Here is a 57,671-nt window from a genome sequence, read left to right as displayed (position 1 = left end):
CGATACCTTTTATTTTCATTATTACCATATTTCCTTTATATCTTACTCTTTCAACTTCTAAAGGGTTTTCTCTGTCTTTTCCTATGTAAAATTCTTCTAAATCATCAAATCTATTTATATCATCAGTATAACTATAAACTCTAACTTCACCTTTTAACCCTTGTGTATTGACTATTTTTCCTATTTTAAAATGTGTTACTTGTGTCATTATCATTCTCCTTAAAGATAATATTTTATATGTTCTTTCTATAATTTTATTATTATTATGCACTATAAAACTATAGTCTATAAGTTCTTAATACATTAAAAGGATTAGGTATATACCTAATCCTTTTAAACTATATCAAGAGAAACTTTAACATTCTCTTTGTTAGCAACGGCTTTTACAACAGTCCTTATAGACTTAGCTATTCTACCTTGCTTTCCGATAACTTTTCCCATGTCATCCTGAGAAACTTTTAGTTTTAATGTTATTTCCTCATTGTGTCTGACTTCTTCAACTATTACAGCTTCAGGATTGTCAACTAGAGCTTTAGCTATCTCTAACACTAGCTCTTTCATATACTCATCTCCTAATAAAGCTTATTATTTTTTAGAAGCTTCGAACTTTTCCATAACACCGTTGTTAACTAATAAAGTTTTTACAGTGTCAGTTGGTTGAGCACCATTTGATAACCACTTAACAGCTTTCTCATCGTTTATTTTAACTTGCTTTGGTTGAGAAACTGGGTTGTAGTATCCTATTTCCTCTATGAATTTTCCATCTCTTGGAGATCTAGAATCTGCTACTACTATTCTGTAGAAAGGTTTTTTGTTTGATCCCATTCTTTTTAATCTTATTTTAACTGCCATTACAGTCACCTCCGAAAATTTTTATTTTGCTTATTTATTTAAAGAAAGGAAGTCCGGCAAAACCGCCCCTTTTCTTCATACTTTTTTGAGAGCCTGTAAACATCTTCATCATCTTCTTCATCTCATTGAATTGTTTTAAAAGTCTGTTTACATCTTGAACAGTAGTTCCACTACCTTTAGCTATTCTTCTTTTTCTAGAAGCATTTAGTAAACTTGGGTCTTTTCTTTCTTCTTTTGTCATAGATTGAACAATGGCTTTAGTTCTTTTCATTTCTTTACCATTTAAATCTACATCTCCAAGTTGGTCTTTTATATTCCCTATACCTGGAATCATACCTAATATTTTATCAAGAGGACCCATATTTTGGATTTGCTCCATTTGTTCTAAGAAATCTTCAAAATCAAGTTCTTGTTTTTTAATCTTTTCTTCTAATTCCTTAGCTTTATCTAAATCAATATTTTCTTGTGCCTTTTCTATTAAGCTAAGTATATCACCCATACCTAATATTCTTGAGGCCATTCTATCTGGATGGAAAGGTTCTAAATCATCTAATTTTTCACCCATACCTATGAATTTTATAGGTTTTTGTGTTACAGCTCTTATTGAAAGTGCAGCACCACCTCTAGTGTCTCCATCTAGTTTTGTTAGTATTACTCCATCTACACCAAGAGTTTCATTGAAGCTTTCTGCGACATTGACTGCATCTTGTCCTGTCATTGAGTCTACTACTAACAGTATTTCATGAGGTTTAACTTCAGATTTTATAGATTTTAATTCATCCATTAAAGCTTCATCTATATGAAGTCTACCTGCTGTATCTATTATAACTAAGTCATTATTATTTTTTATTGCATGACTTAATCCTGCTTTTGCTATGTTTACTGGACTTTCCTTATCACCCATGTTGAATACTGGTATTTCTAACTTTTCTCCAACAACTTGTAACTGCTTTATAGCCGCTGGTCTATAAACGTCACAGGCAACAAGTAAAGGTTTCTTACCTTGTTTTTTGAAATATCCTCCAAGTTTTCCAGATGTAGTTGTTTTACCTGCACCTTGAAGACCTACCATCATTATTATAGTTGGTGGTTTTGGAGATATTACTATTTTACTAGCTACATCACCCATTAGGCTTGTAAGCTCTTCATTTACTATTTTTATTACATGTTGTGCCGGAGTTAAACTCTGCATAACTTCTTGCCCAACACATCTTTCTTGCACCTTCTTTATAAAATCTTTTACAACCTTAAAGTTAACGTCCGCCTCTAAAAGAGCAAGTTTAACTTCTCTCATAGCATCTTTTACGTCTTTTTCGGTTAATTTACCTTTAGATTTTAATTTATCAAGTGCACCTTGCAATTTATCTGATAATCCTTCAAATATCATTTTAACATCTCCCTACATACATCTTCTATATTTTCTAGCTTAGGGATTAAATTAGCACAATCTCTATTTTGCAATAAATTTTGTTTAATGTCAACAATTTTATCTTGTATATTTTTTATAAAATTTTCTTGTTCTTTATGTTTATGAACTAAATTTAATTTACTCTCGTAGTCTTTTAGTATTTTTTCTGAACGCTTAAGAGTATCATATACTCCTTGTCTTGATACATTCAGATTTTCACTAATTTCACCTAGAGAATAGTCTTCTTCGTAGTAAAGTGAAACTATTTCTCGCTGCTTATCAGTAAGTAGTTCTTTGTATTGTTCAAACAACAATCCAATCTCAACCATTTTTTCTATATTCATCTCTTTACACTTCCCAGTAAATTACTGTAAAGGTTAATTACTTTACACATTGTATTTTATATCATATATAAAGTATTGTCAATATAGAATTAGCTTATTTTTTGCTTTATTATTGACATTTTATTTTTGCTAATTTAGTTCCCAAATAATGCATCTGAAAATGCTTTTGCATCGAAATCTTGTAAGTCTTCTACCTTTTCTCCTACACCTATAAGTTTTACAGGTACATCTACCTCACTCTTAACTGCAAGGACAACACCACCCTTAGCAGTACCATCTAGTTTAGTTAATACTATTCCTGTTATATCAGCAACTTCTTTAAATGTCTTAGCTTGTGCTACTGCATTTTGACCTGTCGTTGCATCTACTACTAATAATACTTCTTTTTTAGCTTCCGGGAATTCTCTATCAACTATTTTAAATACTTTTCCTAACTCATTCATAAGGTTAGCTTTGTTGTGAAGTCTTCCTGCTGTATCACATATTAATAAATCTACTTTTCTAGCCTTTGCAGCTTTAACTGCATCAAATATTACTGCACCTGGATCTGCTCCTTCTTGATGCTTTATTATATCTACATTGCTTCTGTTTGCCCATACTTCTAATTGTTCTATAGCTGCGGCTCTAAATGTATCACCAGCTGCAAGTAAAACTTTTTTACCTTCTGATTTATATCTATTAGCTAATTTACCTATAGTAGTTGTTTTACCAACACCATTTACTCCAACCATCAGTATTATAGTAGGTGAATGAGTAACATCTAATTTTTGATTTTCTTCTCCTAATAATTCTTCCACTACTATCTTTAGTTCATTTCTTACATCCATAGGATCAGTTATACCTTTAGACTTTATCTTATCTCTAAGGCTATCTATTATATTCATTGTAGTATTAACACCAACATCAGCAGTTATTAAAATTTCTTCTAATTCTTCTAATAACTCCTCATCTACTTTTGTATATGATTTTAATACATCATCTATTCTATCAGTTATACCTTTTTTAGCCTTAGTTAAACCTTCTTTTAATCTATTAAATAGATTAACTTTCTTTTCTTTTGGTTGTTCCTGTACTTCTTCTACTACCTCTATTTCTTCAATAGATTCATCTTTAACTTCATCTTTAGTTTCTTTACTTTCATTTACTATTTCTATTTTTTCTTCAATAAATTCTTCTTCTAAATCTTTTATGTCTTCTTCATCTTCTTCATCTTCTTTTATAGTTTCTTCTATAACTTCAGTTTCTTCTGTATCTACTTTTTCATTTACTTTACTAGCTTCTTCTATAAGATCTACTTCTTTTATATCTTCTTCAATTAAGTTTTCTTCACTTACTAACTCTTCAACTTCTTTATTTTCTTCTTTTTTCTTTCCAAAATTAAATAACTTCTTAAACACTTATCTTCCTCCTAAATGTTATTTTAACTAATCCTTTTATATTATATCAGTCATTTTTTCTGCTTCATTTAGCTTTAAGCTAAGAACTTTAGATATTGCTTTTTCCTGCATAGTAACACCATATATGTAATCTGATGCCTCCATAGTCCCTCTTCTATGTGTAACTGATATAAATTGAGTGTCTTGAGATAGTTCTTTTAAAAATTCACCAAATCTAAATATATTAGCATCATCTAATGGGGCTTCTATCTCATCTAATATACAAAACGGCGTAGGTTTTGCAAGTAATATAGAAAATAATATACTTATAGCTGTAAGTGCCTTTTCTCCACCTGATAATAAATTTAGGTTTTTCATTTTCTTTCCTGGTGGTTGTGCTACTATTTCTATATCACTTTCTAATATGTCCTTTTCATCTAATATTATAAGTTCTCCTCGTCCTCCACCAAATAGTCTTTTGTAAACCATTTTAAAGTTATCATTTATTTCATTAAACTTGACTTTAAACTCAGTTTTCATATTACTCTCAAGTTCTTCTATAAGATTTTCTATAGCTTCTATTGATTGCTCTAGGTCTTGTTTTTGTTCACTATAGAAGTCATATCTTTCTTTAACTTCTTCATATTCTTTTATGGCATCTATATTAACATTACCTAAATTCCTTATTTCTCTTTTTAAAGATTCTAATTTCTTTTTATCAATTTCAATGCTAGTATCTTTTATATTCATAGCATCAGCTACAGTCAACTCGTACTTTTCAAATAAGTTATTTATATAATCTTCTTTAGAAACTTTTATTCTATCTATTTTAGATTCTACTTTAAATAAACTTTCTTTTAAATCTATATACTGTCTATCTATGATTTTAAGATTTTTATTATGTTCTTCTAGTTTTTGCTTTAGATCTTCTTTTGCTAATTTTCTATTTTCTAGATTTCTACTGTTGTCGCTTAATTGTTTATTTAAGCTAACTTTTTCTGTTTCTTCTATTACTGTCTCTTCTCTAAGCTTAGATATTTCTATATTTTGATTTTCTATAGATTTTTCTATATTGCCTTTTTTAAGTCTTAGTTCTTCATTTTCATTCTTTATTCTTTTAATATCTGCATATATAGATTCTAAAACTTGCTTATCCTTAACTAATTTTAGATTTAGATTATCATGCTTTTCTCTATCTTTTTCATAGTAGTCATTTGATTTTTTTAATTCTAAGCTTAGTTTTTCTATGGTTTCTTTATTTTCTTCATGCTCTTTGTCCATTTTTTCTATTTCAATTTTAACTATATCTAATTTATCTTTAGTATATTTTAAATTCGAAATAAGTCCATCTTTTTCATTTTGTAGTTTATTAATACTTATATTTATATTTTTTATTTCTTCTTCTACTCTATTTAATTTAGAACTTTCTATTATAATATTTTTTTCTAACTCTTTTACTTCTTCTTCTATTTTTAAAATATCATTTTTCTTTGTTGATATATTATTATCTTTTTCTTGTTTTTGTTTAATAAATTCTTTTGTTTCTTTTTTAGCATCTTCAAGTTTCTGAGAATATTCATTTATAAGTCTTTTTCTAGATAATATACTTGTATTATTTTTGAAACTACCTCCAGTTAATGACCCTCCTGGATTTAATATTTCTCCATCTAAAGTAACAACTTTATATCTATGACCTGTTTCTCTTGCAAACTTTATACCTTCATCTATATTATCTATTATGATAGTCCTTCCCAGTATATTTTCTATTATATTTTTATACTTTTCATCATAAGATAATAAATCACTAGCTATGCCTATAAATTTAGTATTACTTTTTATAGTACTTGGGTTTATCTTATTTGCTTTTATTATATTTAGAGGTAAGAATGTTACTCTACCTAGATTATTTTTCTTTAAATAGTTTATAGCTATCTTGGCACTATTTTCATCACTAGTGATTATATTTTGTAAGTATGCACCAAGTGCAGATTCTATTGCTTTTTCGTATTTCTCACTAGTTGTGATAACTTGTCCTAAAGCTCCATGTATACCTTTTAAAGATTTATTTTTTAGTACTTCTTTTACACCTTTATTAAATCCTTCATTATGATTTTCCATGTCTATATAAATGTTAAGCTTAGAATTATAATTGTTTATACTATAGTTACCATCTTGAATTTGCTTTTCTAATTTTTTGCTATGATTTATAAGCTCTTCTAAAGTATTTTTATTTTCCAATTCCTTTAGCTTTAATTTTTCTAATTCAGCATTTTTTTGACTAACATTTAGTTTAATATCATTTAGTTCTGTGAATTTTTCATTTAAATCACTTTTTACTTCACTAATTTCTAAGTCTATAGATTTATCACGAGAATTTATATTCTCCATATTGGCACTAAGTGTTGACAATCTATTACTAGATTCTTGTTTTTTATTTAAAAGGTTTATTATCCCATCTTTTAAACCTTCTATTTCACTATTTACCTTTTCTATACTTTCTTTTTTACTTAAATTATTTTTATCCAATAAATCTATATCTTCAGTTAGATACTTTATTGTATTCTCTTTTTCTATCTTATTTGTCTCTAAATCCTTAATTAAATTTTCATTAGAAGATATTTTATTTCCTATTTCACTTAACTCATTTTCACTTTTTAATATACTTTCATTTAAATTTTTAATTTTTTCATTTATAAGATTTAATTGAGCATCTTTCTGAGATATAACACTTTTTATACTATTTATATAATCTATCGATTTATTTATATTCTCACTTATATCTTCAACTTCTTTAGATGTTTCATTTAAGTTATTTTCTAACTTTACCTTTTGGTTGTTAGTTTCTATAGCTTGTTCTTCTAATAGTTTACTGTGTTTTAGCGCTTCATTTAAATCTTTTTCTAGTAAATCTATTTCTTTTATATAGCTATTTACTTCTATAGTCTTTAATTTATCATTAAGTTCTATATACTTTTTAGCTTTTTCCTGTTGAGAAAATAGTGGTTTTAGCTGATTTTCTATTTCTATATAGATATCTTCTATTCTCTCTAAATTTTCCTTAGTATTTTTTAAATTTCTCTCAGCTTCTTGTTTTTTATATCTAAACTTTGATATTCCACAGGCTTCATCAAATACTTTTCTTCTATTTACAGGATTATTGCTAAGTATTTCATCTACTTTACCTTGTTCTATTATTGAGTATCCATCTTTTCCTATACCCGTGTCTAAAAGTAATTCTTTTATATCTTTAAGTCTGCAAGGTTTATTATTTAAAAAGAATTCACTTTCTCCACTTCTATAAGCTCTTCTTTTTATAGTTATTTCACTAAAATCTATATTTAATTTATTTTCAGAATTATCTATAGTTAACGAAACTTCACAGTAGTTCATTGCTTTTTTAGTATCAGTTCCTGCAAATATTACATCTTCTAATTTGTCTCCTCTTAGACTTTTTATACTATGTTCTCCAAGTACCCATCTAACAGCATCAGATATATTACTTTTACCACTTCCATTTGGACCTACTATGGCAGTTATCCCTTGATTAAATAATATATCTGTTTTAGTTGGAAAGGATTTAAATCCCTTCAATTCTAACCTCTTTAAATACAACTTCGTCTCTCCCTTCAATAATAAAACTAAAGGTTATAAATATTACATAATTTTATATATATATCTTTAAAACTAGTTTTAATTACTTTTTCATCATCTATTACTATTTCTAAGCTATCTAAATCAATATTAGCTTCTTTTGTTTTTAATATTATGTTTAATTTGTCTTTTAAATAATTAGTATTTGTCTTTTTGTTACCTATTATTTTTGATATGTTCTTTTTATTAGTATTTACTACTATTTTACTTGTAGCTTTATTTTCTATAACAATACTTTCTAAATAATCTTTTATCATAGCCCCTTCTACTAATTCTCTAAAGGCTGGATGATATGGACCATCAACTACAGCTTTTCCTATTTGTATATCATCAGTAGCTTGGAGTCCAACTCTTATTACATTTATATTATTGACATAAAATAAAGCTAAAAGCTTTTTAACAATATCAACACTTTCTTCTAAAGAAAATGAATTATATTGCTTTCTATTTAATAAATCTTCTAAACCTGTCTCTTTAACAACTAGAGTAGGGTAAATTCTTACGCAGTATGGGTCAAGTTCTATAAACTTTTTAGCTGTATTTATACATTTTTCCTCTGTATCTGAAGGTAGACCTACCATCATCTGAAGTCCTAGGTTTATACCATTTTCTTTTATTAATTTAGAACTTTTAAATACCTGCTCTGCATTATGGCCCCTTATGCTATCTCTTAATACATCTTCATCTAAAGACTGTACTCCAAGTTCTATTATACTTACACTATACTCTTTTAACATATCTAATATTTCTTGACTTATACAATCTGGTCTTGTTGACATTCTTATATCCTGTACTAAACCTTTGTCTACATACTCTTTAGCTACAGATAATAAATTTCTTTGTATATCAACATCTATAGCAGTAAAACTTCCTCCAAAGAAAGCAATCTCCACAATTGCATCTTTATCAATTGTTTCTAGATATTCCTCTACGATATTTCTTACGTCAGAGCTAGTTATATCTGTACTAACACCTGTTATCTTTTTTTGATTGCAAAATATACAATCATGAGGACATCCTCTGTGAGGAACAAATATAGGTATTATTCTTCTTTTCATATTTCATCATCCTTTATATTGTTACTTGTAGAGCTTTTTTAGCTGCTATTTGCTCTGCTTCTTTTTTACTTTTCCCTTCTCCAACACCTAAGACTCTTTCATTTATTCCAACTTCCATTATAAATCTTTTATTATGATCTGGTCCTTTTTCATCTACTAATCTATACCATATATTACTTTCACCTTTTCCTTGTAAAACTTCTTGAAGGTGAGTCTTATAATCTCTAAATATTTTACCTTTTCTTGAATCACAGATTATTCCTTCCATGTATTTTAGTATAAATACTCTAGATGGTTCTAATCCTCCATCTAAGTATATTGCAGCTATTACAGCCTCAAAAGCATCTGCCAATATAGACATTCTATATCTACCACCAGTAGCTTCTTCTCCCTTTCCTAGCAGCATATATATTCCTAAATTTATCTCATTTGCTGCTTCACTTAAAGATTCTTCACAAACTATATTTGCTCTTAATTTTGTCAATTCTCCTTCTGGAAGGTTACTTTCTTTTTTAAATAAATATTCACTTACTACTATACTTAGGACAGAGTCTCCTAAAAATTCAAGTCTTTCATTAAAATCATACTCCTTATTTTCATTTGAGTAAGAACTATGAGTCAAAGCTTCTAATATATACTCTTTATTTTTAAATTTATATCCTATTACATTTTCAAATTCATCTATATTCTTTAATATATCTTTTTTTAACTTCATTTTATTACCTCCGAGTTAATTATCTCTAGATTATAGTGTACTATTTTTCAACAAGTATTGCAAAATAAAAAATTCACTCATCTACTTTAATCTTCACACTTATTTTTGAATTTTTAGTTTCCTTATAATATATTTTAAAAATAAAAGCCTATGAGATATTCTAATAACTCATAGGCAATATGATTAATTTAACTAATTTTCATCTATATCATCGTAACAATCAATACACATACAATCTTCATCATCTGCTGATAGTATTATTCCTTGACAGTTTGGACAAACGATATCAACCTCATCATCATATAGAAGTTCTTCATCTACTTCTACTAAGTCTTTACAATTTGGACATTCCATTTCTATAAAGCTAAGGTCCCCTTCTTCATCTTCGTCTATTTCTGAATCACTATATATATCATCTTCTATATCACATAAATCTTCATCTATAGATTCAACATACTCAGTTAAATCTGCTTGCTCTTCATCTAATTCAACTATTGCATCTGCAAAACTATCTAAAACGTCTATTATCTTATGTATTATTTTTCCTTCTTTACTTTCAGAGCTTATGTCCATCCCTTCAGCTAATCCTTTTAGGTATGCAACTTCTTCAAATAGGTATTTCATATGTAACCCTCTCCTTCTTTTGTAAGTATAAAATTAAAAGCCCGTATATCTTTATTATTAAGATATACAAGCTTTTTATACATAAATTATTAAACTCTTGATAAATATTCACCAGTTCTAGTATCTATCTTTATCTTGTCACCTTCATTTATAAATAATGGAACTTGAACAACAGCTCCAGTTTCAACTGTAGCTGACTTAGTTACGTTACTAGCTGTGTCTCCTTTTATTCCTGGTTCAGTTTCAGTTACTTCTAATTCTGCAAAGTTAGGAGCTTCAACTTGGAAAGCTTGTCCTTGGTAGAATCTTATTGTAGCAACCTCATTTTCTTTTAAGAATTTTATAGCTTCTTCAACTTGTACATAATCTAAAGGTATTTGATCAAATGTTTCTTGATCCATGAAGTAGTATAATTCTCCATCATTGTATAAGTATTGCATTGGTCTTGTTTCTATATGAGCTTTAGGGAATTTATCACTTGGGTTGAAAGCTTCTTCTCTTATAGCTCCTGTTTTTAAGTTTCTATATTTAGTTCTTACGAAAGCTGCACCTTTACCTGGTTTAACGTGTTGGAAGTCAACTATTAAACATGGTTGTCCGTCTTTTTCAAATGTTACACCTTTTCTAAAATCACTTGCTGATACCATTTTGGTCCCTCCATAAAAATAAATTTATTATTTTGTGGTGATACTTTTTATTATATATTATAATCAAAAGTTTATTTTTAATCTTAGGCAAATACTTCTATTGTATTTATCTATATATGTATATATTATCACCATACCTTTTTCAATTATATATACTCTTGCAATCTTGTCAAGTTATATTAAAAAAATTAAGTTTATAACTACTTTTAGCCCTTGTTTTTTATAAGTGCATTTATGCCTAATATATAACTATCAAATCCAAAACCTGATATTTGTCCTATACATGCTTTTGCTGTCACACTTTTTTGTCTAAACTCTTCTCTTTTATGAACATTAGATATATGAACTTCAACTACATCTAATTGTACAGACATTATCGCATCATAAATAGCATAGCTATAATGAGTAAAAGCGCCAGGATTTATAACGATTCCATCATACAAAGTGTTAGCTTCGTGTATTTTGTCAATTATATCTCCCTCATGATTACTCTGAAAGAAATCTACAACTATATTTTCATCTATAATCTTACATTCCTTTTTTATATAATCTTTTAAGTCATCTATTGTTCTTTCACCATAAATTCCTTTTTCTCTTTTACCTAACATATTCAAATTTGGACCATTAATTACTAAAAATTTCATAAATACCCCCGACTATACGATTACAAACTTTTCTACTATTAATAATATCACATATTATCTAATATAAACAAGTATTTCGCTTACCACTTCATCTATATTTTTACTATCTACATTTATTTTTATATTAGATGCCTTATTATACTTATCAATTCTTTCTGAAAGTAATGTTTTTATAGTTTCTTCTACATCTTTGCTTTCTTTTAATAAAGGTCTTTTGTTTATTTCATTTGATACATTTTTTTTAATCGTACTTACACTTGCATCTAATAAAATTACATTTTGTTCATTTTTTAATATATCTATATTTTCATTCTTACTTACTACACCTCCACCAGTTGAAATTATTATGTTATCCTCAGTCGTAAGATCTTTTAGTAGTTTCGTTTCTACATTTCTAAAATATACTTCTCCATCTTCTTTAAATATGTCAGTTATAGACCTTTTTTCTATTTCTTCTATTTTAGTATCCATGTCAACATATTCCATTTTTAACTCTTTAGCTAGTTTTCTTCCTACTACGCTTTTCCCACTACCCATAAAACCAATTATTACAACTCTCATTTATTATCTCCCTCAAAATTTATTATATTTACAGTAAATTCTTTTTCTAGGTTAGTATTATTTTTTGACAACTCTAGTTTTATATTAGCTATTTTACCATCATAGTCTGTTGATATATACATATTATCTATATAATCTCCAACTTCATAACCTCCACCTTCACTGTTTCCATATACATCTAATGTCCTTATAAAAATTTTATTTGAATTTTTATTTAGAAATATTTCTTTATCCTTTAATTTATTATCATTTTCTTTGTACTTACATTTTATTGATGTTACACTTTTCAGCTCATTGTTTTTATCGTAGTTAATAATATATTTAGAGTTTTGTATTGCTTCTTTTATATATTTAGATACTTCATTTCCTTGTTGTTGTAATTCAACACTATCTTCTATTTTCATTTTTATATTATTTGAAAATATAAGTATATAATAAAGTAAACTTATTATTATGACTATAGAAGTTATTGATATTACGCTTTCTAAAAGTAAATATCCTTTCTTACGTTTCATACTTACCTTCTTTCAATAAGACTCTTCCGCTAATTGGTACTATTGTTATCTCTTTTTTAATATTTCCTTTATAAACTCTTATAGTTTGACCTCTACGATCTGGAGAACCATCGGTTCTAAATATTATTTTACTTTCCCCATATTCTATCTTCGTTTCATTGGGTAGTGACACTTCTTTTTTTATTTCACCTTTAGATTTTAATATATAAGATTTGTTTTCGTTATTTAGATCATAGTATATGTATGTGCTTAGGTCTCCGAGCATATTTACTCTTCTTACATATCTAATATCTACTGCTAATTGTTTCGTAAATGAGTTGATGTAATATTTATCTAGATTATCATAAAAAAAATATAATGTTGATACTAAAATCATTATACTTATGCATACAACAAGTTCTACCAAGGTCACATTCCTTCTCTTTTCATTTTTAAATCTCCTTGTAATTATATAATTTTACTATATCGGTTTTATCATCTATAGATAAATCCTCATTAAATGGATTTAATATTTTAACTTTTGATTTTAATTTTTTTATATAATTCCCATCCTTTATTGTTATGAGTATCTCAAAATCTACAGATTTTTCCTCTCTATTTATCGATATCCTTGATGGAATAGATACGATTACATTTTTTATCTTACATTTTGATATGTCTTTTATATTATTTATAAAACTTAATCCACTAAAAGAAGTGTAAAAATCATCTTCATCTATAGCATATTCTTTTATTAAATTAACTTCTCTTAGTATATTACTATGTACTACTTCCATAGCACCATAGCTATGTTGTTTTAATGTTTCATCTTTATAATCTAAGTTAAATATACTTAAATTATTATAGGATACTCCTATAGAAGTCATGGCTAATATTATTACAATAGAAAAGATTATTACAGTTGTTACTAGTATAGATCCTTTACTTTTTCGTAACATAAGACATAAGGTTTATACTATCATAATCACTTTGAACTATTACTTCTATTTTATAACAATTATAATAATCTTTTTCTTCTTCTATTGTTGTTTTTATCTTATATCCTTTTTCATTATTTTCATATGCTATTTCTTCATCATTTTCTATATGAAGTTTTGTATATTCTATATTCTTTCTAGCTATCTCAAGCATTTCAAATTTTTTATTGCTACAACTAACTAATCCATTACTATTTTGTAAGGTTGTAGCAATAATATACATACTTATACCTATTATAGATATACTAATTATACTTTCAACTAAAATAAATCCTTCTCTTTTTTTTATCAATAGTTACTCCTTTACATTAATCTACTTGATCATAGTAAAGTCCTTTTAGGTATAACTCATCCTCTTTACTTGGTTTTATGCCTGTCCATATGTAAAATGCCTCTAATCCTTGATTTATAAGCATATCAATTCCATATACTACATCTAAATTATTTGACTTTGCCCACTTTATAAAAGAAGTATTTTGTGGCTTATATACGATATCACATACTAATAAATCTCCTTTTACACGAATACTTTCATCAATAGGACATTCATTGCTTTCCATACCAACTGGAGTGGTATTTATTAATATATCAATATCTTCTATATCATTTTTATCTATAGTCTTGTTTGAATATGTAGAAGCAATTTTAAAATTATCTCTTATAATCTCACTGATATCCATAGCTTTTTGAATACTTCTATTTCTTATTTCTATAGATTTAACTTTATTAGATGCTAGCTGAACTGCTATGCTTCTACTTGACCCTCCAGCACCTATGATCATTATCTTTTTATTATTAAGGTCGTACCCTTTATCTAATATAGACTTTACAAATCCAAGCCCATCAGTATTATAACCTGTTAAAAAACCTTCATCATTTTTTATAGTATTTACAGCACCTATAAGTCTTGCATTTTTGTCTATATTTTCTAAAAATTTCATTACATTTACCTTATGAGGAATAGTTACATTACAACCTCTCATATTTAAGGTCTTAATACTTCTTACAGCTTCTTCTAAATCACTTTCTTTTACATCAAAACAACAATATATATTATTTTGATTATATTTTTTGAATAAATAATTGTGTATACTAGGCGAAAAACTTTGCTTAATTGGATGACCTAAAAGACCTACTAATTTTGTTGTTGAATTTATCATAATATTATCTCCTATCTAACTTTATTGTCATTTAACTATTAAACTATACATTTATATTTAAAAATTGCACATTCTTAAGTACTCTGTATATATAAAGTTTTCTGACTTTTTGCTTCCTCTTTCTTTATATTCACATATATCTAAATCGCTTTCTATGTTTAAATTGATTTCTATACCATTTCGATTATTTCTATTTACACTTATGTCACCATTATAAAGTTCTAAAATATTCTCTGTAACTTTAAACCCTATATCTATAGCTGATTTATATTTATCATTTATATATTTATAATGATTATATTTATCTTTATTTCTAATACTTATATTAGTTTTATTACCTTTCCTATCCAAATCAACGTAAATTGTACTATTTGAACAAGAATACCTTATAACTATAGATAATAAAGTTAATATAACTCTCTCTATATCGTCATCATCTACTCTTGATACAATCTCTTCCTCACTAGTATCAAATACTATGTTTATATCATTTTCTAATAAATATTTATTAAACTCCTCACAAGTTTCTTCTATTAACGTAACTATATTATAACAATTCACATTAGTTTCATGAAACTCAGATTCTAACTTAGCTAAATCTATTACATTGTTAATTAAGTTCATCAGCATATAAGAATTCTTTTTGATAATACTTATAGAATTATTTAACTCCTTACTTATTTCTTTTTCTATTTTATCTTTATATATATACTCTATTAGCTGAATCGATGATGATATTACATTTAGAGGTGTCTTTAACTCATGAGACATATTAACGAAAAACTCAGTTTTTATTTTATTAGCAATTTTTTTAGCTTCTATTTCTCTTTCAATATTTTCTATATTTACACTTTCTGTTATATCTCTTACTATTCCGATTTCTTTGATTTCATTATTAATTTCTATTAATTTTTTCCCAACCTCTAAGTTTAATTCTTCTCCCTTACAAGTTAAAACATCTTTTCTTTTAAAAACTACCTCCTCGTTGTTTTTATTTGAAGATATTAATATATCATTATTTAGTAGTATATCTTCTTCTTCTAGATTTAGATTTCTGGATATTTCTGTAAATGCTACATTTTTATATATTATATTTTTCTGTCTATAATCTGCTAAATATATACCTTCTGGTATTATATTAACAAATGTTTTATACTTTTCTTTGCTCAATTTTAATTTTTCAATAGATTCCTTATACTCTGTTATATCTTTTATAACAACTAAATTTTTATGTGTATCTCCATCTTTAAAACTTGTTCTATCTATATTCATATAAGAATTTTTTCCCATAGAAGAATAACATATTTCTCCTGTTATAGAATCCTCTAGAACTATCCTTTTTATTTCTTTTTCATTAAAATCTATACCATTATCTTTACTATTATATAAAATATTATTATTGTCTGTTATTAGTATATTATATGGTATAGTTTCTATTATTTTTTCGTACTTTATATTGTTTTCATCGGTCTTTATCTCATTTTGCTTATTGTAAGTTATATCTTTAAAGGAACATATGATACTTTCATTTTTATTAAATTTAATTGGTGTAAATGTAACTTTAAAAAATCTTCCATCCTTGCTCTTTATATCACTTTTAATTTCTGTACTATGTTTTTTTGTTTTTTCTATACTATTTATAAAATTCAATTTATCTTTTATATTATCTCTTAAAAATTCATCTATCGTTAATTTTTCTTTATGCACTTTATATTTATTCCAAATTCTAAGGAAATTATCATCTTTACTCAATATACATCCATTAGAATCTATTATAAATATACACCTATCTTCTTCTCCTACAATTTCTTTAATTAATTCTTTTTTATTCTCTAAATTCTTTTCTAACTTAGCTGTTATATATTTATTTTGTTCTAACTTTTTATTGTATAAACTAATATTTTTGTTACCTTTTTTAAACATTTTTTTCTTTTTCCATACTCTATTATGTTCAATTATTATATATGAATTTACTATATTTTTGAACATGTACAAGTATACAATTATATCTATAATACTCCTATATAGTAATACATTCTCTTTTTCAACCAATAGGCTTAACAAAATACTTGAGTATATAAAAGTAATAAATATAACAGTTATCTTACTAATACTTTTTCTTCTTGTTAATTTTATGATTTCATAAAAAATCATCGTACTTATAAAACCAGTTACCAAAATATTATATAAACCAATTTTATTGTCTATCAGTGTTGTAAGTAACAATATAAAACTAATAAATATTAAATTATTTATTTTTTTGTTGATATTATTTTCACATACGCTAATCAGGATTAGTACTTGAGCAATCATATAAAAGTTGCTCAAGCTTCCCTGTGATATATCTTTTGCTTTTGATATAATAATAACAACTATCATACTTAAAACAATAATATCTTTCTTGCTTTTATGTAAAATATATTTAGAATATACTACATATAACATTGCAAGAAGTATTGAAACTGTAAGTATATTAATATATTTATGCATTCTCAATCCCCTTTAATATAATTAACTTAGCTACTACAATTAAAATATATATCTGAAAATTCTATATCGATTTTTTCGTTATCACTAACACTTACTCCCACATCTATATTTTCACTATTTTTTATATTATCTTTTAAAATAATGGTAAATTCACTCCCCACATTTACCTCGCTGTTTACCTTAATGTCTCCTCCATGTGCTTTTACTAATTTATTTACTAATGATAAACCTATACCAGTTCCCTCTGCACCTCTTGTAAGGGTTCTATCTACCTGTTCGAAGTTCTCAAATATAATACCTATTTTATCTTTTGGTATTCCTATTCCAGTATCCTTGACTGATATATATACTAAATCTCCATCTTGCCTAAACTTGACTACTATTTCTCCGCCTTTTGCAGTATATTTTATAGAATTTGATATAAGATTTAATACAGCTTTCTCTATTTTTTTCTTATCTAGTATCATATATTTACTATCTATATTAGATTTAAATTCTATATTTACTCCATTTTCACTTGTATATAGCTTAGATTTATTAACTATATCCTTAAGCAAGTTTACTATATCATACTTCTTATATTCCATTTTATAGGTTCCATTTTCAAAATGTCCTATTTCTAAAATATTATCTAATAATCGCATTAGCCTATAACAATTTTGTTTTATAAGTTTTGTACATCCATTATCTCCCTTATTATTTTCTTTTTCATAATTGTATATAAGTTTATTAGTTTCAAATATAGTTGTTACAGGTTTTTTTATGTCTTTAGATACATTAGCTAAGAACTCAACGTTAAATCTATACTTATTATTTATTTCACTTAATATTTCTTCCATTTTCTTTATTTTATATTCATTGTCTAAAGTTCTCAATATTATCAAATAACTATTGCCAATATCAATTATAGCAATTTCTATCTCTTTAATTTTATTTGAAGGAACTTGAAATCTTTTAAATTTACCATATTCTAATTGATTTAAGTAGCTTTTAACTATCTTATTTAGGTTTTCAGTTCCTATTTCTTTTAATATTTCTATTAATACCTTATTTCTATATATATGATTATGTCCATTTTTTTCTATTATTGCTATACCTTGTGGAAGTGTTTGCAACAATACCTTATAAGTTTTTTCTCTTTGCTCAATTTCCGAGATAGTATTTTCTATGTTAGTTATATCTATGGCTATAGTTAACAAATTCTTATTTCCTCTTAATATAATACTTGTTGTTATTACTTCTATAACTTTCTTATTTTTTGTCTTTATCTTCATACTTACCTTGTCTTTTTTTCCAGACTGAACCATGTTTACTTGTTCTATAAATTTATTTACACTTTTACTTAATACCTTTTCTTGTATATTTTGTAAAACTCCCCTAGATTCATCATAATCCTTTATATCAAACAATTCTATAGCTTTATTATTTATATATTTTATACTGCTAGAATTATGTATTATTATTCCGTCATTTAATATGTCTATTAATTTTTTAAATCTTTGTTCACTCTCTTCTAATTTATTTCTTATTAGGACGCTTTCTGTTATATCAGTTAGAATACATATATTTCTATATTTATTTTTTAATATTTCTCTCTTAGATGCAAGTCTATATATCTTTTCATCATATCCATTTATTATGGTATCCAAATTTTCAATTTCATTTAAATCTTCTGGAAAATCTATAAACTTTGATTTTATTTCTTCTAATATATCTAAATCACTTAAATTACTTTTATCTTTACATATAAATTTCTCAAATTCTTCATTTCCATAGAGATATTCTCCATCTCTATTTAATAAAAAAACTATATTTTGAGATTCTTCAATTGATTTATTTAATTCTGTATTTACTTCAGCCATACTATCTTTAATTTTTTTTTGGGTCTCAAATTCTAGATTTATTTTATCTATTAGAGATTGTGTCATACTTTGATTATATTTAACCTTCAATTTATAATCTTTAAGCATTTTCATTATATTTTCCATATTACTAATAAGTAGTGCTTGTACAATTGATAAGTTTAGCAAAGTGTATGTTAACATATAAAATTTATTCTTTATACATAGACTCATTACAATAAATAGATATATCCCTACCATAGTTAATATATATCTATTTTTGATTCTTAGATTAGTCTTTTTGTTGATTATGATACTTATTTTTCCTAAGTTTAACATAGTAACTCCAAAGTAATAATTTCCAGTTACTAACATCAAAATTTCTAATAAATATATACATAATATATACATTAAAGATTTACAATTTAATATTTTGTAAAGTACTAATAATATAAAAGGAATAGAAATAGCTATAGATAAACTAACAATTTCAAAAACTTCTTTATAAATATATAAAGATTTCATATTTTCACCATCCCCCTTTTTTTGATTCCCCTTACTATAATTTTATCTATTATGCATTTATATTTTTGTTTTCAACTTGTACATTCATAATCCTTCTTCTATCTTCTATATAAGTAATATTAACATATTATAAATAGTTTTTTTGTCAGTTTTTGAACAATTTCACTATAAATTATTTGTTATAAATTACAGTTTTATGTAATAAATACTCTAAGTATTATATATATTCTTAAAACAAAAAAAGCCTATATAAGGCTTTTTTCTGATTTTAATTCTTTTCTAAGTTTTTTTAGTGCCCTTTTTTCTATTCTTGATACATAAGATCTAGATATATCAAGTTTTTGAGCAATTTCTCGTTGTGTTTTATATCCACAAGTGGTTAACCCATACCTTAAAAGAACAATTTCTTTTTCTCTTTTAGTCAATATCTTATCTAGTTGTTCATATAACTTACCTATTTGAACCTTAAGTTCTACTTGGTCTAATATATAATCTATATCAGTTCCCAAAACATCTATAAGACTAATCTCATTGCCTTCTTTGTCCGTGCCTATAGGATCTTGAAGAGATACTTGAACCTTATTTTTTTTATTTGTTCTTATGCTCATAAGTATTTCATTTTCTATACATTTAGATGCATAAGTTGCTAGCCTAGTTCCTTTGTCAACATTATAGGTTTCTATAGCCTTTATAAGTCCTATAGTACCTATAGAAATAAGGTCATCTTGCTCTTCATTGGCATTATTGTACTTTTTTGCTATATGGGCTACTAATCTCATGTTTCTCTCTATTAAAACTTCCTTTGCATGTTCATCTTTGTCTTTTTTAAATTTAGTTAAATAAGTAACTTCTTCTTCAGGGGTTAATGGTTTTTCAAATGATTTAAAAGTTGTCAACAGGCCACCCCCTCTTTGAGATGCTTCATTTTAAATTATATGAATCTGGCCTGTCTAAATTGCTTGTTTTATATAATATTTTATTTTATTTATATTTTAAATTTGTGCATATTTCCTTGAAGATTGGTAATGCTGATTTGCTTTCTTCTTTAGTTCCTTCTACTATTACTGTTATAGTATATTTTGGTGTGTCACTTGGATAAAATCCAGTTATCCATCCATTATTTACTGAAATACCATCTATATTGGTTTGGGCTGTACCTGTTTTAACGCCACACCCGCCTTCTAAGTCTTTAAGTGCTTCTCCCGTGCCTGATAAAGATACTTTTTTCATCATGTCTTTTACTATAGTCAATGTATATGGTGATATTATTTCATCTTCTTTAGATTGATTAAAATTTTTTAAGATACCCTTATTATTATCTACAATGCTATCATATATATATAATGGCTTATATGTTCCATTATTAGCAATTATTTGTGTCATTTGATTTATTTGTATCGGTGTAAATTCCATACTTCCTTGACCTATAGCTAAATTTCTTATAGATATGTCTTTTGGTATTTCTCTATTTACTTCCTCTTCTAACCCTATATCTAACTTTTCATCTAAATGGAGTTTTTTAGCATACTCTATTATTTTGCTTTTTCCTACTTTATTTGCAATATCAAAAAATGCAGTATTACATGAATTAGCAAAAGCTTCGGTTAAACTTTGTATACCATGTCCCTCTTTATTATGGCAATTTAATATTTCTTTATTTTTTCCTATTTTTGTATTTCCTGTGCAATTATATGTATAGTTCTCATCTATAATTTTAGTATCAAGAGCTGCATATAAAGTTACTATTTTAAATACAGAACCTGGTGCATAAGTATTTTGTATTACCCTATTTCTAAGTTCACCCTTAGATTTGTCTGTATCACTTATATACTTACCTATATCATTTTGATCAAAGTTTGGCCTAGAACTCATAGATAGTATTTCACCACTTTCTACATCTGATATTATAACAGCTGTAGGGTTAGCTTCTTTATCTACTACTTTTTCAACTATTTTTTGAATATTTTTATCTATTGTTAATTTTATATGCTTATCTTTATCATCTTTTGTTACTGTTTTTATACTTCCTTTTAGTACATCTAAACCTTCTTTTCTACCTGCTTCACCTACTTTAAATACAGATATATATTCTTCATTTGATGCATTAAGCACTTCATCCATACTTCTCTCTATTCCATATTGTCCTATCTTATCTTTTTTATTTATATATCCTATAGTGTGGGATAAAAGGCTATCTTCGTCATATCTTATACTTCTTTTAGATACTATTATATTTTTTTCTAGTAACTTTTCTTCCATTTTTTTACTTATATTATTTACTTGTATTTCAAATATTGATGACTCTGTTTGCTCTTCTATTTCTTTATATATCTCTTTATCACTTAAATTACTTACTTCTTTTACTAAGTTTCTTATGCTAGAATCATTTATAAATTTTTCTTTTTGTACTATTAATACAGTTTCTTTCTTCTTATCCGTTAAAGGTTGATTATTTCTATCATAGATTACACCTCTACCAGTATTTAAATCTATTTTTTCAGTACTTTGATTTTCTTGTCTTTGTTTATATTCATCAGATTTTAATATTTGTATATCTGCTAGTCTATATATTAAAAATAAATATACTAATACAAATATTAAAACTGTTGTTTTTCCTCTACCAACCATAGTTTTTGGTAAATTATATTTTTTCCTTGACATAAAATCACCCCTTAGATACTTGTCATTTTTGACAATTTCTAAGGGGTTAATACTCTTTATTCTAATTAATCTAATTGTGTTCTTATTTTACTTATAACTATATCTATAGCTACTTCGTTTTGTCCACCTTCTGGCATTATTATATCAGCATACTTTTTATATGGTTCTATAAATTGATCATGAGCTGGCTTTACTGTAGTCAGATACTGATCTATAACAGAATCTACAGTTCTACCTCTTTCTTTTATATCTCTTTGTATTCTTCTAAGTATTCTTATATCATCTTCAGTATCAACATATATTTTTATATCTAATTTATTTCTTAACTCTTCATCTTCAAGTATCATTATACCTTCTACTATTATTATATCCTTTGGAGTTATTGTAACAGTTTCGTCATGTTTTCTAGTATGAAGTTCATAGTCATATATAGGCTTTTCTATGCTTTTTCCATTACATAATTCTTCTATATGTTGTATTAAAAGCTTATTATCAAAAGCAAGTGGATGGTCATAATTAGTTTTTAGTCTATCTTCAAAACTTAAATGTGTTTGGTCTTTGTAGTAAGCATCTTGCTCTAATGTAGCTATATTTTCATCTGGTATATTATCCATTATAGCTTTACAAACTGTACTCTTACCAGAACCAGTTCCTCCTGTTATTCCTATTATTAAAGGTCTCTTAGTTTTTTTCATGATGTAGTACTCTCCTTACAAAAAAGATTAGCGTTTATTCTTGATCATTTGGATTCTCTAAATAGAATCCAGATGTAAACTCTCTATTATTTAACTTTATTTCTTCGATCCAACTTGGATTAAACTCCCAATTATTTGGGTCTTCATAAAACTTATCTAAAGCAAATCTATAAGCTTTAACAACTTTAGATATATAATTAGCGTCTTTCATCTTACCTTCTATTTTAAGACTATTTATTCCTGACTTTATCATAGCCGGTAAATCTTTTATCATACATAAATCTTTAGAATTAAATATGAATGTTCCTCTCTCATCTTCATAAACCGGGAAATATTCTCCTGGTCTTTTCTCTTCAACTAGACTGTATGTTTTTTTATTTACTTCACTATCTGAATCTTTTCCTTTTATATAATTGCTTATAAGAGGCCTTCCTGAATAAGATATAGCCATTACTCCATGTACATATGCTTCTAAATCCAATTCTATAGGTGTATTTAGCCTTATTTGACCTAGCTCATCACAAGATAATTCTCTTGATAATGTTATTCTTTTTATACCTTGCTCATGCCAAAATTTAGCTGTTACGTAATTTGTAACATTAGCTTGTTCTGCTAAATGTATATCCATATTTGGTACAGCCTTTTTAGCTACTACAAGCATACCAGGCTCTGCTATTATGATAGCATCTATTCCTACAAATTCAAGTTCTTTTAGGTATGTTTCTATATCTGAAAAGTCCTTACTATGAGGAACTATATTAACAGATGCATAAACCTTTTTATTATGTTTATGTGCAAAGTTTATACCTTCTATTAATTCATCCTTTAAAAACTCCTTATCTATAGAGTTAAGACCAAAAGCTTCACTTCCTATATATATAGCATCTGCACCATTTGTTATATTTAACTTTAATTCTTCTAAGCTTCTAGCTGGCGCCAATAATTCTACATTATGCATTTAAATCACCCCTCTCGCTTTGTTTGTAGCTAAGTGCTACTCCATCTGCTATAGGTATTAAAGATGTAGTTAAATAGTCACAGTTTGATATATAATCTAAGTAACTTCTCATTCTTTTTACTATAGTCTTTTTACGTCTTATAACGAAACTATCATGTGCAACCATTCCTTGATATAATATATTATCTGATATTAAAAGTCCATCTACTTTTAATTTATCTATAACCATATCATAAAATAATTGATATTGTCCTTTAGCTGCATCTAAAAATATTATGTCAAACTCTCCTTGAACTTCTTTTAATTTTTCTTCTGCATCGCCTTCTAATATCGTTATATTATTTTCAAATCCAGCTAATTTTATATTTTCTTTAGCCTTTTCTATCATTTTTTCATTTCTCTCTACTGTTATTATCTCCACATCTTCACCTAGAGTAGATGCAAATAGTATAGATGAGTATCCTATAGCACAACCAACTTCTAGTATTCTCTTTGGTTTTTTCATTTTTAGTAAAACTTTTAAAAGTTCTGATACTTCTTTGTGTATTATAGGTACATTATTTTCATGTGCATAATCTTCTAGTTCTTTTAAAAGTCCTTCTTTATCTTTTAATGTATTTCTTATGTAATCTTGTACTAATTCATTTACTATATTGCTCATTAAATTCACTCCTTAAATAGCAGAAACATTAATATAGGATTACACTTTGAATATCTCAAAGCATAATCCCCATATTTTAAATTTTATTTATTCTCTGCACTTGCTTTTTCTTTGCTTAATTTATCCCTTTGTTCTTTATATTCCTTCTCAAACTTAAGATGTTCTTCGTAAGTTTTGCTATAGTTATTTCCTCCATCCATAGTAGCTACAAAGTATAAATAATCTGTATCTTTTGGATATAATACTGCTTCTATAGATTTTATACTAGGATTAGCTATTGGTGTCGGAGGTAGTCCCACATTTTTATAACTATTATACGGAGAATCTATCTTTAAATCATTATATGTTACTATTTTTTTTCTTTCTGGGAATATATACTGTATAGTTGCATCAGACTGAAGTCTCATACCTATATCTAATCTATTGTAAAATACACTTGCTATCATAGGTCTATCTTCATCTCTAACAGCTTCTTTTTCAACAATAGAGCTCAGATTTACGACCTCTTGAAGAGTCATTTTTAACTCTTTTTGTCTTTTTTGTAACTTTTCAGTATACATTTTACCAAATTCAGCTAACATTTTATCCAAAACCTCTTTTTCACTTGTACCTTCTTCAAAGTAATAAGTCTGAGGATATAAGAAACCTTCTAGTGTAGTTATATCTTTTTCTTTTAAATATGGAAAATCACTATAAAATTCCTTTGGATTTTTGATTAGTTTTTCATACGTTTCTTTATTGCCCAGTTTTTTAGATACTAATTTATCAATTACTTCATTAGAAGTTGATCCTTCTGGTATAGTTACTTTTATACCATCTTGATATGTTTTTCCAGATGATAATATGTCAATTATATCATTATTAGAATAGGTTTGATTAAGCAAATATTTTCCAGACTTTATGTTTGGAATTTCATTACTTACTTTTGCTACAACTTTGAATAATGTCTTATTCTTTATTAATTTTTTTTCGTATAATATATCTGTCATTGTATTTATAGTAGCACCTTTAGGTATTTCTACTACTATATCTTTTTTATTTTTTTTATTGTATGGTCCTATTTGTATGAACACAAAACTCCCTATTAATCCCAATAATACTACCAAGGAAATTAATGCTATCTTAAGTTTATTATTTCTCAAGTACATAGTATTTTCTACTCCTTATATATATTTATATCTTTTATATTATAAATCTAAGAATAAAAATTTTCAATAAAATTGTCGAATAAATTTCTTTTCTAAATTCATTGCTTTTTTATATTTGACTTATCTAACGTTCATTTATTAGTAATTTATCAAATTAATTATAAAAATTAATAGCTTCAAAATTTTTTTATAATTATAAAAAGCTTAACGTTATTTTTTACACGTTAAGCTTTTTATAATCATAATATTAAAATTTTTTTATTTCATCTTTAGTTACAACACCATATATTAACTTTTTAGGTTGTGTTTTATCATCTACTATTTCATAAGCATTTATAAATCTTTCTTTTGCTTGTTCAAATTTTTCTTCTTTATTATAATGCATGTAAGCTAATACATCGCCTTCATTTACATAGTCTCCTACTTTCTTTTGAAGTACTATACCTGCTGATAAATCAAGTTCATCTTCTTTAGTTTCTCTACCAGCACCTAAAATCATAGCAGATACCCCTATTTCTTCTGCTTCTATCTTACTTATATAACCACTTTTTGGTGATTTTATAGGTACTATATTTTTAGATTTAGGAAGTAAATCATAATCGTCAACTACCCTCTTATCTCCGCCTTGATTTTCTATAAACTCTTTTAGTTTTTCTAGTGCACGTCCTGAAGATATAGCGTCTTGTATCATTTTCTTACCTTCTTCGAAACTTTCACAAACTTTTGCTAATACTAACATATATGCCCCTAATGTTTCACATAGCATTACAAAATCCTTAGGTCCATTTCCTTTTAAAGTTTCTATAGCTTCTATTACCTCTAATGAGTTACCTACAGCAAATCCTAAAGGCTCATCCATATTAGTTATCATACCTATTGTTTCTCTACCCATTCCACAACCAATATCAACCATAGCTTTTGCTAGTTCAAATGAATCATCTAGTGTTTTCATAAATGCTCCATCACCAGTTTTAACATCAAGTAATATAGCATTTGAACCTGATGCTAATTTTTTACACATTATACTAGCAGCTATTAAAGATATATTATCAACTGTAGCAGTTACATCTCTTAGAGCATACATTTTTTTATCAGCAACTGCTATTGTAGCTGTTTGACCACAAACTGCTATATTTTTTTCATTTACAGAATTTATAAATTTCTCTGCATCCATTTCTATTGAAAATCCTGGTATAGCTTCTAACTTATCTAAAGTCCCTCCAGTGTGTCCTAATCCTCTTCCTGACATTTTAGCTACAGGAGCACCACATGATGCCACTAATGGAGCTAAAGCTATTGTAGTTTTATCTCCTACTCCTCCTGTACTATGCTTATCAACTTTTATTCCTTTTATAGCTGATAGGTCTATAACATCTCCTGAATTCATCATAGCTTCTGTAAGATATACTGTTTCTTGTTTATTCATTTTGTTTATATATATTGCCATTAAAAGAGCTGATGCTTGGTAATCAGGTATTTCATTTTTTGAATATTTTTCTACGAAAAAGTTTATTTCTTCTTTAGATAATTCATGCCCATCTCTTTTTTTTCTGATTATATCATATATTCTCATTTTATCTCTCCTTAACAAACTTTATATATAATCTATTATTTAAATTCAATAAGCTTAATACTAAGTTTAGTATTAAGCTTATATATTTATTATATACTTTTAACTACTAATTTAACTAAACTTAAGAATTCAGCTTTTACTTTTTGAGTAGTTTCTATTACTTCTTCATGGTTAAGAGGTTGATCAAGTATTCCTGCTGCCATGTTAGTTATACAAGATATTCCTATAACATCCATAGATGAATGGCTAGCAACTATTACTTCTGGTACAGTAGACATACCAACAGCATCAGCTCCTAGTATTCTTGCCATTTTAACTTCTGCAGGTGTCTCATATGTTGGTCCACTAAAGAATGCATATACACCTTCTTGTACTTTTATATCTAGCTTCTTAGCACACTCTCTAACTAATTCTATATATTTTGGTGAATAAGCTGTAGACATATCTGGGAATCTTGGTCCAAATCTTTCATCATTTTTACCCATTAAAGGTGTACTTCCACTTAAGTTTATATGATCTTTTATTATCATTAAATCACCTGGTTTAAAGTCTACATTTGCTCCTCCAGCTGCATTTGTAACTACTATAGTTTCAACTCCTAAAGCTTTCATAACTCTAACTGGGAATGTTATTTCTTGTTGAGTATATCCTTCATAGTAGTGGAATCTCCCTTGCATAGCAACTACATCTTTGCCTTCTAATTTACCTATTACAAGGCATCCTGCATGTCCTTCAACAGTAGATACAGGGAAATTAGGTATTTCATTATATTTTATCTTTACTGGATTTTCTATTTCATCAGCTAATACTCCTAATCCAGAACCTAATATAAGTCCTATCTTAGGTGTTATATTTATTTTTTCATTTATAAATTTTGCACTTTCTTGTACTTTGTTAAACATATGTCTCCTCCTTGACTATTTAAGTATTTGTGATTTAAAACTAGTTCCATTTTTAGTCATTTTTGTATCTAATATATCTGCTACTGTAGCACCTATATCTGCAAAACTTTTTCTTATACCTAAGTTTACACCACTCTTGATATTTTTTCCATAAATTAATACAGGTATATACTCTCTAGTATGATCCGTACCTTTGTAAGTTGGATCATTACCATGATCAGCATTTATTATAAGTATATCATCTTCCTTTAAAGCATCTATTATTTCTGGAATTCTAGCATCGAATTCCTCTATAGCTTCTTTATATCCTTTTACATTTCTTCTATGTCCATATTTTGAATCAAAATCAACTAAATTAGTAAATATTAATCCTTTATTTTCTTTATTAATGTAATTTATAGTTTGGTCTACTCCATCCATATTATCTTTAGTGTGTATAGCTTCCGTTATACCTTGTCCATTAAATATGTCTTCTATTTTACCAACGCCAATTACATCTAGTCCAGCTTCTTTTATATTATCTAATACCGTTTTTTCAAAAGGATTTAATGAGTAGTCTCTTCTGTTAGAAGTTCTTACGAACTCACCTTTTCCTTTTCCTATATATGGTCTAGCTATAATTCTAGCTACTGCATTGTCTCCCATCATTATTTCCCTAGCTATTTCACACATTTTGTATAATTCATCAAGTGGTATTATTTCTTCATGCGCTGCTATTTGGAATACACTATCTGCTGATGTATATACTATTACATCTCCTGTTTTCATTTGATGTTCTCCATATTCATCTAATATAGCAGTTCCTGATGCTGGCTTATTTCCTACAACTTTTCTTCCTGTTCTTTTTTCAAATTCATCTATTATTTCTTTTGGGAACCCATTTTCAAATGTTTTAAATGGAGTTTCAACTAAAACACCTGTCATCTCCCAATGTCCTGTTGTAGTATCTTTTCCTTGAGAAATTTCTTCACATTTTCCAAAACAACCTATAGGAGAATCTACTCCTTCTACAAAATCTACTTCGTCTATATTTCCTATCCCTAATTTTAATAAGTTAGGTATCTTTATATCCTTATGTGTTTTTATTATATTTCCTAAAGTATTAACACCTTCATCTCCAAATTTTTTTGAGTCTGGAAGTGCTCCTATTCCTACACTATCAATTACAATCCATACAACCCTATTCATATTATGTCCTCCTTTTTTTGTAGTTTATTTCCTAGGATGTTTTTCTTTTATTTCTCTTCTCATATTCTTATTTATGTGATTTAAATATGATTGCAAACTAGATAAATTGCTATTTCCTAATATTTTGCTTACTACAGCAACATTAGCACCTTCATTTAAAAGATGAATAGCAAAAGAATGCCTAAGCATACTTGGATTTATGTTTTTATCTATATTAGCTAAATTAGCATATTTTTTAATAAGTTTCCATAAGCCTTGTCTTGTAAACCTTTGTCCTAAGGAACTTACAAATAAAGCTTTTTCATCTTCATTTGCCAATTCAGTTCTTGATTCATTTATATATTTTTCTAAATACTCCTTAGATGTATTGGATAAAGGTATTATTCTTGGATTTTTTCCTTTATCACAGCATATATAGTCTAAATCTAATTCTACAGAATCTATATCCATATCTATAAGCTCTGATACTTTTATACCTGTACCATACAATATTTCAAATATTGCCTTATCTCTTATTTCTTTAGGTGTATTTAAATTTTTAAAATCTAAAAGCCTTTTTATTTCTTCCTCTGTTAAAATATCTAAACTATTTTTCTCTATTTTAGGCTTTTTTATATTTCTTGCAGGATTATTTTTACTTATACCATAAAAAAATAAATAATCATGAAAAGATTTTATTGATGATATCATTCTAGATACTGTTGCTACAGATATATTTTCCTGTTCTAATCTTATTATATATCCTATAATATCATTTTCTACAACATTATCTAAACTTATCATCTTTTCTTTTAAATAATCAACATATCTTTTTATATCTATATAGTAAGATGATATAGTATTTTTAGATAGATTCTTACTGTTTAGATATTTTATGTATTCCTCTACAACCTCCATAGCAAACTCCTTATCTGACTAGGAACTTAATCATACCTATACTTATAGTATTTAGTACAACTTGTAATATAACTGTAACACTTATTATAATTATAACATTTAATATAAATCTTTTTACTAAAAATATCATATTTTCTTTTCTTTTGTGCTTAATTTCTAATAACATTTTTTTTACATAATCAAATGCCACTAACGTTAATATAACTGTACCAGGTATAGTAGCTAAATTTTTCATAAATAAAACAAATATCATTTTTATTGATTCAAAATTTAGTGCTAATATCATACTATTTATAGTATAGCCTATTGATAAACCTTTTAGCATAAATATTATAAGCACTACTGGAAAAGTTATTACTAAGACTGAAAAAAAAGCGACACAAGCCATAAAGCTTAAATCTATTTTTAAATTTGATAATATAGCTTCTTTTATTCCTTCTCTTGAATTATAGTACTCACTTATAAAACTAATATCTTTTATTATTTCATCTTGATAACTTGGCCATATTTTATTTAGATAAGATCCAAGTGCTACAAATACAATAAATATTAACCCAATAAGTACTATTTGTCTGTTAAGTTCTTTAAAATTATTTTTTCTATATGTTCTTCTCAAATTTATAACCTCCCCTTTTACCTTACAAAATAGTATGTATAAAAAGAGGAGGTTATGACATTTTATATTAATTCTCTAGCTATTAAAATTCCAATTGCTGTTTTTGCATCTTCTATTTCATTTTGAATAACCATGTTATAAGCTTCTTCTAAACTTATAGTATGTACTTCTATATCTTCATCATCATTTAAATTTCTTTCACCTACAGTAATATCAGTAGCTAGATATATGTATATTTTTTGATTAGAAAAACCTGCTGATGTATAAAACTTATGTATTAGTTTTAAATTTGAAGCATCGTATCCCGTTTCTTCTTTTAGTTCTCTTTGTGCACATTCTTTTGGTGTTTCACCAGGTTCTAACTTTCCTGCTGGTATTTCCCATATAACTTTTTCTATTGGTTTTCTAAATTGTTTAATTAATACTATTTCATTATTTTCATTTAATGCTAATATACCAACTGCACCAGGATGTTCTACTATTTCTCTTTTTTGATATCCTTGGTTTATAGTCTCTACAGTATCTACTTTTAGGCTGATTGTTTTTCCAGTGTATATTTTATCACTACTAATAGTCTTTTCTTCTATCACCATCACAAACCTCCATTAAATAATATGCAGCACTACTTGCAGCCTCGAAAAACTCTTTATCTTGTTCATAATTTCTTCCCATAGTTCTTACCTTCAGGCCAAAATAATCTAAGTCTTCTTTAGTATTTTTATTATCTATATATACTATATTATGTCTATTTAAATCATTTTCTTCTATTTGTGCTCTTATTTTATTTAATTTATCACTTTCATAATTTGATATTGGTATTGTTATATCAACATTTACAATTTCTTTAAAAATAGTAATACTATGGTGAGATATTCCATTATGTCTTTCTCTTTTATCTGCAAAACTAATTCTAGGTATAGCTATAGGATTTCCACCAAGTTTTTTTACTGCATCTAATATAGGTCCTTGTTCTATTCCTGTAAATCCATATTTAGTTCCAGTACCTGCAATTCCAGGTCCCATACTAACAAATACACAGTCTGCATTTAATACTTCTTTAGCAGTTATTAAAGCTGTATATATATTTATACATTCATAATCCCCTCCGAATGCATTCCCTATAGTTATAGTATAGTCTATTAATCCTTTACTTTTTAAAGTTTCTACATTTTTACTTAGGTATATCGGTAATGCAGCTCCATCTGTCATTATATATACTATTTTTTTATCTTTATTATTTCTTTTATATGATGCTACAAAAGGTGTAAGCATACTATGAAGTGTCCCAACAACAACTGGCATATCATTTAAACTTTTAAAGCTTGATATTTTATCATGATAAGTACTTTCTTGTTCTTCAACTGAATCTACCTTAACTTGTAGTGGCGTATATCTTAATTTCATAATATGACCGCCTTCTGTAAAGCTTGATTCTATATTATTTAGATTAGTTATTACAAAATGATATCCTCCAGTACCTAAACTTAACTCAACAGCTGTTGTATTTAATACAACCTCATCACCTACATTTACACTCCCTGTCATCTTAGGGTAGTTGTATGCTTTTTGTATTTCTCCATTTATATTAACTCTTATATCTTCTAATTTTTCACTCTTATCTTTTATAGAATCTACAATTCCTATTCTTTTACTTATCATAAGTTTACCTTCCTAATTTATCTATGAAATTTAAGAACTTATTTTTCTCTATTATCTTAGTTAAAGAATACTTCTCTGTAAGTATATGTATAAATATTAAAAATACTAACCAAGCTAATCTAATATTAAATGAATACCCCATACATATAAGTATTCCTATAGATATACCTAAAACATTTGATCCTGTGTCTCCCATCATAGCTTTAGCTTTTAAGTCGTAATTAAAATATGCTAATACATTTGGAAGCAGTAAAAGAAGTAGACTTTTTTCAAATCCTGCTAATGTTAAAAGTAAAACTAACCCTATTATTAAATATACCTTTATAGCTCTTCCAGGCCTTAAATCTAATAAGTTCATAAGATTTGTAGAAAGTGCTATTATAAGAGTATTTACAATTATATCTAATATATCTTTAGATATTGCTATAGATATTAATATACCTATAAATCCTCCAAATAATGCCTTAAATCCACCTGTTGTAAGCTTTCCTTTAAACAAACTCTTAAAATGTCCTTTAAGCCCACTAACATCTCTATTTCCTATTATATCGTCTAATATTCCTGCAAAGAACATTGCTATTATTCCAAATATGAACATAAATAAATATAGTAGCTTATTAACATCATTAGTTACAAATCCTATAATAATACCATTTATTATTATCATAGGTAAAAATACTATACCCATACTAACTGGTATCATATCTTTTTTATAATTTGGTCTTAATACATTACTATCTATTAATAAATTTTTAAATAAAGGGATAACAACATAGGTTCCAAGCAATCCTGTTATAAATAAAACAGTATAAAGTATATAATATTTCACCTATATACTACCTCCATTCTTTATTTTTTGCTTTTAAAACTTTCTTTATATGGTAGTATTGTTTTCCCCTATGAATAAAACCTTTTAAATCTCTTCCTGTTTCACTATGAGTCATATTTACTAATACTTCTTTGATTGTGTAACCGTATTTTAATATGTCTATAGTCATACCTACTTCTACACCATAACCATATGGAATCTCTTCAAATTTTTCTAATACTTCTTTTTTAAATATCCTTTGTCCTGATAAAGTAGAGTCTAGTTCTACACCTGTCATCTCAAATACAGATTCTTTAGCTAATCTTTTTACAAATCCTAGCCCTCCCTTTTTCTTTGCAGGAGGGAATTTTGCTATAATAACATCGGCTTCGTTGTTTAATATAGGCATGATAAGTTTTTTAACTTCACTAGCTGAACTTCCTAAATCTCCATCTAAAAATCCTATTATATCTGCATTTTCCATAGCTATTTTTAACCCATAGTTTAATGCGTATCCTTTACCTCTATTTTTATCTAATTTAAACACTTTTATTTTGTCATTTTTAACACTAGATGCTATTTCTGTAGTATTATCGCTAGAACCATCATCTACAACTACAATTTCATCTATTTCATTTATATCAGTAATGCTTTCTAATGTGTCCTTGATCTTATCTGCTTCATTGTAAGCTGGTATTATTATACTTATGTAAGAACTCATATTTTTTCTCCTTTTCTTATTTCTTATAAGGGAATAATTGTTTTGCACTTTCTAATCTACCAAAATCCCCTGTAGCTCCTTTTTCATTTAATAATATAGTTAAAGAAACTTTACCTATTCCTTCTTCAATATTATCTATAGTTGCTATTTTGTTTTTAGAATATAAGTCTATATAAGAATTTTTAGTATTACTTTTTTGAACTCCTACTATATATTTATTTTGTTCTTTTAATTTAGTTATTAAAGCTTCATCTATCTTATCAAAGTTTTCTTTTTGAGCTTTATCTTCACTTCCACCTGTTAAAACTACAGAATCATAATCTATATAATTTTCTGCTATAGATTCTACTTTAATTAACTCTAAACGTTGAAGATTTTCTAACTTAGATATACTACCTTCTTCTTTTAAAGATTCTGCTATATAATTTATAACATCTTTTGCATTGTTTAGTTCAATTGAAAGTTCTTCTGATGCTTTCTTTAAAGCATCTTTATTTTCTATATTGCTAGTAAGTACTATATCAAATGCTACATTTCCTCCAGCATTTTGTATTATACTTGCAATTTCTTTACTATAATCATTTTTTTCATTTGTAGATATTATTCCTATATTTTTATTTACAAGACTATCTTTTATTATCTTATCTGAATTTTGATTTATTATGGCTATTGCTTCATCATAATCTTTATTTAAATTAGTTAAATTTTCTTCTAAGTTATCATTTGTTGTTTTTAGTACTTCAAACTTACTATCTAAATCTTTGATCATACTTGCTTGTTGTTTACTAAGTTCTTGATCATAATTTAGATTAAATCCTACTAACATACCAATTCCTAAAGCTATAAAAATAGCTCCTATGGTAACTATATAATATTTCATGTTTATATGCATTTTTTTCCTCCTAAATCTACATTTGTAGTAATAGCTTTAATTTTAGCTGCATTAGATGTATAAACTGCTGAACACTTGGAGAGAAAGAGGCTAGTATAAGTATTGGGAATAAGGCAGTAGCTATTAATGCCCATATATACTTCATCTTTAACTTACTTCTATATAGTAGGTTAACTCCTTTCGCATCTATAAGCTTTGATCCTATTTTTAATCTTACTAAGAAAGTACTTGCCATACCCTTTCTTCCTTTTTCTAGAAAATCTATCATATTAGAATGAGTTCCAAGAGCCACTATAAGCTCTGCTTTGTACTCGTAAGCTATTAACATAGCTATATCCTCACTAGTTCCAGGTGCTGGAAATACTATAGCATCTAGCCCTAAATCTTGAACTCTTTTAAGACCTGGTGCCCTTCCATCTGTATAAGCATGTACGATTATCTCACCTGCTTTTTTAAGAGCTTCATCACTAACACTATCCATATCTCCAACTATAACATCTGGAGTATAACCAAACTCTAGTAACGCATCCGCTCCTCCATCAACACCAACTAATATTGGCTTCACTTCTTCTATGTATGATAATATTGTGCTTAAATCTTGCTTATAATCTTGTCCTCTTACAACTATTAGTACATGCCTATTAGCGTAATTAGTTTTAACTTTAGGTATTTCGACTTCTCCTAATATGAATCCTTTTTCTTTCTTTGCATAATCAATAGTATTATCTATGAACCTATCTAGTTCAACTGCTAAGTTTTCGTATGCTTTTTTTAATTTGACTGCTACTTCTTCTTTGCCTAATACTTCACCTTGTCCTAAAAATTTATTGTCTCTATAAATTTTACCATCTATAATTTCAATATTTTGACCTTCAGACAACTCATTAAATAATTCTTCACCTATATTATCAACTATAAGAATATTTTTTTCAGTTAGTATTCCAGGTCCTTTATTAGGATATCTTCCACTTATAGAAGGTGATGCATTAATAACTAGCTTTACTTTACCTTCTACTAAAGAATTCGCTGCAACTTCATCTATATCTATATGATTTATAACAGCTATTTCTCCACCCGTAAGTCTCTTTGCAAGCCTCTTTGTTTTTCTATCTACTTTAATAGGGCCTTCGACTCTCATAAATTAAACCTCCGATATCATTTTTAAAATCACATTACATTATAGCATTATTTAACGACAAAATAAATGTTTAAAGTCAGTTTATAATTTTATATAAGGATTTTTTAAATATATTTGTATATTTTAATCAATCTTATTTAACCTTGATAAATTCATCAACTCACTTTTGCTGTTTTTTTCAGGGTTACATATTACTATTTCTAAAAGGAGATTTAACTGTTCTCCTATTGATTTTCCACTATACCCCATCAACCTTAAATCGTTCCCGTTTATATCTAAATCATTTATTTTATAGCATTCATTATTTTTAGCTATTTCTTCTATAAATTCTGTATATTTATCTATTGAATGTTTTCTTATACTTAATTCTTCAATCTCTTCACAATCACCTACTTTTTTGTAATATATTTCCTTCAATTTTAAAATATCTTTTAAATTATCAATTCCTATTTTATTTAGAATTTTTTTAATACCAATTTTATCTAAATCTATATTATCTATTAGCATATAGTCAATCATATTATTTATGTATTTTGTTACATTATTTGGATATTTCAGTTTGCTTACAATATTATTTTTTCTTATATTTTTATTGTAAAACTCTATTTTTTCCTTTGTCTTATTTAGTCTTTTTGTGTTATTTTCTAAAATTAAAAATTCTATCATCAATAGTCTTTGCTCTAAACTAATATTACACTCTTTTAATATTGTTAACTTTGTACAAAAATCTTCATAATTCTCTACATGAGAGTATATCTCTAACTCCTTAAATATATTCAAACTATATAATAATCCTAGTTTTTGAGGGTTTTCACTAAGTATGATTTTTTTTATTTCATCACTTACTCTTTCTCTGCTAATATTTTTTAATATACTAGAATTTCTTTTTATACTTTCAAATGTTTCTTTTTCTATATCAAATCCTAGTTTACTGCTAAATCTTATAGCTCTTATTATCCTAAGTCCATCTTCAATAAATCTTTCATCAGGATTACCTACTGTTCTTATTTTTTTATCATGTAAATCTTTAACTCCATCAAAATAATCGATTAGTTTATCTTCTTCATTATAAGCCATAGCATTTATTGTAAAATCTCTTCTCTTTAAATCATCTACTAACTTTGATGTAAATTCTACATTTTTAGGCCTTCTATTATCTTCATACTCACCTTCAACTCTATATGTTGTTATCTCATAAACCTCATCTTCTATTAAAATACCTACTGTTCCATGCTTTATTCCATTTTCTATTATTTTATAGCCTTTAAATATATCTATTATTTTATTAGGTTTTGCACTAGTTGTTATATCATAGTCATTTGGTAAAATACCTAATATACTATCTCTGACACATCCTCCTACTATATAAGCTTCTTCACAATGTTCTTTTATTTTTTCTATTATAAATTTTACTGATTTCGGTAAATTTATATACATCACATATCTCCTTAATTTATATATATTTATAAGATAACCAAATTTTAAAATATATAATACTTTATACTCACTTGTTTACACTTTGAATATAGCATTATAAAAGCCTTCTTAATATTAAGAAGGCTTTTATAATGCTATATTTATTTAACCATACTATGCTCTAATCTTAATTTATCTGCTATCATAGCTATAAATTCAGAATTTGTTGGTTTTCCTTTTGTATTATGCACTGTATAACCAAATAGTTGATTTATTGTATCAACTTTACCTCTACTCCATGCTACCTCTATAGCATGTCTTATAGCTCTTTCAACTCTACTTGGAGTAGTATTAAATTTCTTAGCTATACTTGGGTATAATTCCTTAGTTACAGCTCCTAGTAATTCTACGTTATCTATTACCATCTTTATAGCTTCTCTTAAATAAAGATATCCCTTTATATGAGCTGGAACACCAATTTCATGTATTATATTAGTTATTTCTGTTTCTATATTACCTACATTTTTGACAAAGTCACTTCTTGTCATTTGTATATCAGCATGAGCCCTAGGCTTTATGTCTGCATGTGCAGGTCTGTTTGAAACTAATTCTCTTATTCTATTTATAAATATTACAAAATCAAAAGGTTTAACTATATAATAGTCTGCTCCTAAATTTATTGCACTTTGTGTTATTTTGTCTTGTCCTACAGCTGATAGAACTATTATTTTTGGCATTTTAGGTATATCCATAGAATTTAACTTCTCTATAACACCTAATCCATCTAAATGTGGCATTATAACATCTAGCACTAACAAATCTGGTTGTAACCTTTTTACTAAATCTAGTGCTTCTATACCATCTTTTGCGATTCCTAATATTTCTATATCACTTTCATTAGATAAGTACTCCTTAAGTACCTGACAAAAATCCTTGTTATCATCTGCTAAAACTATTTTTATTTTATCGCTCACTTAAACTTCCCCCCATTAATAAAACATCTTCTCTTTTATATAAAAATTAAAACCCTTTATACTTAAGCATATTCGACATAGTAAAATTATATTCCTTCAATATATTTGAAATCTATTGAAAAATATATTAAATTTTAATTTCTCTTATCTAATTCTATCATCTCATCTATAAAAATACCATATCCTTTTTTGGCATTATCTTCAAAAACATGTGTTAATGCCCCAACTAGCTTATTATTTTGTATAATAGGGGCACCACTCATGCCTTGTACTATACCGCCTGTATAATTTACTAATTTCTCATCAATAATTTCTATAACTATGTTTTTATCTACTTTATTTTCATATATATTTTCTATATTTATGTCATATGGATATACATATCCTTCCTCATTTTCAAGTAAAATACTTGCTTTACCCCTTTTTATTTCATTCTTGTTTCCCACTTTTATAAGAGGTAATTTGTGTTTTATGTTGTTTATTATATTTCCCTCTATACCTTCATTATCATTATTGCTAAATGTTCCTATTAAGTTGTATTCATCCAAATTACAATCAAAATTACCAATAACACTCTCTGTTGATTTTTCTAGATTTACTTCTGTTGGATAATATACACTACCTTCTTTTATTTTTAATATTTTACTTGTATCAAAATCTTTTATAGGATGTCCTATTGCTTTAAATTCTTCATTGTCTGGATCATAAAACGTCATAGTTCCAACTCCCGAAACTTTATCTCTAACCCATAAGCCTAACCTTTTTTCTTCGTCTTCTACTTTTAATTTTATCTTTATAACTAGTTCTTTACTATCTCTCTCAACTGTTAAATATACAAAATCTTCTTTAATATCTTTTATATATTCGTATATATCATAAGCATTTTCGATTTTTTTTTCATTTATTTTTATTATGTTATCCCCTTTTTTTATCCCTCCTATATACTCTAATGATTCATCTTCATAACCTATTACTAATGCTCCATCTGTTTTAGCTTTTATTCCAATTAGATTACCGCATGGATAAACATACTTATTACTCTTATTTACAGCCTCTATATAGTAATTTTTTATACCATCATAAGTTATAGATATTAAAAGTATAGCTACCATAATTGCTAATGTTAAAAATACTGAATTTCTTTTAATTTTCATAAGTATATCTCCTCTTTTATATATATACTTATAGTTCCTATTTTGGATTTTTTTATACAAAAAAAGAAGCCCTAAAGGCTTCTTTTTGCTAGTTCTATTATTTCACTTGCGTGTTCAATAGTTTTTTCTGTTATATTACTTCCAGCTATAAGTCTAGCTATTTCATCTCTTTTTTGGTCCTTGTCTAACTTTCTAATAGTAGTAAATGTTCTTTCATTATCTGTACTCTTCTCTATACAATAATGAGTATCTGCATTAGCAGCAATCTGTGGTAAATGAGTTATACAAATAATTTGCTTTTTCTTTCCTATATTACTAAGTTTCTCTCCTACTATTTGTGCTGCTATTCCACTTATACCTGTATCTATTTCATCAAATACTAATGTATCAATTTGGTCTATATCCGCAAGTATGGTCTTAAATGCTAGCATAAATCTAGACATTTCTCCACCTGAAGCTACTTTATATATAGGTTTAATATCTTCACCTAAGTTAAATGATATCATAAACTCTATATCATCCATTCCTCTAGGTGTGAATATTCCTTGTTCAAAATTTACTTTAAATGCAACATTTTTCATATTCAAGCTTTTTAACTCTTCTAATAGGACTTTCTCTAACTGTTTAGCTACTATCTTTCTTTGAGAAGTTAAGGCCTCAGCTCTTTCTTTAAGTTTACTTTCAAGCTTATTTAATTTAAGTTTAAGCTCTTCTACTCTTTCATCTCTATTTAATATTTCATCTAATCTATTCTTTATATTTTGATGATAATCAAATATTTCTTCTATAGTTTCTCCATATTTTCTCCTTAGGTTATTTATTTCATCAACTCTAAGTTCTATTTGTTCTAACTCATATGGTTCAAAATTTATATTTTCTTTATAATTTCTTATCTCTCTTGATATATCTTGAAGCTCATACATTATTCTTTCTATCTCATTATTATAATCACTTAAACTTTTGTCATATTCACATATTGATGATAGTTCTTTTACTGCATTACCTATTAAATCTACTGCATTAACCTGACCTTCATATAAATTTTGATAACTTATATTTAAATTTTTAAAGATTTTTTCACCATTTCTATAGACGTCCCTTTGTTTTAGTAAGTCTTCATATTCGTCCTTGCTAAGATTGGCAGATTCTATTTCATTTATTTGAAACTTTAATAAATCTATCTCTCTTTGAATTTGCATATCATCTTTATTTTCAGTTAATATATTTAAAGCTTTTTTTACATCACTATACTCATCATATATTTCTTTATATGAAATTTTGAATTCTTCTAATTCATGTTCTCCAAATAAATCTAAAAATTCTAGATGAGTATCTTTATTGAATAATGCTTGTGTTTGATGTTGACCGTGAACATCTATAAGCTTAGATGCTATTTGCTTTAAAACATTCATCTTAACAGTTCTTCCATTAACCCTAGCAACACTTTTTCCATCACTATATATTATTCTAGTTATAACTAGTAAATCATTATCATCTAGTTCAAGATCATTATCATTAAGTACTTTTATTAAATCTTTATTTTTAGAGTGAAATATAGCTTCTACTACACCTTTTTCAGTTCCTTTCCTTAAAAAAGATCTATCATATTTCTCTCCTAAACAAAGTCCTAATGCATCTATTATTATAGATTTTCCTGAACCTGTTTCTCCTGTAAGTATGTTCAAATTTTTATCAATATTTAAACGAAGCTCCTCAACAAGAGCACAATTTTTCATATATAACTCAAGGATCAATTCTAAATCCCCCTCTTTTAATAAATCATATAAATGTTTTACTTATTTAGATTATGAGAATTTTCAACAACTTCTATTATCTTATTAGTATGTTGTTCTTTATTAAACTCATATCCTTCATTACCATTTCTTAAGTGTATTAAATACTCTATATTTCCTTCAGGACCTTTTATCGGTGAGTAATCTAATCCTAATATTTCAAATCCATTTTCAACAGCAAAATTAGATATCATTTCTATAACTTCAATATGTGTTGATTTTTCTCTAACCACACCTTTTTTACCAACTTTTTCCCTACCAGCTTCAAATTGTGGCTTTATTAAAGCTACGATTTGACCATCTGGACGTATTAATTCCTTGCATTTTGGTAGTACTAGCTTTAAAGATATAAAAGATACGTCTATAGATGCAAAATCTGCAAACTCTTTAGTTTGTTCTATAGTAACATGTCTTATATTAGTTCTCTCCATGCAAACTACTCTCTCATCTTGTCTTAATTTCCATGCAAGTTGTCCATATCCAACATCTATAGAAAATACTTTTGATGCTCCATTTTGAAGCATACAATCAGTAAATCCTCCTGTTGATGAACCTATGTCCATACACACTTTTCCTTCTAATGTTAAATCAAAGTTATTCATGGCTTTTTCAAGCTTTAATCCACCTCTACTTACATATGGTATTGGATCTCCTTTTACCTCTATCTTAGCTTCTTCATCAACATCAGAACCTGCTTTATCACATCTTTGATTATTTACAAATACAAGACCTGCCATTATTGCCTTTTTAGCTCTTTCTCTACTTTCAAAGTATCCTTTTTCTACTAATAATAAATCTATTCTTTTTTTCATAAAATTACCTTTCTAGTTTACAGTCTTTTACTCTCATTGCTATCTTCTCTGGAGATAGACCTATTGTATCATATATTTCATCTGCATTCCCATGAGGTACAAATGCTTCTGGAAGACCTAAATTCATAATATTAACATCAATTTTATTATCTGTTATATATTTATTTATTCTACTTCCAAATCCACCTATTATTGTATTATCCTCAATAGTTATAACCTTTTTATGAGTTTTTAACAAATCTGATAAAAGATTTTTATCAATAGGCTTTAAGAACCTTGCGTTAACTATTGTTGGATTTATATCCTCTTTTTCTAATAATTCTTTAGCTTTAAGAGCATGTTTTACCATATTTCCTATTGCTAGTATAAGTATGTCTTCTCCTTTTGACAATACTTCATAACTTCCTACTTTTATAGGTTCATACTTACCACTTTCTAAGTAATAACTACCCCCTCTTGGATATCTAATAGCTACAGGCTCTTTTAATTCTAGAGATAAATCCATCATTAACTCTAGCTCTTTGCAATCCTTAGGAGCCATAACCGTTATATTTGGTATTGCATTTAAGTAGCTTAAATCAAACATACCATGATGAGTTTCACCATCATTACCTACTATACCAGCTCGATCTATAAGGAATGTTACAGGTTTTTTAGTTATACATACATCATGTATTACTTGGTCATATGCCCTTTGTAAAAATGATGAGTATACAGCAAAATACGGTTTTAATCCATTTTTTGCAAGTCCTGCAGCAAATGTAGTTGCATGTTGTTCTGCTATACCAACATCATAGTATCTATTTGGGTATACTTTTTCAAATAGATTTAATCCTGTACCCGATGGCATAGCTGCAGTTATTGCACATACTCTATCATCTTTTTCTCCCATAGATACTAATTTCTCTCCAACTAATGAAGATATAGATTTTGTACCTGATGATTTTATACCTTCTCTTATATCAAATTTTGACACTCCATGATATTTATGTGGTTCATTTTCTGCAAATCTATATCCTTTACCTTTTTTAGTTATAACATGAAGAAGCTTTGGCCCTTTTTTTTGTTTGCATTTTTCTAAAATTTCTATTAATTCTTTAATATTGTGCCCATCTATAGGACCATAATATTTTATTCCTAAAGACTCAAATAACTCGCATTCTTGAGGAATAAATGTACTTATTATACTATCTTTAAATTTATTGGCTGTTTTAGATATTAACTCTCCTCCAGGAGCTATATTTAATATCTTTTCAACTTCATTTTTTACTTTATTAGCTGCTGAGTTTCTAACTATACTAGATAAATACCTAGACATTCCACCAACATTTTTATCTATAGACATTTCGTTATCATTTAATATAACTGTCATATCTGTTTTTGTATGTCCTAGATGATTTAATGCTTCTAGTGCCATACCACCTGTTATTGATCCATCTCCAATTACAGCTATGACATTACTATCTTCACCTTTTATATCTCTTGCACATGCAATACCATGTGCCACTGAAATTGATGTGCTACTATGACCTGTATCAAATATATCATGTGGACTTTCACATTCTTTAGGAAATCCACTTAAACCATTTAATTGTCTTAGTGTATTAAATTCTCCTTTTCTTCCAGTTATCATCTTATGTACATAAGATTGATGCCCAACATCCCATACAATTTTATCTTTCGGACTTTCAAATACCTTATGCAATGCTAGTGTAAGCTCTACAACCCCTAGATTGGAAGCTAAATGCCCTCCTGTTTGAGAAACAGATTTAACTAAAAATTTTCTTATATCCTTTGATAGTTCATCCATTTGTTCAACGTTCATCAACTTTATATCACTTGGAGAGTTTACTTTATCTAAATATTTATACATATAATCCTCACCTTTATTTATCAGCTATTAATACAATTAATAGTCTATAGTTTACTTTATACAAATTTTATTTATAAAATTCTAACATCTAAAAAATGAATATACCTTAGTATTGACTAAGTTATATTCATTTTATAACCGTATTAAAATATTTACTATTTCAAGTATCTTAATCTATATAAAATTTAACTATCTATAATTTTACTTATAGACATATAATTTTAATACTTTTGTCAAATACGAATTATATCATACATTGTATATTTTTTCAATTTACACGAAGTATAATGCTACTAATATACCTAGTATAGCCCCAAACAATACTTCTTTAGGAGTATGACCTACTAGCTCTTTTAATCTTTCATGCTTTATTGGTTTTCTATGTTGTACATCATCTATAATTTGATTTAGTATTGCCGCTTGTTTTCCTACAGAACGTCTTACTCCAGTTGCATCATACATTATTATTAAAGAGAATACACATACTATAGCAAAATCAGTTGATTGAAATCCCCTTTCTATGCCAACTAGTGTTGATAAGCTAGTTACAAATGAGCTATGAGAACTTGGCATACCTCCTGATGTAAATAATCTAGAAATTTCTATTCTCTTATCTTTTCCTGTAAATATTTTTATAAATTGTGCTAAGAAACAAGCAAATATACTTATCCCTAAAACTTTGTTGCTAAAAATTTGTGAAAAAAAATCCATCGTTCCTCCTTAATACTCTCTGTCCACTATATAATCAGCTAAACTGCTTAAAAATTCTGTATCATTTGATATTTGTGTTAATGCTTCTTTAGCTTCTTTTATTAATCTATTCGCTTCTTCTTTTGACTCTTCTAGTCCTATTAAGGATGGGTAAGTAGATTTATTATTGTCTATATCACTTCCTACTTTTTTTCCTAACTTAGACTCATCTCCAACTATATCTAATATATCGTCAACTATTTGGAAGGCTAGTCCTATATTTTTTGAATATTTAGTTATATTTTCTAATTCATTATCATTTGCATTTCCTATTATAGCTCCCGCTCTCATACATCCTATCATTATAGCTGCAGTCTTATTGTTATGTATATAATCTAATTTTTCTTTAGATATTTTCTTATTTTCACTTTGAACATCTACTACTTGTCCACCTATCATACCATTTATTCCTGCAGCTGATGCTATCTCATACATAGCATTTAAATATTTGTTTGGATTTTCTTTGTTCATAGAACCTAAAAGCATAACTTCAAAAGCATAATTTAAAAGGGCATCTCCTGCAAGTATAGCCATATCTTCACCAAATACTATATGATTTGTTTTTCTACCTCTTCTTAAATCATCATTATCAAGTGCTGGTAAATCATCATGTATTAAAGAATATGTATGTATCATTTCTATTGCCATAGCAAATGGTATCGCATCCTTATAATCTCCACCTACTGATTTACATGCTTCTAATGTAAGTATCGGTCTTAACCTTTTTCCACCTGCACTTAAACTATAATTCATAGCCTCCATTATAGTTTTTTGATATCCTTCTTCTTTTGGCATATACTCCTTTAATAATTTTTCTATATAGCTTGCTTTTTCTTTTAGCACTGCTTTAAATTCCACGTTTATTCCTCCCTAATATCAAATTCTTCTTCTACACCTAATTTATTAAATTTACTTATTTTAAATGTCGCATCATCTAAAAGCTTATTACAATATTTGTAAAGACTTATACCTTGTTCATACAAACTTAATGACTCATCTAAACTAGCATTTTTAGATTCTAATTTTTCTAGAATTTCCTCTAATTTTTTATAGGCTTGTTCATACGTTAGATTCATGTCTATACCTCTTTTGATTTTATTTTTTCAACAGTACACTCAATACTTCCATCTTTTAAAACTATATCTAAGTTATCTTTAAAATCTATCTCTTTTATACTGTTTACTGTAACTCCATGTTTTGATAATATACTATACCCTCTATCTAATGTTGATAAAGGGCTCATATTATGAAGTATTGCTCCAGTTTTTGAAAGTCGATCTTTTTCTGTGTTTAATTTCTTTTCTGCTTCAAGTGTTATTTTATCATATATCCTATCTAATTGTATAATTTTATCTCTTATTATATAGGACTTAATATAACTATTTATCTTATCCATAGTATGATTTAGTCTATGCTCGCTTATATTTATATTACTAGTTAATGATTTATTCATTCTATTTAATATGTTATCTAGTTTAAAATTTAATTCTTCTAATGATGGTGTTGCTATTTCTGCTGCTGCCGATGGTGTAGGTGCTCTCATATCACTTACAAAATCACATATAGTAAAATCTGTTTCATGCCCTACCGCAGATATTATAGGTATATTAGACTCAAAGACTGCCCTAGCTACCATTTCTTCATTAAATGACCATAGTTCTTCTATAGAACCTCCACCTCTACCAACTATAATTGTATCTACGTTATCCATCATATTAAAAAATTTTATCCCATCACATATATCATACTTTGAACTTTCACCTTGGACATTAACAGAATATAACTTTATATTAACTTTTGGGTATCTTCTTTTTACTACGTTTACTATATCTCTTATAACTGCACCTGTTTGTGATGTTACTACACCTATAGAATTTGGTATTTTTGGAATAGGCTTTTTATATTTATTGTCAAATAATCCTTCTTTTTCTAACTTTTCTTTTAATTTATTAAACTCTATATATAAATTTCCTATACCTTCTGTTTCTATAGAATTTATATACAACTGATAAGAACCATCTCTTTCATACACAGATATATATCCATTAGCTATAATCTTAGTCCCATTAGTTAGTGCTAAGTCTTTATTATAATTATTTTTAAATATAACACAATTTATTTTTGAATTTTCATCTTTTAAAGATAAGTATACGTTTCCACTACTATGTATTTTAAAATTTGATATTTCTCCTTTTACTTTTAAATTGTATAAGATAGGGTCATTGCTTAATATTCTTTTTATATATGAATTAGCTTCACTTATAGTTAAGGCTCTTATTTTCAAATTTTTTCACTCCTATTAAAGCACAACCAACAGCATTGTCTGTTGCGTACTCCGGTTTAGTAAAATATGCATTTATCTTATATTTTCTTAATCTATTTGTTAACTCTTTTGATATATACTTACTAGCAGATACCCCTCCAGCAAATACTATATCTTTTATATTGTATTCTTTACTTATATGCTCTATTGATTTTATCATATTTCTAACTACTGCATCTAAAACTAATTTACTTATGTACTCTTTGCCACAATTATCTATTATATTATCTATTTGATTTTCAAGACCTGATAGATTCATATATCCTTCTTTTACAGAAGTTTTTAAACCTTGTTTTATTGCAGACTCACAATTTAGTGCATTTTCATCTATATATTTACCACAAGGGAAATCATATCCCATCTTAACTCCAACTCTATCTATAAGTTGTCCAAAACTTATATCCTTGCTTCCACCTACTATTTCTATGTCATAGCTTTCTTTATTTTTAGTGCAAAGCAGTATTTCTGTTGTCCCTCCTGACATATGAACAGATAAGAACTTTTCTTTATTTAATTTATTATCTAAAAGACTTGCTTCTATATGATTTTCTTGATGAGTAGTTTCATATAAATCACAACCTATCATTGTTGAACACAGCTTAGAAAAATTATATCCTACAGTAAATACTGGCATATAAGAGTTTTTAATTGGTCTTGGTTTTGTAGATGCGCATATTCCAACTATATTATATTTATTTATAATCGATTTTATTTTACTGTCTATTTCTCCTAAATTATTTATATGCTGAAAAACAGCTTCACTTTGCCTTAATCCCTTGCTATCTTTTTTTACTTTAAGTAATATTTTTTCATTAAATATTACTTTTTTATCTAAAGATATAGCTGCTATAGAAGTTGTATAGCAGCTAGTATCTATTCCGATTATTATATTATTTTGATTCTGTTTCACTAACGACACTTCCTAATATTCCATTTATGAATTTAGGAGTTTTGTCATCACAGTATAATTTAGCCATTTCTATAGCTTCATTTATTGAAACTTTATTTGGTATCTCTTCTACAAATAATATTTCACATATAGCTAGTCTTAATATTGCTAAGTCTACCTTTGCCATTCTATTAACTGACCAATTTTTAGCATATTTGTTTATCATTGCATCTATTTCGTCCGATTTTTCACTTAATAATTTACACATTTGAGCCATATATTCTCTATCTATAACATCATCAGCTTTTAAATTTTCTAATTTTAACTCTGGGTTATTTGAATATTGTAATCTAAGCTCTTCATATCTATTTGTTATGTATTCTAATTGATCATTTAAAAATTTATCTAATACATCACCCATATCTTCTTTAGTTATTTGAGTTTGATATATTAATTTCATCATATACTCTCTTGTAGTTACTTTTCTCGCCTTATCATTCTTCATTAGTCTTAATCCTCCTCTAATTGATATTATGTACATATTACACAATAAAAAACCCTCTGATTTTCAGAGGGTTTGATTAACTTTTCTTAGCTTGCTTAGCTTCTTCTCTTTCAGCTTTTTCTTTCTTAAAGCTGATTCCTTGAACATGTATATTAACTTGAGAAACATTTAATCCTGTCATTGTCTCAACAGTGTTTTTAACATTTTCCTGAATTTTAAAAGCTATGTCTGGTATAGATACACCATACTCTATCATAACCATAACATCTAAGCTAACTTCCTCTTCTTCTACTTGTATTTTTACACCATTATTTTTAAATAATTTATCTGTTAATGTTGTATTCGTTTCAACGCCTTCTATCTCTAATGCTGCAAGACCTGCTATAGTAGATATTACATCATTAGATATTTTAACTTGTCCAAAATCATTATTTTCCATGATAAACTTACCCCCTTATATAAGGAACTATTTTATAACTATAATAATACCAAATACCATTAAACTTTGCAAGGAAATAACCTTAGTTAAATTCTAAGGTTATTGTTTTCCTTATATTAATATGTATATTTTTTGTTTTATATTAATTTTCATTGTTCATAATTTTTATATTTTCATAATCTACTTTTGCTTCTTCTGCTACTAAATCAAATACTTTTGCTGCATCTTTCTTTTCAAATTTTTTCTCATTTACTACAACATTTACACTTTCATCACTTATATATACTAGTGCATTTTCAAAACCTTTAGTACTTAATAAGTTTTCTATTTTAAGTTCAGTTTCCTGGTCTTTAACTAATTTAAGCTTCATATTTGATGCTTCTTCTCTAGCTTTATCCGAAGTAGATGGATTATTTATCATTTCGTTTAATTGTCCACTTAATTCATTTCTTTGCTTTTCTCTAGTCATTTTCATATCTAGTATATATGTAGACTTTTTCATATTTTTTTCTGATGTTAATTGACTTTTTATCTCCTTACTTGTTTCAGTTACCTTTTCATTAACTTCGCTTTTTTTACTATCTACGACTTCTACATCGTCTTCTTTATCTTTTTTATTTTCAGATTTCTTTTCTGAGTTTTTCTCTATTTGAGCTTCTTCATATGCTTTTAGCTCTTGACCTGTTTCTATAGCTGATTTTTCACTTAACTTATAATTCACAGCTCCTACTACTACTAACATCGCTGCTAAACTTACTACAACAAAACCTCTACCCTTATAATCAAACTTCATTTTTATCCCCCCAGTTTAATATTTATTACTTTGTGTATACTTCTACTTGATGCCCTGCTACCTGAAGAGCAGTTTGTACAGCATCATAAAGTGTTTCTTTAACAGTCGGGTCACTAGCCCCACTTGATACTACTATTACACCTTTTATACTTGCTTCATTAGTTTTTAATACTATTGGTTCATTTGAACCTGATGTTATTATAGTTTTATTATCACTTGATGTTGTTATAGTTCTTTCTCCTCCCTTAGTATCTTTTTCTTCTGTTTTTTCTGTAGTTGAGTTTGAATTATATGCAGGTTGAATTTCTTCACTAGACTCAAATGTTATCATTACATCTACTTCCCCAGCTCCTTCTATTTTTGATAGTATTTCCTTTAGTTTACTTTCTAAATTTTTTTCTTGATTTGAAGAGCTAGTAGTTTCTGGTTCATTTTTTTTAACTACTTCTTTTTCTTTATTATCTTTTGGTGATAAACTTGGCATTGCGATAAGAGCTATTGCACAAACTACTACTAAAGATAATAATGTGTATATCTTTTTTTTATCTTTTTCATTTAGGTTTTTAAACATTCCCACAACTCCTATTAATCAATTTCTATAGTTTCTATAGATACATCTAGTATCTCTATTAAGTCCTCTTTTAGTTTATCTTCATCTATTCCTTTTTGACTTTCATCGCTTTCATTAAAAGCTTGTTTTATTTTTTCTTTTTCTTTAGATTGTATGTCCTCTTTTCCACTTTTATTACTACTTTTTTCTTTAACTTTTATATTTTCTATATCAGATCCATTTATATCTACGTCTTCTAATTCATATCCATACTCATCTAACTTTAGCTTTAAGACTTCTTTAAGTCCATCTTCATATCCTTTACTTAAGCTATCCTTACCTGTTTCATTTGCCAAACTATTCATACTATCTACATATTCTTTATTATATTTAGCCATAGACTTTAAAATAGTGTCCTCCAATCTAATATTAGATGAAAATATATTTATAATTGGAGTTAAAACTATAAACACAAATATGAAATTTAATACTAAATTTATATATGGTTTTATTTTAGACGATGGTAAAATCATATTAACTACATTTACTATAAAAGCACCTATTAGTATAGTTATAATCCACTGTTTTATACCTTCTAACATAACCCACCTCTTATCCTTGAGCTACTACACTTATTGAAGTTATTATTGCTACTGTAACAAAAAACATTATTGCAATTGCGATTATGCAAGCCAACATTACTACCATTAAGTTGGCTATTTCATTTAAAAAACTTGATATTTTCTCTTCTCCTATAGGCTCTACTACTATAGCAGATATTTTATAAACCAATACTACAGATAATATTTTTATAACTGGAACCAAACAAATTCCAACTATTAATACAAGGCCAATTCCTCCAAATACACCTTTTATAAGCTGCGATGATGAGAGCAGTATATCAACTGAATCAGATACAAAATTACCTACCACTGGAATAAAGTTTCCTAAGGCAAATTTAGCTGTTTTAACTGTAAAATTATCTATATTTTTTACATATAAGCCTTGCATAGATACAAGTCCTAAATATATGGTAAACATTGCTCCTATAGAAACTAAATTTATTTGTCTTATAAAAGATGATAGTTTTTTTAGTTTTATACTTTGAGATAAATTATTTACGACTAGAATTGCAAATGCTACAGAAATTGATACGAATAAAAATTGTTTAAAAATTATATTTATGAATGCAACTCCACCTATAAATATTGGGTTTAAAACTGTTGATGTAATAGGAAATCCTATAAGCACCAATAATGTTATAAGTATAGGCATTATTACTTTCATTAAATTTACGGTGGAATCTATAGTATCATTACATATTGATAGTATATCTTTAAATCCGACTAGCGTAAGAGATACTATTGTTATAAATATTATATAAGTAATTATCTGACTTATTGCTCCCGATGAAAAAGAGTTTTGTAAACTTTTAAGTAAAGATGATAATAGTGCTAGTACTAATATTAGTGATGCTACTTTTAGACTTGCTTTAAATTCATCAAATAACATATATTTTATAGATTCTTTATTAAACAAATCTGTTATTTTCTTTTCTCCACTTATAAGCTCTTTTATAAATACTTTTAAATCAACCTCTTCTACTACTACCGAATCCTGTATAAAATTTTCTATTTCTCCTATGTTTATTTTTTCTAATTGACTATCTATATAATTATCTATACTTTTCTTTGTTTCATTATAGTTTTCATCTTTATCATTTTCATTTGAAAAACTTATAGAAAAAGATGCCATAATCATAAATATCGTAAGTATAGATGCTAAAAAGCTTTTTTTCATATGTAATCATTCTCCTACGGGATAATATTTATTATCATCTCTACAATAGATAAGAGTATTGGAAAAGACATAGTCATAACTATTACTTTTCCTCCAAATTCTAATTTAGAGGCTATACTTTTTTCTCCACAATCATTACAAAGTTGTATTGCAAATTCCATAAGATAGGCTATCCCTATTAATTTTATTATTAAAGTTATATATACAGATGGTATATTAGCTTTTTGAGCTAAGTTCTGTATGCTTTCAATTATAAAGTTTAGCTTAAATATTACAGATAAAAGTATCGTTACCCCTGCAATTATTGCTATGAAATTTGCCATCTCTGGTCTTTTAGGCCTTATAATTAAACAAATAGTCATTGCCAGTATAGCGACTCCAATAAGTTTTATAATTTCCAAAGTGTCACCCCCTACTTAGTAAAGCATGAACATCGTCTTTATTGTATCAAATAAAACACTTACCTCTTTTAATACAATTGTAAATGCCATAACTACTCCTACTACAGTGACATATATTTGCCAGTCTTTTCTGCCTGAAGCATCTAATATAGTATTAATTATTGTTATTAAAAGTGCTCCTATACCTAACTTAAATATTAGTGAAATATCCATACTAATCCTCCTATATCAAAATTATTCCTATAGCCAATCCTATAATTGTAGATAATTTTTTATAAACTGCACCTTTTTTATTTATATCTTCTTTAGTTTCATTAGTTATGCCTTTTAAATTTTCTATACATAAATCAATCATTCTAGTTTGAGATTCTATATCACTTTTACCTAAAGCTAATATAAGTTTTTTAACTTCATCAACCTCCTTATCTTGTAAATAGGTTTCTTTTTTTAAAATACTTATATTGTCGTTTAAAATATCTTCTAATATTTTTTCAGTATTATTTGTAAGTCCATATTTTAACTGCATAAAAAACTTATGTGTAAAATATTCTTTCTTTAATGAAAGTCTTTCAAATATTTCTTCTAAGGTATACATACCAAAGTGCAAGTCCATTCTCATTATCTCTAATATTTTTATGAGATCATTTACTTGTTTATGCCTATTTGTATAAGCTTTGCTTATATATTCACCTATTAAGTAGCTACAAGCTACTAAAATACCTATTATTACAATTTTAATTTGCAAAATACCATCTCTTTTCTTCTAAATCATATATTTTATCAATTGTTCCTGGACCTTTTTTAGCAGAAAGTATAATTACTTTTTTAAATAATTCTTTATCTAATAATCTGTTTAACTCTTTTCTATTTTTTATATCTTCTATAGAATCACCATGTACCGTGGTTATTAAGCTAACACCACTATTTAAAGCCGTATATAAGGCATCTATTTCATCTTTACTACCTATTTCGTCTGTTACTATTAAATTAGGTGACATAGATCTAAGTAACATTATTATTCCTATGTCTTTAGGACAAGTTTCTATTATGTCAGTTCTTATACCTACATCCATTTGAGGTATTCCAAGATATGATCCTCCTATTTCATTACGTTCATCTATTAAAGCAACCTTTATACCTTTAAATCCATAATCTTTATTTCCATTACTTAAATTTCTTACTATATCTCTTACTAGAGTTGTTTTCCCACACTGAGGTGGAGATATTATTAAAGTGTTATTTACTGAATTGCTTCCTTTTATGATATGGTTTAAAATTTTATCAGAACATCCTATAACTTCCTTTGATACTCTTATATTTAAAGATGATACATGCTTTATATTTTTAACTTGTCCATCTTCAACTATTGCCTTTCCAACAATACCTACTCTATGACCTCCCCTTAATGTTATAAATCCTTTTTTTATATCATCAATAAAAGAATGTATTGAATATTTGCATATCATTTGAAAACTTTGCTCTATATCATCCTTAGTTACTATGTATGAATCATTATAGCTAGTTTCAAGCTTGTTCAAGTTTATGTTATAAAAATAGTCCTTATTATTTGAGTTTATGATAAGTGGTTTATTACAGCGTAGCCTTATCTCCTCTATACTTATGCCATCTTTTATTATATTTTTAATTTTGTCCCTTACGTTAATGGCTAGTGAATTTATAACTTCATTGCTAAGTTCATACATAACTATCCTCCTCCTTTGTATATATAAATTCTATTAAATAAACATAAAATTTATGACAACAAAAAAAGAAGTCATAAGACTCCTTATCTATTTCCATCTTTTCCATTGTACTATAAATAAAATACCTGCTAAAAATAATGCACTTCCTATACCTATATATACTGGCGACCAGTATATTGGTTTTACAAATGAACTTTCTCTAATAGTTATACCTAATGTCATCATAACAGCCATTATTATATAGCTTTTAGTGTCAAAGAATGAAAATATACATAGTTTTTCTTTATCTTTATCAGCTATCCTATCTCTATGTTTATTAACTAATTTTTTAAATATAAAATTAAAGAATATATAAAATATCACTATAGATACTATTATTGATATTATAACTTTGCTTCTTAAACTTAAAAATACATCAAGTCCAAGTTTTAAAACCATACCTCCTGCTAAAATCCATACTATTCCTGCTATTAATAGTAGATTTTTCTTATAACATCTTGGTGTTAAATTTTCCATATTAAGTCTCATCTCCATCAATTATTCTAGCTTTTTAATTATACCCTTATATTTTTATATAAAACTTTAGATACAAAATATTTTCTATACTAATTTAATTTATGATACATTAAGATTTTGAGTACTTACTTTTATATCTTACAAAAAAACAAGTAAAGTAAATAATCCTTATAATTAAAAATAGACTTTCTACGTTTGTAGAAAGTCTATTTTACTAATATTTCTTTAATACTATAGATGCATTATGCCCACCAAACCCTAGTGAATTTGATAATGCATATCTGACTTCTTTATTTCTTCCTTTATCTAATACATAATCTAGGTCAAGTTCTTCATCTACATTTTGAACATTTACTGTAGGTGGTATAAAGTTATCTTTTATACTCATAGCACAAACTATAGCTTCTATCCCACCTGCTGCTCCTAATAAATGTCCTGTCATAGATTTTGTTGATGACACGCATAAGTCATATGCATTTTCTCTAAATACTGTTTTTATAGCTTGCGTTTCAAGCTTGTCATTGTAGTAAGTAGATGTTCCATGTGCATTTATATAGTCAACTTCTTCTATAGGAACATCTCCGTCCTTTAGAGCCATTTCCATAGAACGAGCTGCTCCTTCACCGTTTTCAGCCGGTGTCGTCATATGGTACGCATCTGCTGTTAATCCATATCCTACAATTTCAGCATATATATTAGCATTTCTTTTTAAAGCATGTTCTAATTCTTCTAGTATTAAAACTCCTGAACCTTCTCCCATTATAAATCCATCTCTATCTTTATCAAATGGTCTTGATGCAGCTTTTGGATCATCATTTCTAGTCGACATAGCCTTCATATTACAAAATCCTGCAAATGCAAGCGGAGTTATAGGAGCTTCACTTCCTCCTGCCACCATAATATCTGCATCGCCTCTTTGTACTATCTTAAAAGCATCTCCTATTGAATGTGTTCCTGATGCACAAGCTGTACATACATTTGTATTTGGTCCCTTAGCACCTAAAAATATAGATACTTGACCTGATGCCATATTTCCTATCATCATAGGAACTAAAAATGGACTTACTCTTTTATTTCCTTTTTCTAAAAGAGTTTTATGTTGTTGTTCTATAGTTTCAACTCCACCTATTCCTGTTCCTATTATTACACCCATACGATCTTTATTTATAGAATCTAAGTTTAGTTTTGCATCTTCTACTGCCATTTTTGATGCAGCTATAGCATATTGAGTAAATTTATCTAATCTTTTTATTTCTTTTTTATTTATATATTCCTCTGGATTAAAATCTTTTACTTCTCCTGCTATTTGAGTTTGGAAAGTACTAGCATCAAATCTAGTTACAGTATCAATTCCACAAACACCAGCTTTTATATTTTTCCAAAAGTCTTCTTTATTATTTCCAATAGGTGTAACACATCCTAAACCAGTTATTACAACTCTCTTTTTCATAGAGAAATACCTCCACTATTTATTAGCTTCTATAAATTTAACTATGTCTCCTATAGATTTGAAGTTTTCTGCTTCTGTATCTGGTATTTCCACTCCAAATTCATCTTCTAAAGCCATTATTATTTCTACTGCATCTAATGAGTCAGCTTCTAAGTCCTTCATTAATGAAGTCTCCATTGTTATTTCCTTATCTTCTACGCTTAATTGCTCTCTTATTATTTCTACAACTTTTTCAAACATTTTTATTTCCTCCTAATTTTTACTTTTCAAAATTTTCAATCTTTTTATTTTGCAACTATACATACATAAAGTTTACTTTGCTAATATCACTAACCATATAACTTCTTATCTACTAATTTAAATCTATTTTCAAATGATTTATAACAAAGTTTTTAATTTATTAACAAAATTTATAAGTTTTTATTATTGCATTACCATTCCACCGTCTACGTTTATAACCTGACCAGTTATATAACTAGACATATCACTTGCCAAAAATACTACTGCATTAGCTACATCTTCTGGTTTCCCAAATTCTTTTTTAGGTATAGTGCTTAACATGCTATTTTTTATATCATCACTTAATACTTTTGTCATATCAGTATCTATAAATCCTGGTGCTACTGCATTTATATTTATATTTCTTGATGCAAGTTCTCTTGCTGTTGATTTTGTAAATCCTATAACTCCTGCCTTAGATGCACAGTAATTCGCTTGACCTACATTTCCTATTACACCTACTACAGATGATATATTTATTATTTTTCCATATTTATTTTTCATCATAGGTCTAGTAACTGCCTTAGTACAATTAAATACACCTTTTAAATTTATATCTATTACCTTGTCAAAATCTTCTTCCTTCATTTTCATAAGTAAGTTATCTTTAGTTATGCCTGCATTGTTTACTAGTATATCAACTCTACCAAATTCTTTTATAGTTTTATTTATCATTTCATTAACTTCTTCAGACTTTGATACATCACATTTTATAACTATACATTTTACACCTAAATTTTCTATCTCTTCTTTTGTTTTTAATGCTTCTTCTTCTTTTGATGTATAGTTTATAACTATATTAGCTCCATTATATGCAAGCTTTTTAGCAATCTCTTTTCCTATACCTCTAGACCCACCTGTTATTACTGCTATTTTATTTTTCAGATTTAACATACTATCTCTCCATTCTTATAGATCTCTACAAATTCTTCTAAAGAATCCATATTCTCTATATTATAAATATTTACATTTTTATCTATATTTGAAGATATCTTCTTTATAAATCCTTTTAAGGTTTTTCCTGGGCCTATTTCTATAAATGTGTCATAACCTTCATTTATTAATTTTTCTATTGAATCTTCCCAAAGTACAGAAGAACTAACTTGTGATATAAGTAAATCCTTTCCTTCATCTTCATAGTATTTTGCATTAACATTTGATACTACACTTACCTTAGGTTTTCTTATGGTTACTTTATTTAGCTCTTTAGATAATTTTATTCCTGCTTCTTTTAGCATTGATGAATGAAATGGACCACTAACATTTAACTTAACAGCTCTTTTGGCTCCATTTTCTTTTAGTAATCTTATAGCTTCATCTATCTTATTATTTTCTCCTGATATAAC

General features: G+C 27.0%; 63 protein-coding genes (2 of these 63 cut by a window edge). All 63 read right to left on the bottom strand.

The window, feature by feature from the left end; all coding sequences use genetic code 11:
• Positions 1-211, bottom strand: the 5' portion of a protein-coding gene (gene rimM, locus ABHC41_RS06050) for a ribosome maturation factor RimM (protein ID WP_271892702.1). 305 nt of this gene lie to the left of the window's left edge; only the first 211 of its 516 coding nucleotides appear in the window; it begins with the start codon at positions 209-211; its stop codon lies off the left edge, out of view.
• Positions 212-333: 122 nt separating this feature from the next.
• Positions 334-561 carry a KH domain-containing protein gene (locus ABHC41_RS06045; protein WP_092924529.1) on the bottom strand — a complete coding sequence of 76 codons (228 nt, stop codon included), beginning with the start codon at positions 559-561 and terminating at the stop codon, positions 334-336.
• Between the two features lie 24 nt (positions 562-585).
• Complete coding sequence (gene rpsP, locus ABHC41_RS06040; protein ID WP_071119726.1) at positions 586-852, bottom strand: 30S ribosomal protein S16; 267 nt, start codon at positions 850-852, stop codon at positions 586-588.
• 34 nt (positions 853-886) lie between these two features.
• The gene (ffh, locus tag ABHC41_RS06035) at positions 887-2,239 is read right to left on the bottom strand and encodes a signal recognition particle protein (RefSeq protein WP_271892343.1); all 1,353 of its coding nucleotides are present in this window, start codon (positions 2,237-2,239) and stop codon (positions 887-889) included.
• A complete protein-coding gene (gene ylxM / locus ABHC41_RS06030) occupies positions 2,236-2,604 on the bottom strand; it encodes a YlxM family DNA-binding protein (protein WP_166505828.1) in 369 nt (122 codons plus the stop codon). Before ylxM ends, ffh begins: the two co-directional genes overlap by 4 nt.
• Positions 2,605-2,738: 134 nt before the next feature.
• Positions 2,739-4,001, bottom strand: coding sequence for a signal recognition particle-docking protein FtsY (gene ftsY / locus ABHC41_RS06025; protein ID WP_271892344.1), 1,263 nt, complete (start codon positions 3,999-4,001; stop codon positions 2,739-2,741).
• A 36-nt stretch (positions 4,002-4,037) separates the two neighbouring features.
• Entirely contained in the window at positions 4,038-7,592 is a 3,555-nt protein-coding gene (smc, locus tag ABHC41_RS06020; protein WP_272013373.1) for a chromosome segregation protein SMC, read from the bottom strand.
• Between the two features lie 26 nt (positions 7,593-7,618).
• Complete coding sequence (locus ABHC41_RS06015; protein WP_195928519.1) at positions 7,619-8,689, bottom strand: radical SAM protein; 1,071 nt, start codon at positions 8,687-8,689, stop codon at positions 7,619-7,621.
• Between the two features lie 13 nt (positions 8,690-8,702).
• Positions 8,703-9,404, bottom strand: coding sequence for a ribonuclease III (gene rnc / locus ABHC41_RS06010; RefSeq protein WP_271892349.1), 702 nt, complete (start codon positions 9,402-9,404; stop codon positions 8,703-8,705).
• A 192-nt stretch (positions 9,405-9,596) separates the two neighbouring features.
• A complete protein-coding gene (locus ABHC41_RS06005) occupies positions 9,597-10,028 on the bottom strand; it encodes a CD1247 N-terminal domain-containing protein (RefSeq protein WP_271892351.1) in 432 nt (143 codons plus the stop codon).
• Between the two features lie 89 nt (positions 10,029-10,117).
• Positions 10,118-10,675 (bottom strand): elongation factor P, encoded by a 558-nt coding sequence (gene efp / locus ABHC41_RS06000; protein ID WP_092924514.1) that lies wholly within the window; start codon positions 10,673-10,675, stop codon positions 10,118-10,120.
• A 206-nt stretch (positions 10,676-10,881) separates the two neighbouring features.
• The gene (gene aroQ, locus ABHC41_RS05995) at positions 10,882-11,319 is read right to left on the bottom strand and encodes a type II 3-dehydroquinate dehydratase (protein ID WP_092924512.1); all 438 of its coding nucleotides are present in this window, start codon (positions 11,317-11,319) and stop codon (positions 10,882-10,884) included.
• Positions 11,320-11,373: 54 nt separating this feature from the next.
• Positions 11,374-11,880 carry a shikimate kinase gene (locus tag ABHC41_RS05990; RefSeq protein WP_195237280.1) on the bottom strand — a complete coding sequence of 169 codons (507 nt, stop codon included), beginning with the start codon at positions 11,878-11,880 and terminating at the stop codon, positions 11,374-11,376.
• Positions 11,877-12,395 (bottom strand): hypothetical protein, encoded by a 519-nt coding sequence (locus ABHC41_RS05985; protein WP_166505831.1) that lies wholly within the window; start codon positions 12,393-12,395, stop codon positions 11,877-11,879. Before ABHC41_RS05985 ends, ABHC41_RS05990 begins: the two co-directional genes overlap by 4 nt.
• A complete protein-coding gene (locus tag ABHC41_RS05980) occupies positions 12,385-12,807 on the bottom strand; it encodes a hypothetical protein (RefSeq protein WP_166505832.1) in 423 nt (140 codons plus the stop codon). The genes ABHC41_RS05985 and ABHC41_RS05980 overlap by 11 nt, the downstream gene beginning before the upstream one ends.
• A 19-nt stretch (positions 12,808-12,826) precedes the next feature.
• A complete protein-coding gene (locus ABHC41_RS05975; protein ID WP_166505833.1) occupies positions 12,827-13,333 on the bottom strand; it encodes a hypothetical protein in 507 nt (168 codons plus the stop codon).
• On the bottom strand, positions 13,317-13,664 hold the full coding sequence (locus tag ABHC41_RS05970) for a hypothetical protein (protein WP_166505834.1): 348 nt from the start codon (positions 13,662-13,664) through the stop codon (positions 13,317-13,319). The genes ABHC41_RS05975 and ABHC41_RS05970 overlap by 17 nt, the downstream gene beginning before the upstream one ends.
• 16 nt (positions 13,665-13,680) lie before the next feature.
• On the bottom strand, positions 13,681-14,532 hold the full coding sequence (aroE, locus tag ABHC41_RS05965; RefSeq protein WP_207733531.1) for a shikimate dehydrogenase: 852 nt from the start codon (positions 14,530-14,532) through the stop codon (positions 13,681-13,683).
• Between the two features lie 57 nt (positions 14,533-14,589).
• On the bottom strand, positions 14,590-17,022 hold the full coding sequence (locus ABHC41_RS05960; protein ID WP_166505835.1) for a PAS domain-containing sensor histidine kinase: 2,433 nt from the start codon (positions 17,020-17,022) through the stop codon (positions 14,590-14,592).
• Between the two features lie 26 nt (positions 17,023-17,048).
• Positions 17,049-19,388, bottom strand: coding sequence for a PAS domain-containing sensor histidine kinase (locus ABHC41_RS05955; protein ID WP_195237278.1), 2,340 nt, complete (start codon positions 19,386-19,388; stop codon positions 17,049-17,051).
• Between the two features lie 245 nt (positions 19,389-19,633).
• Positions 19,634-20,284 (bottom strand): RNA polymerase sporulation sigma factor SigK, encoded by a 651-nt coding sequence (sigK, locus tag ABHC41_RS05950; protein WP_092924494.1) that lies wholly within the window; start codon positions 20,282-20,284, stop codon positions 19,634-19,636.
• An 85-nt stretch (positions 20,285-20,369) separates the two neighbouring features.
• Positions 20,370-22,049 carry a penicillin-binding protein 2 gene (locus ABHC41_RS05945; RefSeq protein WP_195237277.1) on the bottom strand — a complete coding sequence of 560 codons (1,680 nt, stop codon included), beginning with the start codon at positions 22,047-22,049 and terminating at the stop codon, positions 20,370-20,372.
• Positions 22,050-22,114: 65 nt separating this feature from the next.
• Positions 22,115-22,744, bottom strand: coding sequence for a uridine kinase (gene udk / locus ABHC41_RS05940; protein ID WP_092924490.1), 630 nt, complete (start codon positions 22,742-22,744; stop codon positions 22,115-22,117).
• Between the two features lie 34 nt (positions 22,745-22,778).
• On the bottom strand, positions 22,779-23,702 hold the full coding sequence (locus tag ABHC41_RS05935; RefSeq protein WP_092924488.1) for a peptidase U32 family protein: 924 nt from the start codon (positions 23,700-23,702) through the stop codon (positions 22,779-22,781).
• The gene (locus ABHC41_RS05930) at positions 23,695-24,363 is read right to left on the bottom strand and encodes an O-methyltransferase (RefSeq protein ID WP_092924486.1); all 669 of its coding nucleotides are present in this window, start codon (positions 24,361-24,363) and stop codon (positions 23,695-23,697) included. Before ABHC41_RS05930 ends, ABHC41_RS05935 begins: the two co-directional genes overlap by 8 nt.
• An 83-nt stretch (positions 24,364-24,446) precedes the next feature.
• A complete protein-coding gene (gene mltG, locus ABHC41_RS05925) occupies positions 24,447-25,511 on the bottom strand; it encodes an endolytic transglycosylase MltG (RefSeq protein WP_092924484.1) in 1,065 nt (354 codons plus the stop codon).
• Between the two features lie 247 nt (positions 25,512-25,758).
• Complete coding sequence (locus ABHC41_RS05920; protein ID WP_195237276.1) at positions 25,759-27,084, bottom strand: pyrimidine-nucleoside phosphorylase; 1,326 nt, start codon at positions 27,082-27,084, stop codon at positions 25,759-25,761.
• A gap of 89 nt (positions 27,085-27,173) precedes the next feature.
• Positions 27,174-27,986: a purine-nucleoside phosphorylase gene (locus ABHC41_RS05915; RefSeq protein WP_271892360.1), complete on the bottom strand. Its 813-nt coding sequence runs from the start codon at positions 27,984-27,986 to the stop codon at positions 27,174-27,176.
• A gap of 15 nt (positions 27,987-28,001) precedes the next feature.
• A complete protein-coding gene (locus tag ABHC41_RS05910) occupies positions 28,002-29,174 on the bottom strand; it encodes a phosphopentomutase (RefSeq protein ID WP_092924478.1) in 1,173 nt (390 codons plus the stop codon).
• Between the two features lie 24 nt (positions 29,175-29,198).
• Positions 29,199-30,071: a tyrosine-type recombinase/integrase gene (locus ABHC41_RS05905; RefSeq protein WP_092924476.1), complete on the bottom strand. Its 873-nt coding sequence runs from the start codon at positions 30,069-30,071 to the stop codon at positions 29,199-29,201.
• 10 nt (positions 30,072-30,081) lie between these two features.
• Positions 30,082-30,687, bottom strand: coding sequence for a hypothetical protein (locus tag ABHC41_RS05900; protein ID WP_271892363.1), 606 nt, complete (start codon positions 30,685-30,687; stop codon positions 30,082-30,084).
• 62 nt (positions 30,688-30,749) lie between these two features.
• Positions 30,750-31,280 carry an NUDIX hydrolase gene (locus ABHC41_RS05895; RefSeq protein WP_092924473.1) on the bottom strand — a complete coding sequence of 177 codons (531 nt, stop codon included), beginning with the start codon at positions 31,278-31,280 and terminating at the stop codon, positions 30,750-30,752.
• Positions 31,255-32,346, bottom strand: a complete 1,092-nt coding sequence (locus ABHC41_RS05890) for a DUF3866 family protein (protein ID WP_166505840.1) — start codon at positions 32,344-32,346, stop codon at positions 31,255-31,257. The genes ABHC41_RS05895 and ABHC41_RS05890 overlap by 26 nt, the downstream gene beginning before the upstream one ends.
• Positions 32,347-32,350: 4 nt before the next feature.
• Positions 32,351-33,175 (bottom strand): glycosyl transferase, encoded by an 825-nt coding sequence (locus tag ABHC41_RS05885; protein WP_195581353.1) that lies wholly within the window; start codon positions 33,173-33,175, stop codon positions 32,351-32,353.
• A gap of 7 nt (positions 33,176-33,182) precedes the next feature.
• Complete coding sequence (locus ABHC41_RS05880; RefSeq protein ID WP_166505841.1) at positions 33,183-33,875, bottom strand: glycosyltransferase family 2 protein; 693 nt, start codon at positions 33,873-33,875, stop codon at positions 33,183-33,185.
• A gap of 16 nt (positions 33,876-33,891) precedes the next feature.
• Positions 33,892-34,767 carry a copper transporter gene (locus tag ABHC41_RS05875; protein ID WP_195237275.1) on the bottom strand — a complete coding sequence of 292 codons (876 nt, stop codon included), beginning with the start codon at positions 34,765-34,767 and terminating at the stop codon, positions 33,892-33,894.
• Between the two features lie 16 nt (positions 34,768-34,783).
• Complete coding sequence (gene steA, locus ABHC41_RS05870; RefSeq protein ID WP_092924464.1) at positions 34,784-35,905, bottom strand: putative cytokinetic ring protein SteA; 1,122 nt, start codon at positions 35,903-35,905, stop codon at positions 34,784-34,786.
• A 123-nt stretch (positions 35,906-36,028) separates the two neighbouring features.
• Complete coding sequence (locus ABHC41_RS05865; RefSeq protein WP_166505843.1) at positions 36,029-37,342, bottom strand: polynucleotide adenylyltransferase; 1,314 nt, start codon at positions 37,340-37,342, stop codon at positions 36,029-36,031.
• Positions 37,343-37,482: 140 nt separating this feature from the next.
• Positions 37,483-38,295, bottom strand: coding sequence for a sporulation transcription factor Spo0A (gene spo0A, locus ABHC41_RS05860; protein WP_092924460.1), 813 nt, complete (start codon positions 38,293-38,295; stop codon positions 37,483-37,485).
• Positions 38,296-38,429: 134 nt separating this feature from the next.
• On the bottom strand, positions 38,430-39,449 hold the full coding sequence (locus ABHC41_RS05855) for a SpoIVB peptidase S55 domain-containing protein (RefSeq protein ID WP_271892370.1): 1,020 nt from the start codon (positions 39,447-39,449) through the stop codon (positions 38,430-38,432).
• Positions 39,450-39,520: 71 nt separating this feature from the next.
• The gene (gene recN / locus ABHC41_RS05850) at positions 39,521-41,203 is read right to left on the bottom strand and encodes a DNA repair protein RecN (protein WP_092924456.1); all 1,683 of its coding nucleotides are present in this window, start codon (positions 41,201-41,203) and stop codon (positions 39,521-39,523) included.
• Positions 41,204-41,241: 38 nt separating this feature from the next.
• Positions 41,242-42,054: a TlyA family RNA methyltransferase gene (locus ABHC41_RS05845; RefSeq protein WP_092924454.1), complete on the bottom strand. Its 813-nt coding sequence runs from the start codon at positions 42,052-42,054 to the stop codon at positions 41,242-41,244.
• Between the two features lie 4 nt (positions 42,055-42,058).
• Complete coding sequence (gene dxs, locus ABHC41_RS05840; RefSeq protein WP_271892373.1) at positions 42,059-43,927, bottom strand: 1-deoxy-D-xylulose-5-phosphate synthase; 1,869 nt, start codon at positions 43,925-43,927, stop codon at positions 42,059-42,061.
• A 273-nt stretch (positions 43,928-44,200) separates the two neighbouring features.
• Positions 44,201-44,638: a divergent PAP2 family protein gene (locus tag ABHC41_RS05835; RefSeq protein WP_092924450.1), complete on the bottom strand. Its 438-nt coding sequence runs from the start codon at positions 44,636-44,638 to the stop codon at positions 44,201-44,203.
• Positions 44,639-44,647: 9 nt separating this feature from the next.
• Positions 44,648-45,535, bottom strand: a complete 888-nt coding sequence (locus tag ABHC41_RS05830; RefSeq protein ID WP_166505846.1) for a polyprenyl synthetase family protein — start codon at positions 45,533-45,535, stop codon at positions 44,648-44,650.
• A 2-nt stretch (positions 45,536-45,537) separates the two neighbouring features.
• Complete coding sequence (gene xseB / locus ABHC41_RS05825; protein WP_166505847.1) at positions 45,538-45,753, bottom strand: exodeoxyribonuclease VII small subunit; 216 nt, start codon at positions 45,751-45,753, stop codon at positions 45,538-45,540.
• A 2-nt stretch (positions 45,754-45,755) separates the two neighbouring features.
• A complete protein-coding gene (gene xseA / locus ABHC41_RS05820) occupies positions 45,756-46,961 on the bottom strand; it encodes an exodeoxyribonuclease VII large subunit (RefSeq protein ID WP_166505848.1) in 1,206 nt (401 codons plus the stop codon).
• On the bottom strand, positions 46,933-47,910 hold the full coding sequence (locus ABHC41_RS05815; RefSeq protein ID WP_092924442.1) for an O-sialoglycoprotein endopeptidase: 978 nt from the start codon (positions 47,908-47,910) through the stop codon (positions 46,933-46,935). Before ABHC41_RS05815 ends, xseA begins: the two co-directional genes overlap by 29 nt.
• The gene (nusB, locus tag ABHC41_RS05810; protein ID WP_092924440.1) at positions 47,891-48,394 is read right to left on the bottom strand and encodes a transcription antitermination factor NusB; all 504 of its coding nucleotides are present in this window, start codon (positions 48,392-48,394) and stop codon (positions 47,891-47,893) included. Before nusB ends, ABHC41_RS05815 begins: the two co-directional genes overlap by 20 nt.
• A gap of 76 nt (positions 48,395-48,470) precedes the next feature.
• Positions 48,471-48,833 (bottom strand): Asp23/Gls24 family envelope stress response protein, encoded by a 363-nt coding sequence (locus tag ABHC41_RS05805; RefSeq protein ID WP_092924438.1) that lies wholly within the window; start codon positions 48,831-48,833, stop codon positions 48,471-48,473.
• Positions 48,834-48,975: 142 nt separating this feature from the next.
• Positions 48,976-49,626 carry a SpoIIIAH-like family protein gene (locus tag ABHC41_RS05800; protein WP_092924436.1) on the bottom strand — a complete coding sequence of 217 codons (651 nt, stop codon included), beginning with the start codon at positions 49,624-49,626 and terminating at the stop codon, positions 48,976-48,978.
• A gap of 25 nt (positions 49,627-49,651) precedes the next feature.
• A complete protein-coding gene (locus ABHC41_RS05795; RefSeq protein ID WP_092924434.1) occupies positions 49,652-50,197 on the bottom strand; it encodes a stage III sporulation protein AG in 546 nt (181 codons plus the stop codon).
• Between the two features lie 14 nt (positions 50,198-50,211).
• Positions 50,212-50,778, bottom strand: a complete 567-nt coding sequence (locus ABHC41_RS05790) for a stage III sporulation protein AF (protein WP_092924432.1) — start codon at positions 50,776-50,778, stop codon at positions 50,212-50,214.
• Between the two features lie 10 nt (positions 50,779-50,788).
• Entirely contained in the window at positions 50,789-51,976 is a 1,188-nt protein-coding gene (spoIIIAE, locus tag ABHC41_RS05785) for a stage III sporulation protein AE (protein ID WP_166505850.1), read from the bottom strand.
• A 14-nt stretch (positions 51,977-51,990) separates the two neighbouring features.
• Positions 51,991-52,377: a stage III sporulation protein AD gene (gene spoIIIAD, locus ABHC41_RS05780; RefSeq protein ID WP_166505851.1), complete on the bottom strand. Its 387-nt coding sequence runs from the start codon at positions 52,375-52,377 to the stop codon at positions 51,991-51,993.
• A 15-nt stretch (positions 52,378-52,392) separates the two neighbouring features.
• A complete protein-coding gene (locus ABHC41_RS05775) occupies positions 52,393-52,590 on the bottom strand; it encodes a SpoIIIAC/SpoIIIAD family protein (RefSeq protein ID WP_092924426.1) in 198 nt (65 codons plus the stop codon).
• 10 nt (positions 52,591-52,600) lie between these two features.
• On the bottom strand, positions 52,601-53,122 hold the full coding sequence (locus ABHC41_RS05770) for a stage III sporulation protein AB (protein ID WP_166505852.1): 522 nt from the start codon (positions 53,120-53,122) through the stop codon (positions 52,601-52,603).
• Complete coding sequence (gene spoIIIAA / locus ABHC41_RS05765; RefSeq protein ID WP_092924422.1) at positions 53,112-54,080, bottom strand: stage III sporulation protein AA; 969 nt, start codon at positions 54,078-54,080, stop codon at positions 53,112-53,114. Before spoIIIAA ends, ABHC41_RS05770 begins: the two co-directional genes overlap by 11 nt.
• A gap of 87 nt (positions 54,081-54,167) precedes the next feature.
• Entirely contained in the window at positions 54,168-54,596 is a 429-nt protein-coding gene (locus tag ABHC41_RS05760; protein WP_092924420.1) for a hypothetical protein, read from the bottom strand.
• A gap of 214 nt (positions 54,597-54,810) precedes the next feature.
• The gene (fabF, locus tag ABHC41_RS05755; RefSeq protein ID WP_166505854.1) at positions 54,811-56,046 is read right to left on the bottom strand and encodes a beta-ketoacyl-ACP synthase II; all 1,236 of its coding nucleotides are present in this window, start codon (positions 56,044-56,046) and stop codon (positions 54,811-54,813) included.
• Positions 56,047-56,061: 15 nt separating this feature from the next.
• Positions 56,062-56,286 (bottom strand): acyl carrier protein, encoded by a 225-nt coding sequence (gene acpP, locus ABHC41_RS05750; protein ID WP_092924416.1) that lies wholly within the window; start codon positions 56,284-56,286, stop codon positions 56,062-56,064.
• A 183-nt stretch (positions 56,287-56,469) separates the two neighbouring features.
• Complete coding sequence (gene fabG, locus ABHC41_RS05745) at positions 56,470-57,219, bottom strand: 3-oxoacyl-[acyl-carrier-protein] reductase (RefSeq protein ID WP_166505855.1); 750 nt, start codon at positions 57,217-57,219, stop codon at positions 56,470-56,472.
• A protein-coding gene (gene fabD, locus ABHC41_RS05740) for an ACP S-malonyltransferase (protein ID WP_271892381.1) crosses the window boundary here: on the bottom strand, positions 57,213-57,671 show its end. The gene runs 498 nt beyond the window's last position; 459 of the gene's 957 nt are visible here — the last part of the coding sequence; its start codon lies beyond the right edge, outside the window; the stop codon is at positions 57,213-57,215. The genes fabG and fabD overlap by 7 nt, the downstream gene beginning before the upstream one ends.

It is taken from the genome of Romboutsia sp. 1001216sp1 (assembly GCF_039841805.1).
GTDB lineage: Bacteria > Bacillota > Clostridia > Peptostreptococcales > Peptostreptococcaceae > Romboutsia_C > Romboutsia_C hominis.
The sequence above is the reverse complement of the archived record's forward strand: the minus strand, read 5'-3'. Positions and strand labels throughout refer to the sequence as shown.

Coding starts and splice junctions, on each gene's coding strand:
- ABHC41_RS06045 (WP_092924529.1), bottom strand. CDS start 561: ATGAAAGAGCTAGTGTTAGAGATAGCTAAAGCTCTAGTTGACAATCCT.
- rpsP (WP_071119726.1), bottom strand. CDS start 852: ATGGCAGTTAAAATAAGATTAAAAAGAATGGGATCAAACAAAAAACCT.
- ffh (WP_271892343.1), bottom strand. CDS start 2,239: ATGATATTTGAAGGATTATCAGATAAATTGCAAGGTGCACTTGATAAA.
- ylxM (WP_166505828.1), bottom strand. CDS start 2,604: ATGAATATAGAAAAAATGGTTGAGATTGGATTGTTGTTTGAACAATAC.
- ABHC41_RS06015 (WP_195928519.1), bottom strand. CDS start 8,689: ATGAAAAGAAGAATAATACCTATATTTGTTCCTCACAGAGGATGTCCT.
- rnc (WP_271892349.1), bottom strand. CDS start 9,404: ATGAAGTTAAAAAAAGATATATTAAAGAATATAGATGAATTTGAAAAT.
- ABHC41_RS06005 (WP_271892351.1), bottom strand. CDS start 10,028: ATGAAATACCTATTTGAAGAAGTTGCATACCTAAAAGGATTAGCTGAA.
- efp (WP_092924514.1), bottom strand. CDS start 10,675: ATGGTATCAGCAAGTGATTTTAGAAAAGGTGTAACATTTGAAAAAGAC.
- aroQ (WP_092924512.1), bottom strand. CDS start 11,319: ATGAAATTTTTAGTAATTAATGGTCCAAATTTGAATATGTTAGGTAAA.
- ABHC41_RS05990 (WP_195237280.1), bottom strand. CDS start 11,880: ATGAGAGTTGTAATAATTGGTTTTATGGGTAGTGGGAAAAGCGTAGTA.
- ABHC41_RS05985 (WP_166505831.1), bottom strand. CDS start 12,395: ATGAAACGTAAGAAAGGATATTTACTTTTAGAAAGCGTAATATCAATA.
- ABHC41_RS05975 (WP_166505833.1), bottom strand. CDS start 13,333: ATGTTACGAAAAAGTAAAGGATCTATACTAGTAACAACTGTAATAATC.
- aroE (WP_207733531.1), bottom strand. CDS start 14,532: ATGATAAATTCAACAACAAAATTAGTAGGTCTTTTAGGTCATCCAATT.
- ABHC41_RS05960 (WP_166505835.1), bottom strand. CDS start 17,022: ATGCATAAATATATTAATATACTTACAGTTTCAATACTTCTTGCAATG.
- ABHC41_RS05955 (WP_195237278.1), bottom strand. CDS start 19,388: ATGAAATCTTTATATATTTATAAAGAAGTTTTTGAAATTGTTAGTTTA.
- ABHC41_RS05945 (WP_195237277.1), bottom strand. CDS start 22,049: ATGTCAAGGAAAAAATATAATTTACCAAAAACTATGGTTGGTAGAGGA.
- udk (WP_092924490.1), bottom strand. CDS start 22,744: ATGAAAAAAACTAAGAGACCTTTAATAATAGGAATAACAGGAGGAACT.
- ABHC41_RS05935 (WP_092924488.1), bottom strand. CDS start 23,702: ATGCATAATGTAGAATTATTGGCGCCAGCTAGAAGCTTAGAAGAATTA.
- ABHC41_RS05930 (WP_092924486.1), bottom strand. CDS start 24,363: ATGAGCAATATAGTAAATGAATTAGTACAAGATTACATAAGAAATACA.
- mltG (WP_092924484.1), bottom strand. CDS start 25,511: ATGTACTTGAGAAATAATAAACTTAAGATAGCATTAATTTCCTTGGTA.
- ABHC41_RS05920 (WP_195237276.1), bottom strand. CDS start 27,084: ATGAGAATATATGATATAATCAGAAAAAAAAGAGATGGGCATGAATTA.
- ABHC41_RS05915 (WP_271892360.1), bottom strand. CDS start 27,986: ATGTTTAACAAAGTACAAGAAAGTGCAAAATTTATAAATGAAAAAATA.
- ABHC41_RS05910 (WP_092924478.1), bottom strand. CDS start 29,174: ATGAATAGGGTTGTATGGATTGTAATTGATAGTGTAGGAATAGGAGCA.
- ABHC41_RS05905 (WP_092924476.1), bottom strand. CDS start 30,071: ATGGAGGTTGTAGAGGAATACATAAAATATCTAAACAGTAAGAATCTA.
- ABHC41_RS05895 (WP_092924473.1), bottom strand. CDS start 31,280: ATGGTGATAGAAGAAAAGACTATTAGTAGTGATAAAATATACACTGGA.
- ABHC41_RS05890 (WP_166505840.1), bottom strand. CDS start 32,346: ATGATAAGTAAAAGAATAGGAATTGTAGATTCTATAAAAGATAAGAGT.
- ABHC41_RS05880 (WP_166505841.1), bottom strand. CDS start 33,875: ATGAGTTCTTACATAAGTATAATAATACCAGCTTACAATGAAGCAGAT.
- ABHC41_RS05875 (WP_195237275.1), bottom strand. CDS start 34,767: ATGCATATAAACATGAAATATTATATAGTTACCATAGGAGCTATTTTT.
- steA (WP_092924464.1), bottom strand. CDS start 35,905: ATGAGAGTCGAAGGCCCTATTAAAGTAGATAGAAAAACAAAGAGGCTT.
- ABHC41_RS05865 (WP_166505843.1), bottom strand. CDS start 37,342: ATGTATATAAATTTACCGAAATCAGTAAAATTTATAATAGAAAAAATA.
- ABHC41_RS05855 (WP_271892370.1), bottom strand. CDS start 39,449: ATGAAAATTAAAAGAAATTCAGTATTTTTAACATTAGCAATTATGGTA.
- ABHC41_RS05845 (WP_092924454.1), bottom strand. CDS start 42,054: ATGAAAAAAAGAATAGATTTATTATTAGTAGAAAAAGGATACTTTGAA.
- dxs (WP_271892373.1), bottom strand. CDS start 43,927: ATGTATAAATATTTAGATAAAGTAAACTCTCCAAGTGATATAAAGTTG.
- ABHC41_RS05835 (WP_092924450.1), bottom strand. CDS start 44,638: ATGGATTTTTTTTCACAAATTTTTAGCAACAAAGTTTTAGGGATAAGT.
- xseB (WP_166505847.1), bottom strand. CDS start 45,753: ATGAATCTAACGTATGAACAAGCCTATAAAAAATTAGAGGAAATTCTA.
- nusB (WP_092924440.1), bottom strand. CDS start 48,394: ATGAAGAATGATAAGGCGAGAAAAGTAACTACAAGAGAGTATATGATG.
- ABHC41_RS05805 (WP_092924438.1), bottom strand. CDS start 48,833: ATGGAAAATAATGATTTTGGACAAGTTAAAATATCTAATGATGTAATA.
- ABHC41_RS05800 (WP_092924436.1), bottom strand. CDS start 49,626: ATGAAGTTTGATTATAAGGGTAGAGGTTTTGTTGTAGTAAGTTTAGCA.
- ABHC41_RS05795 (WP_092924434.1), bottom strand. CDS start 50,197: ATGTTTAAAAACCTAAATGAAAAAGATAAAAAAAAGATATACACATTA.
- ABHC41_RS05790 (WP_092924432.1), bottom strand. CDS start 50,778: ATGTTAGAAGGTATAAAACAGTGGATTATAACTATACTAATAGGTGCT.
- spoIIIAE (WP_166505850.1), bottom strand. CDS start 51,976: ATGAAAAAAAGCTTTTTAGCATCTATACTTACGATATTTATGATTATG.
- ABHC41_RS05775 (WP_092924426.1), bottom strand. CDS start 52,590: ATGGATATTTCACTAATATTTAAGTTAGGTATAGGAGCACTTTTAATA.
- spoIIIAA (WP_092924422.1), bottom strand. CDS start 54,080: ATGTATGAACTTAGCAATGAAGTTATAAATTCACTAGCCATTAACGTA.
- ABHC41_RS05760 (WP_092924420.1), bottom strand. CDS start 54,596: ATGGAAAATTTAACACCAAGATGTTATAAGAAAAATCTACTATTAATA.
- fabF (WP_166505854.1), bottom strand. CDS start 56,046: ATGAAAAAGAGAGTTGTAATAACTGGTTTAGGATGTGTTACACCTATT.
- acpP (WP_092924416.1), bottom strand. CDS start 56,286: ATGTTTGAAAAAGTTGTAGAAATAATAAGAGAGCAATTAAGCGTAGAA.
- fabG (WP_166505855.1), bottom strand. CDS start 57,219: ATGTTAAATCTGAAAAATAAAATAGCAGTAATAACAGGTGGGTCTAGA.